This is a genomic window from Paraburkholderia sp. NMBU_R16 (assembly GCF_013282575.1).
In the GTDB taxonomy this organism is placed as follows: domain Bacteria; phylum Pseudomonadota; class Gammaproteobacteria; order Burkholderiales; family Burkholderiaceae; genus Trinickia.
The window spans coordinates 1-57671 of sequence record NZ_JAAAYE010000027.1 but is presented as its reverse complement, the minus strand read 5'-3'; the positions used below and the strand labels follow the sequence as shown (position 1 = coordinate 57671).

At 63.8% G+C, this 57671-nt stretch carries 42 protein-coding genes and 1 pseudogene (1 of these 43 running past the window's edge); 25 read left to right on the top strand and 18 right to left on the bottom strand.

The window, feature by feature from the left end; genetic code table 11:
* The 12 genes from GWC77_RS15535 to GWC77_RS15480 form a co-directional block, all read left to right on the top strand.
* A protein-coding gene (locus GWC77_RS15535; RefSeq protein WP_173258260.1) for an undecaprenyl-phosphate glucose phosphotransferase crosses the window boundary here: on the top strand, positions 1-134 show its 3' portion. It extends 1258 nt beyond the left edge of the window; 134 of the gene's 1392 nt are visible here — the last part of the coding sequence; the start codon falls outside the window, past its left edge; it ends in the stop codon at positions 132-134.
* A gap of 73 nt (positions 135-207) precedes the next feature.
* Positions 208-1629, top strand: a complete 1422-nt coding sequence (locus tag GWC77_RS15530) for a UDP-glucose/GDP-mannose dehydrogenase family protein (protein ID WP_173258258.1) — start codon at positions 208-210, stop codon at positions 1627-1629.
* Positions 1630-1647: 18 nt separating this feature from the next.
* Complete coding sequence (locus GWC77_RS15525) at positions 1648-2826, top strand: polysaccharide biosynthesis/export family protein (RefSeq protein WP_173258256.1); 1179 nt, start codon at positions 1648-1650, stop codon at positions 2824-2826.
* A 4-nt stretch (positions 2827-2830) separates the two neighbouring features.
* Complete coding sequence (locus GWC77_RS15520) at positions 2831-5077, top strand: polysaccharide biosynthesis tyrosine autokinase (RefSeq protein WP_173258254.1); 2247 nt, start codon at positions 2831-2833, stop codon at positions 5075-5077.
* Positions 5074-5997 carry a glycosyltransferase family 2 protein gene (locus GWC77_RS15515; protein WP_173258252.1) on the top strand — a complete coding sequence of 308 codons (924 nt, stop codon included), beginning with the start codon at positions 5074-5076 and terminating at the stop codon, positions 5995-5997. Before GWC77_RS15520 ends, GWC77_RS15515 begins: the two co-directional genes overlap by 4 nt.
* Positions 5994-7481, top strand: coding sequence for a glucose-6-phosphate isomerase (locus GWC77_RS15510; RefSeq protein WP_173258250.1), 1488 nt, complete (start codon positions 5994-5996; stop codon positions 7479-7481). The genes GWC77_RS15515 and GWC77_RS15510 overlap by 4 nt, the downstream gene beginning before the upstream one ends.
* The gene (locus tag GWC77_RS15505) at positions 7478-8701 is read left to right on the top strand and encodes a glycosyltransferase family 4 protein (protein WP_173258248.1); all 1224 of its coding nucleotides are present in this window, start codon (positions 7478-7480) and stop codon (positions 8699-8701) included. Before GWC77_RS15510 ends, GWC77_RS15505 begins: the two co-directional genes overlap by 4 nt.
* Entirely contained in the window at positions 8698-9864 is a 1167-nt protein-coding gene (locus GWC77_RS15500; RefSeq protein ID WP_173258246.1) for a glycosyltransferase family 4 protein, read from the top strand. The genes GWC77_RS15505 and GWC77_RS15500 overlap by 4 nt, the downstream gene beginning before the upstream one ends.
* A 359-nt stretch (positions 9865-10223) precedes the next feature.
* Positions 10224-12047, top strand: coding sequence for a methyl-accepting chemotaxis protein (locus GWC77_RS15495; protein WP_173258244.1), 1824 nt, complete (start codon positions 10224-10226; stop codon positions 12045-12047).
* Between the two features lie 223 nt (positions 12048-12270).
* A complete protein-coding gene (locus tag GWC77_RS15490; RefSeq protein WP_173258242.1) occupies positions 12271-13872 on the top strand; it encodes a peptide chain release factor 3 in 1602 nt (533 codons plus the stop codon).
* Positions 13873-14259: 387 nt separating this feature from the next.
* Entirely contained in the window at positions 14260-15762 is a 1503-nt protein-coding gene (locus GWC77_RS15485; RefSeq protein WP_173258241.1) for an ATP-binding protein, read from the top strand.
* A gap of 13 nt (positions 15763-15775) precedes the next feature.
* A complete protein-coding gene (locus tag GWC77_RS15480; protein ID WP_173258239.1) occupies positions 15776-15946 on the top strand; it encodes a hypothetical protein in 171 nt (56 codons plus the stop codon).
* A 75-nt stretch (positions 15947-16021) separates the two neighbouring features.
* On the opposite strand, the gene GWC77_RS15475 is transcribed toward GWC77_RS15480, so the two are convergent.
* Complete coding sequence (locus tag GWC77_RS15475; RefSeq protein ID WP_173258237.1) at positions 16022-16300, bottom strand: hypothetical protein; 279 nt, start codon at positions 16298-16300, stop codon at positions 16022-16024.
* Between the two features lie 214 nt (positions 16301-16514).
* Here GWC77_RS15475 and GWC77_RS15470 point away from each other — a divergent pair, with 214 nt between their 5' ends.
* Both GWC77_RS15470 and GWC77_RS15465 read left to right on the top strand, forming a co-directional pair.
* Positions 16515-16685 (top strand): hypothetical protein, encoded by a 171-nt coding sequence (locus tag GWC77_RS15470; RefSeq protein WP_173258235.1) that lies wholly within the window; start codon positions 16515-16517, stop codon positions 16683-16685.
* Positions 16686-16723: 38 nt separating this feature from the next.
* Positions 16724-17143: a DUF5329 domain-containing protein gene (locus tag GWC77_RS15465; RefSeq protein WP_217283294.1), complete on the top strand. Its 420-nt coding sequence runs from the start codon at positions 16724-16726 to the stop codon at positions 17141-17143.
* Between the two features lie 15 nt (positions 17144-17158).
* Here GWC77_RS15465 and GWC77_RS15460 read toward each other — a convergent pair whose 3' ends face one another.
* From GWC77_RS15460 to zwf, 8 genes and pseudogenes are all read right to left on the bottom strand, one after another.
* Positions 17159-18064: a LysR family transcriptional regulator gene (locus GWC77_RS15460; RefSeq protein ID WP_173258233.1), complete on the bottom strand. Its 906-nt coding sequence runs from the start codon at positions 18062-18064 to the stop codon at positions 17159-17161.
* A 91-nt stretch (positions 18065-18155) separates the two neighbouring features.
* A complete protein-coding gene (gene aroE, locus GWC77_RS15455; RefSeq protein ID WP_173258230.1) occupies positions 18156-18989 on the bottom strand; it encodes a shikimate dehydrogenase in 834 nt (277 codons plus the stop codon).
* Positions 18989-20208, bottom strand: a pseudogene (locus GWC77_RS15450) (CaiB/BaiF CoA transferase family protein). The gene aroE and the pseudogene GWC77_RS15450 overlap by 1 nt, the downstream one beginning before the upstream one ends.
* Entirely contained in the window at positions 20208-20669 is a 462-nt protein-coding gene (locus GWC77_RS15445) for a MaoC family dehydratase (protein ID WP_173258228.1), read from the bottom strand. The pseudogene GWC77_RS15450 and the gene GWC77_RS15445 overlap by 1 nt, the downstream one beginning before the upstream one ends.
* Positions 20666-21064 (bottom strand): VOC family protein, encoded by a 399-nt coding sequence (locus tag GWC77_RS15440; RefSeq protein ID WP_173258226.1) that lies wholly within the window; start codon positions 21062-21064, stop codon positions 20666-20668. The genes GWC77_RS15445 and GWC77_RS15440 overlap by 4 nt, the downstream gene beginning before the upstream one ends.
* Positions 21061-22011 (bottom strand): ketopantoate reductase family protein, encoded by a 951-nt coding sequence (locus GWC77_RS15435; RefSeq protein ID WP_173258225.1) that lies wholly within the window; start codon positions 22009-22011, stop codon positions 21061-21063. The genes GWC77_RS15440 and GWC77_RS15435 overlap by 4 nt, the downstream gene beginning before the upstream one ends.
* Positions 22012-22145: 134 nt before the next feature.
* Positions 22146-22706: a YbhB/YbcL family Raf kinase inhibitor-like protein gene (locus GWC77_RS15430; RefSeq protein ID WP_254366981.1), complete on the bottom strand. Its 561-nt coding sequence runs from the start codon at positions 22704-22706 to the stop codon at positions 22146-22148.
* A gap of 111 nt (positions 22707-22817) precedes the next feature.
* Positions 22818-24374, bottom strand: a complete 1557-nt coding sequence (gene zwf, locus GWC77_RS15425; RefSeq protein ID WP_173258223.1) for a glucose-6-phosphate dehydrogenase — start codon at positions 24372-24374, stop codon at positions 22818-22820.
* Between the two features lie 387 nt (positions 24375-24761).
* Between zwf and GWC77_RS15420 the strand changes: the two genes are divergently transcribed.
* Positions 24762-25397 carry an FMN-binding negative transcriptional regulator gene (locus tag GWC77_RS15420; RefSeq protein ID WP_173258221.1) on the top strand — a complete coding sequence of 212 codons (636 nt, stop codon included), beginning with the start codon at positions 24762-24764 and terminating at the stop codon, positions 25395-25397.
* Position 25398: 1 nt separating this feature from the next.
* A complete protein-coding gene (locus GWC77_RS15415) occupies positions 25399-26034 on the top strand; it encodes a LysE family translocator (protein WP_173258219.1) in 636 nt (211 codons plus the stop codon).
* 4 nt (positions 26035-26038) lie between these two features.
* On the opposite strand, the gene GWC77_RS15410 is transcribed toward GWC77_RS15415, so the two are convergent.
* Positions 26039-27853 (bottom strand): alkaline phosphatase, encoded by a 1815-nt coding sequence (locus GWC77_RS15410; RefSeq protein WP_173258217.1) that lies wholly within the window; start codon positions 27851-27853, stop codon positions 26039-26041.
* A gap of 269 nt (positions 27854-28122) precedes the next feature.
* On the opposite strand from GWC77_RS15410, the gene GWC77_RS15405 reads away from it, so the two are divergent.
* Complete coding sequence (locus GWC77_RS15405) at positions 28123-30588, top strand: bifunctional acetate--CoA ligase family protein/GNAT family N-acetyltransferase (protein ID WP_173258215.1); 2466 nt, start codon at positions 28123-28125, stop codon at positions 30586-30588.
* 342 nt (positions 30589-30930) lie between these two features.
* Here the strand turns inward: GWC77_RS15405 and GWC77_RS29615 are convergent, their stop codons facing one another.
* Complete coding sequence (locus GWC77_RS29615; protein WP_254366985.1) at positions 30931-31113, bottom strand: hypothetical protein; 183 nt, start codon at positions 31111-31113, stop codon at positions 30931-30933.
* A 1-nt stretch (position 31114) separates the two neighbouring features.
* On the opposite strand from GWC77_RS29615, the gene GWC77_RS15400 reads away from it, so the two are divergent.
* Positions 31115-34480, top strand: a complete 3366-nt coding sequence (locus tag GWC77_RS15400) for an autotransporter outer membrane beta-barrel domain-containing protein (protein WP_367949052.1) — start codon at positions 31115-31117, stop codon at positions 34478-34480.
* Positions 34481-34549: 69 nt separating this feature from the next.
* Here the strand turns inward: GWC77_RS15400 and GWC77_RS15395 are convergent, their stop codons facing one another.
* Positions 34550-35248, bottom strand: coding sequence for a response regulator transcription factor (locus GWC77_RS15395; RefSeq protein ID WP_173258214.1), 699 nt, complete (start codon positions 35246-35248; stop codon positions 34550-34552).
* A 322-nt stretch (positions 35249-35570) separates the two neighbouring features.
* On the opposite strand from GWC77_RS15395, the gene GWC77_RS15390 reads away from it, so the two are divergent.
* A complete protein-coding gene (locus tag GWC77_RS15390; RefSeq protein ID WP_173258212.1) occupies positions 35571-38036 on the top strand; it encodes a CHASE2 domain-containing protein in 2466 nt (821 codons plus the stop codon).
* Positions 38037-38231: 195 nt separating this feature from the next.
* Positions 38232-38978 (top strand): GGDEF domain-containing protein, encoded by a 747-nt coding sequence (locus tag GWC77_RS15385; RefSeq protein WP_173258210.1) that lies wholly within the window; start codon positions 38232-38234, stop codon positions 38976-38978.
* 44 nt (positions 38979-39022) lie between these two features.
* On the opposite strand, the gene GWC77_RS15380 is transcribed toward GWC77_RS15385, so the two are convergent.
* The 3 genes from GWC77_RS15380 to GWC77_RS15370 all read right to left on the bottom strand — a co-directional run bounded on the left by GWC77_RS15380 (position 39023) and on the right by GWC77_RS15370 (position 40911).
* Entirely contained in the window at positions 39023-39568 is a 546-nt protein-coding gene (locus GWC77_RS15380) for a hypothetical protein (RefSeq protein WP_173258208.1), read from the bottom strand.
* A 75-nt stretch (positions 39569-39643) separates the two neighbouring features.
* On the bottom strand, positions 39644-40462 hold the full coding sequence (locus GWC77_RS15375) for an alpha/beta fold hydrolase (RefSeq protein ID WP_173258206.1): 819 nt from the start codon (positions 40460-40462) through the stop codon (positions 39644-39646).
* Positions 40459-40911 carry a PaaI family thioesterase gene (locus GWC77_RS15370; protein WP_173258204.1) on the bottom strand — a complete coding sequence of 151 codons (453 nt, stop codon included), beginning with the start codon at positions 40909-40911 and terminating at the stop codon, positions 40459-40461. The genes GWC77_RS15375 and GWC77_RS15370 overlap by 4 nt, the downstream gene beginning before the upstream one ends.
* Positions 40912-41114: 203 nt before the next feature.
* Here GWC77_RS15370 and GWC77_RS15365 point away from each other — a divergent pair, with 203 nt between their 5' ends.
* Complete coding sequence (locus GWC77_RS15365) at positions 41115-42767, top strand: methyl-accepting chemotaxis protein (protein WP_173258202.1); 1653 nt, start codon at positions 41115-41117, stop codon at positions 42765-42767.
* 9 nt (positions 42768-42776) lie between these two features.
* Here GWC77_RS15365 and GWC77_RS15360 read toward each other — a convergent pair whose 3' ends face one another.
* Positions 42777-43880, bottom strand: coding sequence for an AGE family epimerase/isomerase (locus GWC77_RS15360; protein WP_173258313.1), 1104 nt, complete (start codon positions 43878-43880; stop codon positions 42777-42779).
* A gap of 357 nt (positions 43881-44237) precedes the next feature.
* On the opposite strand from GWC77_RS15360, the gene GWC77_RS15355 reads away from it, so the two are divergent.
* Entirely contained in the window at positions 44238-45278 is a 1041-nt protein-coding gene (locus GWC77_RS15355) for a hypothetical protein (RefSeq protein WP_173258200.1), read from the top strand.
* Between the two features lie 71 nt (positions 45279-45349).
* On the opposite strand, the gene GWC77_RS15350 is transcribed toward GWC77_RS15355, so the two are convergent.
* On the bottom strand, positions 45350-47674 hold the full coding sequence (locus tag GWC77_RS15350; RefSeq protein ID WP_173258198.1) for a cation-translocating P-type ATPase: 2325 nt from the start codon (positions 47672-47674) through the stop codon (positions 45350-45352).
* Positions 47675-48052: 378 nt separating this feature from the next.
* On the opposite strand from GWC77_RS15350, the gene GWC77_RS15345 reads away from it, so the two are divergent.
* The 3 genes from GWC77_RS15345 (at position 48053) to GWC77_RS15335 (ending at position 55523) form a co-directional block, all read left to right on the top strand.
* Entirely contained in the window at positions 48053-49534 is a 1482-nt protein-coding gene (locus tag GWC77_RS15345; protein WP_254366980.1) for a DUF1254 domain-containing protein, read from the top strand.
* A 12-nt stretch (positions 49535-49546) separates the two neighbouring features.
* On the top strand, positions 49547-53284 hold the full coding sequence (locus GWC77_RS15340) for a DUF748 domain-containing protein (RefSeq protein ID WP_173258196.1): 3738 nt from the start codon (positions 49547-49549) through the stop codon (positions 53282-53284).
* 400 nt (positions 53285-53684) lie between these two features.
* Positions 53685-55523, top strand: a complete 1839-nt coding sequence (locus GWC77_RS15335; protein WP_173258194.1) for an ABC transporter ATP-binding protein — start codon at positions 53685-53687, stop codon at positions 55521-55523.
* Positions 55524-55626: 103 nt separating this feature from the next.
* Here GWC77_RS15335 and GWC77_RS15330 read toward each other — a convergent pair whose 3' ends face one another.
* A complete protein-coding gene (locus tag GWC77_RS15330) occupies positions 55627-57300 on the bottom strand; it encodes a porin (RefSeq protein WP_254366979.1) in 1674 nt (557 codons plus the stop codon).
* Positions 57301-57671: the final 371 nt, after the last annotated feature.

The window sequence follows — 57671 nt, the reverse complement described above, 5'->3', positions numbered from 1 at the left end:
CCGACCGCATCGAAAAGATGAGCGGGCGCGTCAAGCTGGACCTGTACTACATCCAGAACTGGACGTTCTGGTTCGACATCAAGATCGTGGTGCTCACGCTGTGGAAGGGTTTTGCCGGCAGCAACGCCTATTGATCCGAATCGGGCCATGCCGGCTTGCGGCGTGGCGTCCAACGTTTTCTTCGTTTTTTCTTGAGGCCATCGAAACATGAACGTGACCATCATCGGCTGCGGATACGTCGGTCTTGTGACAGGCGCATGTCTTGCCGACATCGGTAACGACGTCTGCTGCTTCGACGTCGACAAGAACCGTATCGACGTCCTCGAATCGGGCGGTATGCCGATTCACGAGCCGGGCCTGCGCGAGATCGTCGCGCGCAATCGCGCGGCGGGCAGGCTGTCGTTTACGACCGAGGTGCGTCCCGCGATCGAGCACGGCGACGCAATCTTCATCGCCGTCGGCACGCCGAGCGACGAAGACGGCTCGGCCGATCTGCAATATGTGCTCGCGGCCGCTCGCGACATCGGCCGATACATGAAGGGCTTCACCGTCGTCGTCGACAAATCGACGGTGCCCGTGGGCACGGCCGAGCGCGTGCGCGAGACGATCGCCGAGCAACTGAAGCTGCGCCGCGAGGACGTGCTGTTTTCGGTGGTCTCCAATCCCGAATTTCTCAAGGAGGGCGCGGCCATCGAGGACTTCACGCGGCCCGATCGCATCGTCATCGGCTGCGATGACGATATGCCCGGCGAACGCGCGCGCGAGCTGATGAAGCGCCTTTATGCGCCTTTCAATCGCAATCACGAGCGCACGCTCAACATGGACGTGCGCTCGGCCGAGTTCACGAAGTACGCCGCCAATGCGATGCTGGCCACGCGCATTTCGTTCATGAACGAGCTCGCCAATCTCGCCGAGCGCGTCGGCGCCGACATCGATGCCGTGCGCCGCGGCATCGGTTCCGATCCGCGCATCGGCTATCACTTCCTGTATGCCGGCTGCGGCTACGGCGGCTCCTGTTTTCCGAAGGACGTGCACGCGCTCGTTCGCACCGCGCAGGAAAGCGGGCAGTCGCTGCAGATCCTGCAGGCCGTATCGGCCGTCAATGCCGCGCAAAAGCAGGTGCTCGCGCGCAAGATCGTCGCTCGTTTCGGGGAAGACCTGAGCGGTCACACGTTCGGCGTGTGGGGGCTCGCGTTCAAGCCGGAGACCGACGACATGCGCGAAGCGCCGAGCCGCGTGTTGATCGCGGCGTTGCTTGCGCGCGGTGCACGCGTCGTGGCTTACGATCCGGTCGCGATGACCGAAGCGAAGCGCGCGTTCGCGTCCGATCTGCGCGACGACGCCGGGGCGCTTGGCCGCCTTTCGCTCGTCGACGACCAGATGGCCGCGGTAAGCGGCTCCGATGCGCTGGTCGTTCTGACGGAGTGGAAGGCGTTCAAGAGCCCTGACTTCGATGCGTTAAAGCGTCTGCTCAAGCAAGCCGTGGTCTTCGACGGGCGCAACCTTTACGACCCGCTTGCGCTGGCCGAAGCCGGCATCGAATACCACTCCATTGGACGCCCCGATGCCACAGCGGCAGCGGCGCGTTCGAAACGACCCGGCGGCTCGGTTGCTGCCTATTCCGCTTGAGTACACGCCCGCGAATCCATGAATCGTAGCCTTCTTTCCCTGACCGCCATCGCACTTGTCGCGTCGCTTCTGGCCGGCTGCGCCGTCGCGCCGGGCAATGCGCTCGACACCTCGCATCTGCACGAAGAGGAGCCGAGCGGCTCGGCGCCGACGTACGAAGTCCATCGCGTCACCGCGCAGACCATCGCCGAGCTCGTCGCGGCGCAGCAGGCCACGCCGCGGCCGTTGCCCGAATCGCGCTTCCCGAGTCTCAAGCAGTACAGCTATCACATCGGGCCGCAGGACATCCTCGGCATTACGGTTTGGGATCACCCGGAGCTGACGACGCCGCAAGGCACGTCGTTCTCCTCGGGCGGCAATACGACGCAGACCATCGCGGGCGCACTCGCTCAGCCTTACACCACCGCGCTGCCCGGACAGGCGGACCCTTACGGGCAGACCGTCTCGTCGGACGGTTCGATCTTCTTTCCATTCGTCGGCCGCGTTCACGTGGCCGGCCAAACGCCGCAGCAGGTTCGCGATCGGCTCGCCGCCGCGCTCACGCCGTATATCCACAATCCGCAGCTCGATCTGCGGGTGCTCGCCTACCGCTCGCAGCGCGTGCAGGTCACGGGCGACGTGCGTTCGCCCGGGCCCCTGGCCATTACGGATGTGCCGCTCACGCTCGTCGATGCGATCACGCGCTCGGGTGGGGCGACCGATAACGCCGACTTGCAGCGCGTGCGCCTGACGCGCGGCGGGAAGTCCTATTCGCTCGACGCGAATGGCTTGCTGGATCGCGGCGAGGTTTCGCAAAACGTCATGCTTCAGGACGGCGACATCGTCAACATTCCGGACCGTACCGACAGCCGCGTCTTCGTGATGGGCGAAGTAAAGCAGCCCACCGCGGTGCAGCTGATCCGCGGCTCGCTGACGGTGGCCGATTCGTTGACGACGGCGGGCGGCATTCTCGATACCGACGCGAATCCGCGCCAGATCTATGTGATCCGCGGCATGCGCGCGCATCCGAACTCACCCGAAATCTATCGGCTCGATATGACGCAGCCCGATGCGTTGTTGCTGTCGACGCAGTTCCCGTTGCAACCCTTCGATGTCGTCTACGTCGGCACGTCCGCCGCGGTGCAGTTCAACCGCGTGATGCAGCAAATCCTGCCGACACTCCAGACGATCTTTTTCACGAAGCAGCTGACGAAGTGACGCTATGAAGACGAGCTCAAGCATTCTGGCCCAATCGATCGCACCGCCGCTACCGACGGCTTTTCAATCCGACGAAGACGATGTCGTGCTCGGGCAGCTGCTGCACGTCGTGCTCGACGATATCGGCTGGCTGATCGGCGTTGCCGCAGCCATCATCGGCTTGGCGGCGCTCTACTGTTTTCTCGCCAAACCGATCTATTCGGCCGATGCGCACGTTCGCGTGGAGGCGCCGAGCAGTGCCACGCAGGGACTCACGCAGAATTCGAACGGCGGAGCGGCGGGCGGGGGCGCATCGACGTCGCTGCCGACCGATGCCGAGATCGAAATCATCAAGAGCCGTGGCGTGGTCGCCCCGGTGGTCGAGCAGTTCAAGCTCAACTATTCGGTGACGCCGAAGACGTTCCCCGTGCTCGGCGCAATTGCCGAGCGTCTTGCTTCGTCCGGGCAGCCGGGCAAGCCCTGGTTTGGCCTGTCTTCCTATGCCTGGGGCGGCGAGATCGCGGACGTGGATTCGCTTCAAGTCACGCCCGCGCTCGAGGGGAAAAAACTGACGATGACAGTGACGGGCGGCGATCACTACACGCTGCGCGACCAGCAGGGCAACCTGCTGCTCGATGGCGAAGTGGGCCGCATGGCCTCGGGCGGCGGTGTGACGATGCTCGTCAAGCAGCTCGTGGCGCTGCCCGGCACGCGGTTCACCGTCGTACGCTCGAACGACCTCGATGCGATCAGCGGTTTTCAGCTCGCGCTCGATGTGCAGGAGCAGGGCAAGCAAACCGGCGTGATCCAGATCTCCACGCAGGACAAAAGCCCCGAACGCGCCGCGCAACTCGCGAATGCCGTGGCGCAGTCGTACCTGCGGGAATATACGAGCGCGCGGCAGGCCGACGCCGTCAAGATGCTAGATTTTCTCGAGAGCGAAGCGCCGCGCCTGAAAGCCGATCTCGAACGCTCCGAGGCGGCACTGAGCGCCTATCAGACGCAATCGGGTTCGATCAATCCGAGTGACGAGGCGAAGAGCTACCTCGAAGGCAGCATCCAGTACGAGCAGCAAATTTCGGCGCTGCAATTGCAGATCGACCAGCTCCACCAGCGCTATGGCCCGAGTCACCCGGCCATCATTGCAGCCGAGCAGCAGCTCGCGCGGCTGAAGGCCGATCGCGACGGATTCTCTTCGCGTTTTCGCAACCTGCCGGCCGCGGAAGTGAAGGGCGTCGCATTGAAGCGCGATGCAAAGGTGGCCGAGGACATTTACGAATTGCTGCTCAACCGTGTGCAGGAGTTGCAGGTTCAAAAAGCCGGCACGGGCGGCAACGTCCATCTGATCGATGCCGCACTGCGTCCGGGCGATCCGACGAAGCCGAAAAAGGCGCTCATTCTCTCGGCGGCGACGATGCTGGGCCTCATCGCCGGCACCGGTGTCGTCTTCATGCGCCGCAATCTGCTCAAGGGCATCGACGATCCGGAGCGCGTCGAGCGCGCGTGCGGCCTGCCGTTGTATGGGCTCGTGCCGTCGAGCACGGAGGCGGAGCGGCTCGATGCGGCTTATCTGCGGCATCGTAAGGGTGCCCGCCCGATTCTTGCGCTCGCAAGGCCGAACGATACCTGCATCGAAAGCCTGCGCAGCCTGCGTACCTCGATGCAGTTCACGCTCGTCGAGGCGAGGAACAATGTGTTGCTGCTTACGGGGCCTTCGCCCGGTATCGGCAAGACGTTCATGACCGCCAACCTCGCCGTGCTGTTCGCGGATTCGGGCAAGCGCGTGCTGGCAATCGATGCCGACATGCGGCGCGGCACGCTGCACGAGTACTTCGGCGGGGGCCTGCAGGCAGGACTGTCCGAAATGCTGTCCGGGCAGATCTCCGTCGAAGAGGCGGTGCGCAAGACGCCCGTGCCCGGGCTCGATTTCATCCCGAGCGGTACGCGGCCGACCAATCCCTCCGAGCTGTTGATGTCGTCGAACCTGCAAAGCTACCTCGACGCATTGGGCAAACGCTATGACGTGGTGCTGATCGATACCCCGCCGCTGCTGGCCGTGACCGATGCGTCGATCATAGCCGCGCATGCCGGCGCCTCTTTTGTCGTATTGCGCTCGGGCGTGCATGCCGAGTCCGATATCGCGGCGTCGCTCAAGCGGCTCGCGACGGCTGGCGTACAGGTTCAGGGCGGTATCTTCAACGCAGTGCCGCCTCGCTCACGCAGCTTCTCGCGCGCGGGCTACGCGGCGGTCCAGGAGTATCTGAACGCATGAAGCTGACTGTGCTCGTTCCCTCTTATCGCCGGCCCGACGATCTCGCGCGGTGTCTCAAGGCGCTGCAGCAACAGGTGCGGCCGGCCGATCAAGTCGTCGTCGTCGTGAGACCCGACGACTATGTCACGCATACCGTTCTGGCGGAGCCGGGAGTGACCGGCGCGCTCCCGCTCGAATGCGTGATCGTCGAAGTCAAGGGGCTCGTCGCGGCGCTGAATCTCGGCCTCGAAAAATCGACGGGCGACATCATCGCCATTACCGACGACGACGCCGCGCCGCACCGGGACTGGTTGCAGCGCATCGAGGCCGCATTCGCCGCCGAGCCTAAGCTCGGGGCGCTCGGCGGGCGCGACTGGGTGCACGAGCGCGGTCAGTTGCTCGACGGCCGGCGCGAGGACGTCGGCAGGATTTTGCTGACCGGCAAGATCATCGGCAATCATCATCTCGGCGTAGGCGGCGCGCGCGAGGTCGATCTGCTCAAGGGCGTCAATATGAGCTACCGGCGCGCGGCGGTTCACGGCATTCGCTTCGACGAGCGCTTGCGCGGCTCGGGCGCGCAGGTGCACAACGACATGGCATTCAGCATGCGCGTGAAGCGGGCGGGATGGAAGGTGATGTACGACCCGCAAGTCGCCGTCGATCATTACCCCGCGCCGCGTATCGGCGAGGATCAGCGCCATACGCAATCGGCGATCTCGATTTGCAACGCCGCGTACAACCTGCATCTGACGTTGCGCGAGTATTTGCCGCCGATGCAGCGCATGCTCGCGTGGTGGTGGTGGACCCTCGTCGGTACGCGCGTCTACCCGGGCCTCGTGCATCCGTTGCTCGCACTCGTTTCGAAGAACGGCGCGACCGTGCGCGAGCGCTGGCGCGCGGCACGCCTCGGCGCGCGCGAAGCGCGCAAGGTGACGCCGTGACGTTTGCCGCGGCCACTGCCCGGCAGGGCGCATCGGGGCGCTTTTTCAGTACGGACGCCAAGCACTGGCTGCCGCAGGCGCTGCTCGTGCTGGCTACGCTCGCGCTGTGCGCGGCGCACCAGGGCGCGTTGCTCACGCTTGCATTTCCGGCGCTCTCGACCGCGGTCGGCCTCTGGCTGTATTTCAAGAGTCCGGCGCGCTACGTCGGCTTCGTCTGGTGGATGTGGTTTCTGAGCCCCGAGGTACGGCGGCTTGCCGATTACTTCAAGGGCGCATTTACGCCCACGAGCATCGTGCAGGTTGCGCCCGTCGCAGTGACGATGATCTCCGGTTTTGTCCTGATCCGGCGCTATCGGCTGCTTGGAAGTTGGCGCGGTTTGCCGATGCTGCTGATCTTGCTCGGCATCGGCTATGCGTACATCGTCGGTATGACATCGGTCGGGTTTTTCGCGGCGACTTACGACCTCGCGAACTGGATGTATCCGGTGCTGATCGGCATGCACATCATCGCCAATGCCCGCGATTTTCCGCAGTACCGGCAAGTCATCGTCTCGACCTTCGTCTGGGGCATGCTCGTCATGGGCGTCTACGGCATCGTTCAGTTCTTTCTGATGCCGCCGTGGGATGCGATGTGGATGATCGGCTCGCAGATGAACTCTGAGGGCGATCCCGTCCGCTACGGCGTGCGCGTGTTCAGCACGATGAACTCGTCCGGGCCTTTCGCGTTCGCAATGATGGGTGCGCTCGTGCTCGTGCCGGCGGCGACGCAGCGCTTGCGCTGGGCTGCCGCCGCGGCGGGCTTCGCATCGTTCGGATTGTGTCTCGTGCGTTCGACCTGGGGCGGCTGGGTGATCGCACTCGTCATCCAGCTCGCCAAGTCGAGCAACCGGACGCGCGTTCGCACGATTCTCGGACTGGCCGTGCTGGCGGCTCTGTCCATGCCGCTTTTGGCGATCGGTCCGGTTGCCGACCGCTTGCAGGCGCGGCTGGAGACGATCACGAATCTGCACGACGATCACAGCTATGCCGAGCGCAACCAGTTCTATGCGACTTTCGCCGAGACGGCATTCACGAATATCGCGGGGATGGGGCTCGGCGCGACCGGTACTTCCACGAAGCTCACGCAGTCCGACAATCAACTCGGCAAATACGGCAATTTCGATAGTGGCGTGATGAACATTCCATTCGTGCTCGGCTGGCCCGGCACGCTGCTCTACTTGTCCGGCATCGGCTGGTTGCTGGCGCGTACCCTGCGGGCGTCGTTCGCGCTCAAGGACGACAAGTTCGCTGCCGCCTGTCTTGCGCTTGCATGTTCGATGTGCGCGATGCTCGTGTTCACCAATTCTCTCGTCAGTACCGGCGGTTTGCTGCTCTATACGAGCATGGCCTCGCTGATCGCGGCTGCGCACTGGCGAAAGATGCAGCGTCAGCATGCGAGGATGCGGTTCGCCCCCTCCTTCGTCAGCGAGGCATTGACGCCATGAGACTAGCAATCGTCACGCATTCCGTCCGTCACAACGACGGCCAGGGACGCGTCAATTACGAAGTGGCGCGCGCGGCGCTGGCCGAAGGATGCGCCGTGACGCTCGTCGCCTCTCACGTGGCGCCTTCGCTGCTCGAACATCCGCGCGTGCGGTGGATACCGATCGAGATCGGCCGCATCTGGCCGGGTGCCTTGCTGCGCCACCAACTCTTCGCGTTGAAAAGCGCCAAGTGGCTCAATGCGCATCGCGACGAATACGACCTGCTGCATGTGAACGGCTTCATCGCCTGGGCGCAAGCGGACGTCAACACGTCGCATTTCGTGCACAGCGGTTGGTTGAAGAGTCCTTACTATCCGTTCCGGCTCATGGGCGGTCCGCGCTCGGCCTATCAAGCCATCTATACCCGCTTGAACGCCCACCTCGAACGGTGGGCGTACCGACGTTCGAGCGTGGTCGCCGCCGTTTCCGAAAAAGTGGCCGACGAATTGCGCAACGCGGGTGTGCCCGACGAGAAGATCGAGGTCGTCCATAACGGTGTCGACAACGAAACGTTCGAGCATGCCTCGGGGTCCCGGCAACGCTTCGGTTTGCCGGACGATGCGTTTTTGCTGCTGTTCGCCGGCGATTTGCGTACGCCGCGCAAGAACCTGGGCACCGTGCTGCGCGCGCTGAAGCAGTTGCCCGAGCGCGTTCACGTGGTCGTTGCGGGGCGCGTGAAGGGCAGTCCGTATCCGGATGAAGCGCGCGCGCTCGGCGTGGCCGACCGTGTGCACTTTCTCGATTTCGTGGAGGACGTGCCCGGCCTCATGCGCTGCGTCGATGCGTACGTGTTTCCGTCGCGATACGAGGCGATGAGCCTGTCGCTGCTGGAAGCGATGGCGGCGAGCCTGCCCGTGGTGACCGCACGCACGGCGGGTGGCGCGGAGATCATCACGGCCGAGTGCGGCATCGTGCTCGACGATCCGGACGACAGCGCGGCGCTTGCCCGAGCGGTGGCCCGGCTCGCGGGGGATGTGCGTCTGGCCTGTTCGATGGGCGTGGCGGCGGGGCGCGTGGCGCGGGAGTTCGGATGGTCGCGTATGGGGGCGCGTTATATGGATATTTATCGCCGCGTACTACGCGCGAAAGCTAGCGAGGCCGGCAACGGTGCCGGGCGCGGTATCGACGATGCGCATCCCGGTGCGCGTTGGGTGCCGAGCGAAGGGGGCGATTCGAAATGAGTCAAAGTGCCATCAAGTCGTTGCAGATCGGCATGCACTGGTTTCCCGAGCGGGAAGGGGGGCTGGATCGGATGTATTACTCGCTCGTGAACGCTTTGCCGGGCGCGGGCGTTTCGGTGCGCGGAATGGTGGCCGGTTCCCCGCGCGTCGAGCACGATACCGACGGCGCGATTCGCGGTTTCGGCTCCGCCGCGCTCGCGTTGCCGTTACGCCTGATGGCCGCACGCAAGGCGTTCGCGCACGCGATCAACGTCGAGCGGCCCGATGTCATCTCGTCGCATTTCGCCCTTTATACGTGGCCTGGGCTCGATGTGGCGCGCGACATCGCGCGTGTCTCGCATTTTCAGGGGCCGTGGGCTGACGAAAGCGGTGTCGAAGGTGCCGCCACACTGGGGCAGCGCGCAAAACACTGGCTCGAGCGCAGCGTCTATGCGCGTTCGACGCGCTTCATCGTGCTGTCCGAGGCATTCGGACAGATTCTGACCTCGCGCTACGGCGTGGCGCCCGAGCGCGTGCGTGTGGTGCCCGGCTGTGTGGATGTGGCCCGTTTCGACATCGATATCTCGCGCTCGCGGGCCCGGGCCCGATTGCAACTGCCCCAGGATCGGCCGATCGTCGTGGCGGTGCGCCGGCTGGTGCGGCGCATGGGCCTCGAAGATCTCATCGATGCGATAGCGCGCATCAAGGCACAGCGCGGGCCGGACGCCATGCTGCTGATCGCCGGCAAGGGCCGGCTCTCGGGCGAACTGCAAGCCCGGATCGACGAACACGGCCTGGGCAACGACGTCAAGCTGCTGGGCTTCGTGCCTGACGACCGTTTAGCCGAGCTCTACCGGGCAGCGACGATCAGCGTCGTGCCCACCGTCGCGCTCGAGGGCTTCGGCCTCATTACGGTCGAATCGCTCGCCGCAGGCACGCCCGTACTCGTTACGCCCGTTGGTGGACTGCCGGAAGTCGTGGCTGGCTTGTCGAGCGATCTCATCTTGCGTTCGACGGGAGCCGAGGCCATCGCGGAGGGTCTGACCGACGCGCTCTCCGGCAAGCTGAAGTTGCCCGATGCGCGGCGTTGCCGTGACTTCGCCATGGCCAACTTCGACAATTCGGTGATTGCGCGGCGCGTGGCCGAGGTCTATCGCGAGGCCGTGAAGGAAGGACCGCTTTAAGCGATGAAAACAGCAGGAGCGAGTAGCTTGGCTGTTTCTGATATTCACAAGTAAATGTCCAGAATTGCCGATAAAGAGAAAAAATAAGAACGGCAATTCGGTTTAATTCGTCATACTTCTGCAGCATTTCGCCGACGCGTTCTCTCCAGACCATATGATTATTCGGCGTTTTCCCGCTCGGGGCGGCTCCCGAGCGGGAAGGTACGGGTACGCCAAAACCCTACGGCAAACGTTTGCTAACTCCCGCGCCGGTCAAGTTACCGCGCCGCGTCACCGATAAAGCACCTGAGACTGGCTCTGCTTGCGCAAACCGCGAGTGACGCCGGTGTCTTTAAAGACGATATATCGGGAGCAGAAAAATGAACTTCAAAAACATGACGGTGCGCGCGAAGCTGACCACTGCATTTGGTGTGCTGGCCGTAATGGTGCTGCTCATATCGGGTTTTGCGTTGAATGCGCTTGGCACCATCGACGAACAGTTTTCTGCCTATGTGAATGGAATCAATGCTCGTGCGACCGTGGCCGCGGAGGTGCGTACGGCGGTGGATCGGCGCGCCATCGCAGCGCGAAACCTCGTCCTCGTCACGAAGCCCGAAGACGTCGAATTCGAAAAGGCCGAGGTCGCGGCAGCGGACAACGATGTCACGCAGCGCATGGGCAAGCTCAAGGAAGCGATCGAGACCTCTGCCAGTGTCACTCCGGAAGCGAAGGCCTTGGTCGGCGAAATGATCCGCATCGAGACGCAGTACGGGCCCGTTGCGCGCGCCATTACCGATGCCGCACTCGCGGGACGCCGCCCCGAGGCCGTCGAGATGATGAATACGCAGTGCCGTCCGCTGCTTGCCCAGTTGATCAAGGCGACGAATGCCTTCACGGCCTATACGCGTGAACGTGGCCATCGGATGGCGGACAAGGCGCACGAGCAGTATGTGGCTCAGCGCATCATGATGTTGGTCATCTGTGCCGTATCCTTCGCGGCAGCGGTGCTTGCGGCTTTCCTGATCACGCGTAGCCTCACGCGTTCGCTCGGCGCAGAGCCGGGGGCGCTGTCGGATATCACCCGCCGCGTAGCCGAAGGCGATTTGAGCCCGGTGGCGGGCGCGCCGTCGGCGCCCGCGGGCAGCGTGCTCGCGTCGATGGGGGAAATGCAGGCGAGCCTCGTGAAGCTGATCGGGCAGGTTCGTACCGCGGCGGACAGCATTGCCACCGGTTCGAGCCAGATCGCGTCCGGCAACCAGGATCTGTCCTCGCGCACGGAACAGCAGGCTGCGTCGCTGCAGGAGACGGCGGCGAGCATGGAAGAGCTGACTTCGACGGTACGCCAGAACGCCGATAATGCGCAGCAAGCGAGCGCGCTGGCGGCCAACGCCTCAGAAGTCGCGGAAAAAGGCAGCGGCGTCGTGAGCCAGGTGGTCGATACGATGAACGAGATCAGCAGCAGCTCGACGAAGATCGCCGACATCACCGGGATCATCGAGGGGATCGCGTTCCAGACCAATATCCTTGCGCTCAACGCGGCGGTGGAAGCGGCGCGCGCGGGCGAGCAGGGTCGTGGCTTCGCCGTCGTGGCGAGCGAAGTGCGCTCGCTTGCGCAACGCTCGTCGAGCGCGGCGAAGGAAATCAAGGATCTCATCGGCGAATCGGTGCAGCGTGTGAAGGACGGCGCGGTCTACGCCAGCCAGGCCGGCGAAACGATGGCCGAGGTGACGCAGGCAGTTGCACGCGTGACCGACATCATGGGCGAGATTGCGGCGGCATCGAACGAACAAAGCCGCGGCATCGAACAAGTCAATGTGGCGATAACGCAGATGGACGAGGTGACGCAACAAAACGCTGCGCTCGTCGAAGAAGCCGCGGCCGCGTCGAAATCGCTCGAGCACCAGGGGCAGCAACTCAACGAATCGGTGGCGTTTTTCAAGATCGATGGAAGCGAATCGCGGCGCGCGGGTACGTTGCGCAGTGCCGCACCCGCGTCGGCGGTAGCGGCCGCGTCGCGCGCGCCGAGTCGTGCCAGCAAGCCTTCTGTCGGGCCAAAGGCGTCGGTGCCTGCGCCGGTGCGCGCATCGGCTACGGCATCGGCGGCGACGCCACGCCGTGCGTCCGCTGCGCCGGTTGCCGCGGCCGCGCCGAGTCCTGTTGCGGCGGCGGCCACAGCTGAGAGCCTCGACTGGCAGACGTTTTGAGCAGGTAAGCGCGTGCACCGAATACATTATCAGTCAGCGCACCGAAGTTTCTGACCGGCGTCGACGGCCACCCGTCGATCGATCGGCGCGCCCGCCCGGCATACCCGGGCGGGCTTTTTCGTCCATGCGCCGCGCGCCGGTTCGCTCGCGCTCGGCGCGACACGTGTATCATCGCCCCCGCGCCGCTCGAACTCGCGAGCTGGCCCTTTTTTGCCCATTCACGATGTCTGTCGCCGAACTCAAGCGCCGCCGCACTTTCGCGGTTATCTCCCACCCCGATGCGGGGAAGACCACGCTGACCGAAAAGCTCTTGCTGTTTTCGGGCGCGATTCAAATCGCGGGTACCGTCAAGGGCCGCAAGAGCAGCCGTTATGCGACCTCGGACTGGATGGAGATCGAAAAGCAGCGCGGCATTTCCGTGGCGAGTTCGGTCATGCAGTTCGAGTATGGCGACGCCGTCATCAATCTGCTCGATACGCCGGGCCACGAGGATTTTTCGGAAGACACCTATCGGGTGCTGACGGCCGTCGATGCCGCGGTGATGGTGATCGACGGCGCGAACGGCGTCGAAGCACAGACGCTCAAGTTGCTCGAAGTCTGCCGGGCGCGCCGCACCCCGATCGTCACGTTCATCAACAAGCTCGATCGCGAGGTACGCGAGCCGCTCGATCTGCTCGATGAAATCGAGCGGCATCTTGGCGTGGCCGCGGTGCCGTTCACTTGGCCGATCGGCATGGGTAAGGACTTTCAGGGCGTCTACGATATTCAGCGCGATCAGGTGCGTGTGTTTCGCGCGGGGCAGGATACGGCGGGCGGTGCGGTGGAAACGCTGCATGCCGTCAGCGAGGAGCAGGGCGAAGCGCGCTTCGGTTTTGCCTGGAAGCGTGCGAAGGAAGAGATCGATCTGATTGGCGCGGCGACTCCGGCTTTCGATCGTGAGGCGTTCCTGTCGGGCGACCAATCGCCGGTGCTGTTCGGCTCGGCCATCAACAATTTCGGCGTCAAGGAAATTCTCGATGCGCTGGTGGATCTCGCGCCGCCGCCTTCGATGCGTATGGCGGTGGAGCGGGCCGTGCAGCCGGACGAGCCGAAGTTCACGGGTGTCGTTTTCAAGGTCCAGGCGAATATGGATCTCGCGCATCGCGATCGGGTGGCATTCATTCGCGTGTGCTCGGGGCGTTTCGAGCGCGGCATGGCGTTGAAGGTGACGCGCTCGGGCAAGACGTTCCGGGCCAATAACGTCGTGACGTTTCTTTCCCAGCGGCGCGAGACGGTCAGCGAGGCTTATGCCGGCGACATCATCGGGATTCCTAACCATGGCACGCTGAGCCTCGGGGATACGTTGACCGAGGGTGAGCAACTGCAGTTCGTCGGTTTGCCGTTCTTTGCGCCCGAGATCTTTCAGACCATCGAGGTGGTCGATCCGATGCGTGCGAAGCAGCTTGGCGAAGCGCTCAAGCAGCTTGGCGAAGAAGGGGCGATTCAGGTGTTTCGTCCCGCGCACGGCGGCTCGACGATTCTCGGGGCGGTGGGGCAACTGCAGTTCGAAGTGGTCTCGCATCGCCTCTCGGCGGAATACAAGGTCGATGTGCGCATTTTCCCGGCCCGTTACCGGATGTCGCGTTGGGTGACATGCGAGGATGCGGGCGAGTTGCGGCGGTTCACCGATGCATATGCTGCGCGCATGGCGCTCGATGCTTCGAACGCGCCGACTTATCTTGCCTCTCATGTCTCCGAGATCGAGGTGGCGCAAAAGGCTTGGCCGAAGATCGTGTTCAACGAATTGCGTGAACAGTCGGGTGCGCCGTTTCGTAAGGCGATTTGATTCGCTTTGAGAGAAGGTTGGCGAATCCTCGCTGCTCGCCGATATCGGTCTGGACCGCAGCGCCCAAGATGCAGTGGCTGCCTCATGGCCACAGCGTTCTTGCGTCGAGTAGCTCGAGAACGCCGACGCCGAGCGCATTAGCGAGGTCTTGCAAGTCGATGGGATTTCGGCATCGCTCTTAAAAACTGCCGTACCGGGGGCGCGAACGCGGCGGTTTCACGAGCCTGGCGGCGTTCACAACCGGAGTATGGCGTGATACGGGACCGCGGAGCTAAGAAAATCAGGAACGCCTGTTGAACAGATTTGCGCCCAAAAAAATCCAAAAAAATCATTGTCTTACGTCGCAAAAACACGTAAGGTAAGAATTTTTACTTTACACAACAACCTATGGCCGAATGGGGATTTTATGGGCGAGCTGAGCCGCTCGCGGAGCTGAGCCGTGTTGTGAACTCCGGGAGGTGGTTCTTCTGTCGTATCGAGGGTCGCAGACGGATTGGCAAGACAACGCTGATATCGCATCTGGCGCGCAACAACGACAGGCTGTCGAGCCATCTCATCTACATGCAGGTGCCTGATTCGGACGAGCGTGATGTCGCGGCGACCTTCCAGCGCGCGCTCAACGATAGCGACCATATCCTCGCCCGAGAGCTGAGTGAACATGTCGTCGATTTTCCGTCGATGGCGCACGCGATTGGAGAACTGTGCCGCGTGGGGCTCGTAATCGTCATCGATGAGTTCCAGTACTTCACGCGCGCGGCGCTTCGCAGTTTCAGCTCGTTTTTGCAGGCGGAAGTCGACAAGCTTCGCAATTCGAGACTGCCGCATGGAGGGCTCTTTGTGCTGGGGTCCTTGCACGCGGACATGAATCTGCTGCTGGAAGATGCAGGGTCGCCCTTGTTCGGCCGGCTAACCCAGCGCATCAGACTGGACCATTGGGATTTCGAAGACCTTGTTTCGGTGTTCCGGAGCCAGGATGTCCGGATGCCTTCGCAGTGGCTTACGCTTTGGTCTTTCTTTGAGGGGGTGCCGAAGTTCTATCACGACGCGTTCGAACAGGACCTCTATCAGGTGGCGCCAGAGTCTTTTACTGACGAGTTGCTCACGAGGATGTTCATCCGCAGCTCAAGCCCGCTTTCGGAAGAGGCTGATACGTGGTTCCTGCGTGAACTCAGGGGGCGTTCTCTTGCCATTCTGACTTTCCTCGCCGACCACCCGGGGTGCGGCCACGGCGAACTGCTGACTGGAGTCGGGTCGGCTTCAGAAAAAACGCAGATAGGTGGATACCTGACGGCTCTCGTCCAGAAATACGAGATGATAGTCAAGTTGAACCCGGTTTTTTCGGATGGAAAGAGTCGTAACGCGCGCTATTACATCGCGGACAATTTTCTTCAGGCGTGGCTGGCGGTGGCCAAACCTGCTCGAGAGGCTGCTCGCATGAAGCCGCTGCCCCGAACCCTTGAGCTGGCGCGCCCGCGCCTGGCGACCATCGAAGGGTATGCCTTCGAAAAGCTCATCCGGAAGCTGCATGAAGAGAGTTCCCGCAAGGGCAAGGGGGACTTCGACCTGTCCAGCCTGCAGATGGGCTACTGGAATCGCCCCAAGGACGCGACCCGCAGCATTGAAATTGACCTGGTTGCGCTGGATGAGGCAGGCAAGCGCGTTAGGTTCGGGTCCTGCAAGCGCTCAGCTGCTGCACATACCAGCGAATCCCTGATGGGTTTCGAGCAACATGTAGCCGACTTTCTTGCTGCTCGGGACCATCGACATCTTCAGGGGTGGACCCGGGAAATGTTTGTTTTTTCGACGAGCTTCTCCAACAGCGAAAGGAAGCATCTTAGCGACAAGGGCTATGTGGCCCGAGACCTAAACGATTACGCTGCGCTTTTTTGAACTGCATCGAGGCGTGAAAAATGAGCTCGACCCGCCGCCCGGAACTGAAAACTTTCTTGGTACGTTTTCCAACGGCCTGGACGCTCGGAACCTGCGGCAACTGAAAACTTCCCGTGCGCGCAGCGAGGAGCGGCCGGTGAGCAAGCAATCCCTTATCGGCGGTCCACCGGAAGACTTTTTGTAACGCCACATTCGATGCCGGTGGCGTGAAACGGGCGGCGAAATGAAATGCGGCCCTGAAGGCCGCATCGTGTGCAGGTCAATCGTCGTCGTCACGGTGGTGGTGACGCCAGCCGCGGTGCCAGCCGTTGTCGTGCCATTCCCGGCGATAGCCATCGCCGTAATACGGGCCATAGTAGACAGGCGCGGGCTGTTCGTAGACCACCGGCGGCGGGGGCGCGTAATAGACGGGTGGCGGCGCTTCGTACACGGGCCCCGGTACGCCGAAAAACACGCCGATATCGGTGCGCGCGAACGCACTGACCGATGCGCACACGCCCGCAACCCCGAGTGCAGCACACAACAGAATTCGTTTCATTTTCCTTTCGCTTCGCCTGCAGCCAGTCGGCTCGCAGGCGGTAGTTCACCTGCTTACATGGTACTTATTGCGGAGAGGCCGGGTGATACCGGGCTGTCGCTTGTGTAACCGGCAGTAACGGGCTGCGCTCGAAGGTTTCAATCGTTTCATCGACGTGGTCATCGCTGTGCGATCCGTTAAACTTTGGGCATCGCAAAGAAAGAGGCCGAACTCGATGACCCTGCTCATATACCTGGTCGGATGGCTGATCTTGATCGGCGGCGTTTCGTGGGCGCTGATCACGATGCACGTGTCGCAGCACACGGTCATCATCGTCGCGGTGATCATGCTGGGTGTCGGTGTCATTACGGCGGCGACTCGTACACGTAACCGCGATCGATCGTAGCGTCCGCGATCGTCAGCCGATTTCGAGGAGCGCGAGTGATGCTGCGGCATATTCGCATTGGGCTGATTGTGTTGGCTCTCGGCATGGCGATGACGGTGAGAGCCGGCGAGAGTTCGCCCATCGTGCAGGCTGAGATTGCTTCCTTGCTGGGACGCCTCGAGACATCGGATTGCAAGTTCAATCGCAATGGCAGTTGGTATTCCGGGGAGAAAGCGAAGGCGCATATGCTCGCCAAGCTGCACTACCTGGAAGCGCGCACTACGCTGAGCAGCACAGAACAGTTCATTGAACTGGCAGCTACGAAAAGCAGCATTAGCGGAAAGCCATATCTGGTTCAGTGCGGCAATACGCCGGCACAGACGAGCGAGGCGTGGCTCACGACGCAATTGAAGTCGCTGCGCGCGACTCGCGCTGACGGTTCGAACGCTGCTTCCGTGCCCGCAGCGGGGCATCGGTGAAAAACGCGCTCCGGTCTAATTCCTGCTCAAAAACAGGTCGGCCACGACGGAGCGAAGCCATCGGTTTCCAGCTTCGTGATGGTACTTCGCATGCCAGTGCTGTCGCACCGCGAACTTCTCGACCGGGAATGGGCAAGAATGGACCGCAATGTCGTTCACCCGCGCCAACGTTTCACCGATGTTTCGCGGCAATGTTGCGATGAGGTCGGTCGATTTGATGATCGATCCCAGCCCGAGCATTCCTGGCAGTTCAAGCACGACATCGCGTTCTATGTTCTCGCGCAACAGGGCCTGTTCCAGTAGTTGCGCGCCGGTGCCGGCGGCGATGACCACGTGTCCCTCGGTACGGTATTGCTTCAGAGTCAGCCGGGTGTGCACCCGTGGATGGCTCGGATTGGCGAGGCACACCCAATCCTGCATGTATAGCTGTTGCTGATACATTCCGCCGCCGAGCCATGGGATATGTCCGATGGCAAGGTCAGCCTCGCCGGATTCGAGCGCCCGCTCCGTATTTCCGTCGATTCTCGCGGCTTCCAGCCGAATACCCGGTGCCTGTGCACGCACGTGAGCCAGCATCCGGGGCAGAAGCGTGATGTGGCTGGCGTCCGTCATGCAGATGCGAAAGCGCCGCTTGGCCGTGGTCGGGTCGAAGGAAATCTCCCATGCCGCGAACCGGCGAAGCGATTCGAGAATTTCCCTGCACGGCCCGATCAGCGCGTCTGCTTGAGGCGTTGGCGTCATGCCGCCAGGCGTGCGCACGAACAGCGGGTCCTGCAGATGCACACGTAGACGCCCCAACCAGATGCTGACGGTGGGCTGACTCTGTCCGAGCTGCTCCGCCGCCCGCGTGACGCTCCGAACGTCATACAGCAAGTCGAATAGCTGAAGCAGCTTGAGATCGGGCAGTTCGGGCGTGAGCATGACAGTATTGTCGTCGGCAATGTGCCTATTGTAGTCATTGCGCTGTGCCTATGAATGCATCTCCTGGACGATCAGGCCGCAGCCGATACGTTCAATCGAACGCAACGGTGAGATGATCGATGATGGCGCGCGTCTGCGGACGAATGCCCCGCCACCACACAAACGCCTCGGCGGCCTGCTCGACCAGCATGCCCACGCCATCGGCGATGCCCCGCACGCCCGTATTCCGGGCCAGCCGCAGGAAGGGCGTGAGTCCTTTTCCATAGGCAAGCTCATAAGCGGTCCCATTTGGACTGAAGACGCTCGACGGAACCGGCGGCAATTGCCCGGTCAAGCTCGCCGAGGTCGCGTTCACGACGAGATCGAACCGACCCATCGATTGCAGGTCGGCATAACCGCATGCGATCAACGGACTGCCGGCAGCAACCTGTTCGACGAGTGCCTTCGCCTTGTCCACATGCCGGTTCGCGACGACGAGTTCCGCAGGCCGCGCACCTATGAACGGCAATAGCGCGCCGCGCACCGCACCGCCCGCGCCGAGAATCAGAACGCGCTTGTCCTCCATCGGCTGATGCAGATTCACTTCGATGTCCCGCACCAGGCCCACGCCATCGAAGTTTTCGGCGAGGATCCGCCCGTTCTCGAACTTCATCGCGTTGACAGCGCGCGCGAGCGATGCGCGTTCGCTGCGTTCATCGGCGATGGCGAAGGCCTCCAATTTGAATGGCGCCGTGATGTTCATGCCTTTGCCGCCCGCGGCGATGAAGTTTCGGACCGTGCAGGCGAAGGCGTCCGCCGGCTCGAGCGGGCCTTCGATGGCCACGTACGTCATCTGTTGGCCAGTCTCCCGCGCAAAGAAGCCGTGGATCAGCGGAGACTTGGTGTGGCCGATCGGATTTCCGATCACCGCGTATCGATCACTCATCACGCGCTCCTTTTCGAGAACAGCACGCCGTCGGTCTGCATCGCGTCGATCTCGGCCGCGCTGAAGCCGAGCGATCGAGCGACTTCCGCGTTATGCTGCCCCAGGTCGGGACCCACCGTTCGGATCGACGTATCGCAGTCGGAAAATCGAAACGGCAGATTCGGCAGGCGCAGTTTTCCAAAGCGCGGATGCTCCTGCTCGATCAGCATGCCGCGCGCAACGATCTGCGGATCGGCCACGACCTCATCGATGCGCTGAACCTTGGCGCAAGGGACATCGGCACTATCGAGCAAGGCCAGCACCTCCGCGACCGGTCGTGCAGCCACCCATGGTTTCACGACCGCAAGGATGGCCTCGCGATTCGCGTTGCGCCCGTTGAGGCTGTGGAATCGCGCATCGGTGCCGAACCCAGCAGGACCGCCGTGCGCCTCGACGAGCGTGCCGAACCGCTTCCACGACTCGTCGACTTGCGCCGCGATGACGAGATCGCCATCGGCCGCGCGGAACACGCCGTACAAAGTCGATGTCGGCATGTCGTGACCCGTTTGCTCGGGAACCACGCCTTGCACGGTGTAGCACTGCACGCATATTCGTGCATCGATACCAGTGTGTCGTAGAGCGCCATGTCGATATGCTGACCCCGCCCGCTTTTCATGCGACCGATCAACGCGGCGTTGATGGCGGCAACCGCGTGGATGCCCGTGTACATATCGCCAAGCGAGATACGCATGAGCGGCGGCGGCTCGCCAGGATTACCGATCATCTGCATGATGCCGCTCTTGGCCTCTGCGATGAGACCGAAACCCGCGCGGTGCGCGTCGGGTCCAGTGTGTCCATATGCCGAAATCGAGCAATAGACGAGGCCTGGGTTGCGCTTCGACAACGCGGCGTAGCCGAGGCCCAGCTTGTCCAGCGCGCCCGGCCGATAGTTTTCGATGAACACGTCAGCCGAATCACAGAGGCGCTGCATGAACGCCTTGCCGCGCGGATCCTTCATGTCGACGCTCACGCCGCGCTTGCCCATGTTGAGCTGCAGGAAGTATGCGCTTTGCTGGTCGTCGAGGACCGTGGCGTGCTGACGTCCGGCATCGCCGCTGCCGGGACGCTCGACCTTGATGACTTCCGCACCGAGTGCCGCGAGGCATCGACCGACATAGGGACCTGCGAGAAAGTGGCTGTAATCGACGACGCGAATACCTTCGAGGGGACGGGGTTGCATCAGTTCGCTCCTGGACGGCGCGGAATCATCAGACGATGCTCGCCGTGTTGGACGACGTCGCCGTTCTGGTTGATCAGCTCGGACGGCAGAACGACGATGCCCCAGCCGGGACGGCTCTTGCTCGCACGCATCGAGCCGACACGGAACTTCACATGCAGCACGTCGTTGACCTTGATCGGCAGCAGAAAGTCCCACGTCCAGCCGAGCGACATGCCGGGCAGGAAGCGATAGTCGCTTTGGGTCTTCAGGCCATCGGCAATGGACAATCCGAATAGACCGTGTGCGACGATCGAACCGAAGTGGCTCGCGTTGGCGTATTTTTCGTCGACGTGCACCGGAGTGTGGTCGCCCGTGAGATCGGCGTAAGCGAGGATGCGTTCTTTCGTGACGGTGTAGGACGGGCTCACGCACTCATCGCCTACCTGCGCGTCATCCCAATACTTATCGCTGATAGCAGTCATGCTTGCGGCTCCGCGCGTGGATCGATCGCCAGCGCCTGCGCGACGCATGTGGCGGGTCTGGCCTGAATGAGTTCGACGGCAAGTCCATCGGGCAGACGCAGCCAGTTGCGTCCCTGCGGCATCTCGGTGACGCCGAAGTTCTGCGCGGCCGCAAGCGCGGCCTCGAGGTCCTCGCACATCACGCCGAGATGCGCGAGCCGGCTCTCGCGTCCTTCGTGGTGCGGCGCGTCGATGAACTGCAGACCACCTAGCGTCCAGTACTGACGCGGCTCTTCGCGCGTGCCGTCCACTTCTCGCATGGTCATGCCGAACACTTCCTCGAAGAAACGAATATGCCAGTGGATGTCCTTCACCCAGATGGCGACGTGCTCCAGATATGCTTTCGGCGCGCTCATAGTGCGGCTCCTTCTGTCTGGCGCTCCGTCATCGCGCGTTCGATGCCCTTGATGCAGGCGACGAGCGTCGAGTTCACCGGCGTCGGCACGCCCAGACGCGCGCCCCATCGCACGACCGCGCCGTTGATGAAGTCGATCTCGGTGACGGACGACTTCTCGAGGCTTTGCAACATCGAAGTCTTGAATGCCGACGGAAGTCCTTCGGCGGCCATGTTCCAGGCGTCTTCCGCATGCTCGATCGAGAGCTCGATGCCCGCCGCTTTTGCGACGGCGATCGCTTCGTCGATTGCGGCGAGCGATGTCGCTTTGAGGACCGGCTCGTCGTAGAGTTGCCCGTAAGTCAGGCGCGTGATGCCTGTGAGGGCGCCCGTGGCGACGTTGATCAGCAACTTGTCCCACATCGTGCCGAGGATATTGTTGCTGACCGTTGTCGTCAGACCGGCGCTATTGAGCGCCTCCGAAATGGCCCACGCGCGGCCCGAAATTCGGCGGTCGAGTTCCCCGATGATCGTAAGCTTTCCGGTGACGCCTGACTGGATATGGCCGGGCGCGCGCAGCACGCCACCGACATAAGTCTTGCCGGCGAGCACCCGCTCGCGACCGACGATCTCGCTGAGCACGTCTTCGTGACCGAGCCCGTTTTGCAGAGACAAGACGACCGTATCGGGGCCCACGAGGCCGAGCGCGCCGCGCATCGCCGAATCGGTGTGGAAGGACTTGACCAACACGATGACGAGGTCGACCGGGCCGACTTCGGATGGATTCATCGTCGCGCGAACCTTCACCCGGCGCGTTCCGGCCTCGTCGTCGACTTGCAGGCCGTCGCGAACCATGGCTTCGACGTGTGCCGCAAAACGGTCGACCAGCCAAGTCTCATGGCCTCCCTCAGTGAGCGCGGCGCCGACGGTACAACCGAGCGCACCGGCTCCCAGAAAAGCGATTTTCATTGGCGTCTCCTTGATAGGGAGACGAAGATACGGCGATGCATTCATGCCGGCAATGCAATGGCTTTAATAGCCACATTGCGAATTGCAATAGTGCCCGGGCGGTGTCTGCACATAAGCCCGATAAAACGATCGCTCTAGCGCCCGAAACGCATCACAACGCTCGTATTCGCGAGTACATGATTCTTGATCGCCGCATGCAACGCATCGCGTGTCAGTCCAGCCGGCAAGGAATCGGGTGCGAGGTCCAGGGCATAGATTTGCACGACATAGTGATGTGGAATTTCCCCGGCGGGCGGGCATGGCCCGCGATAAGCTGCCTGCCCGCTGACGTTCAGTCCCATGAGCGCGCCCGTCGGCGGTTCGCCGCCCGCTGCGAGCGATGTCGTCGAAGCGGGAATGCCATACATCACCCAGTGCACGACGCCGAGGCCCTTTGCCCCGTCCGGATCGAAAATCGTGATTGCGAAGCTGCGCGTACCGGTGGGCGCATTGCGCCATTGCAATGCCGGCGTCACGTTGCGGCCACCGCAATCGTTTTGGCTTCCCGCGTGAATCGAGGCAAGGGTGCCGCCGTCGGGCACGCCGGGCGAGGTCAACTGGAACGCCTCGGCAGCATAGGTCGTGACACCGTGCAACATCAGCATGCAAAAACCGGCTGCGAGCATTTGCCGGATCGCCTTAACGTTACCTTTCATCCACGCCTCCGTCTCTCGAGTGAGCGCGACCCGGCTGCCCGCAATGGGCAGCCGGGTGCTCCGGGAACAACGGATTATTACGTCGATTTATTCCGGATGCACCGCGCAATATTATTCGTCTAGGGGCCGCCACGCGCGGCCGTCGCGGGCAAGGAGTGCGTCGGCTTCGGCAGGACCGGCGCTGCCGGCGGCGTAGCCGTGCACGGGTACCGTACCGCGCTGCGGATGGAGTATGCGATCGACGGCGGCCCAACTCGCCTCGATGCTATCCGCACGCTGGAAGAGCGTCGCGTCGCCGAGCATGCAGTCATAGAGCAACGTTTCATACCCGACGTTCGGGCGCTGCGGGAAAAAATCGCCATAGTCGAACGACGAGCGGGCTGCGCCAATGAGCATCGTCGGTCCCGGCACCTTGACGTTGAAATCGAAGCTCGTTCCGTGCGAGGGGTCGATGCGTAGCGTCAGCACGTTGGGCGTGAGTGCTTCCACCGGTGTATCGCGAAACAGCAGGAATGGGACGCGCTTCAACTGCACGGCGATTTCGGTGCGGCGAGTGGCGAGCCGCTTTCCGGTGCGTAAGTAAAACGGTACGCCGGCCCAGCGCCAGTTGTCGATCCGCAGGCGAGCCGCAACGTAGGTTTCCGTTGCGCTGTCGGGCGCCACGTTCGGCTCGTCGCGGTACGCTGTTCCAGCCGGTCCCGCTTCGTATTGACCGAGCACGACATCGTCGGGCATGAGCGGCTCGATCGCCTCGAACAATTCGACTTTCTTGCCGCGTACCGCTTCCGCATCGAACGAATTGGGTGCTTCCAATGCGACTACGGCGAGCAATTGGAACAGGTGATTCGGCACCATGTCGCGCAGCGCGCCGGTGCGTTCGTAAAATTGTCCGCGCCCTTCAACACCGAGCGTTTCGGCCGCTGTGATCTGCACGCTATCGATGTATTCGCGCCGCCAGATCGGCTCGAACATCGCGTTCGCGAACCGAACGGCGAGGATGCTCTGCACGGTATCCTTGCCGAGAAAATGATCGATTCGGTACACTTGCGATTCCCGTGCGAACCGCAGGATGTGAGCGTTCAATTCGCGCGCCGATGCGAGATCGCTGCCGAACGGCTTTTCGACGATCAGACGGCGAAAGCCTCCGTTCTGCTCCAACAAGCCTGCCTTGCCGAGTCGCTCGACGATGGGCTTGAAGAACTGCGCACCAACGGCGAGATAGAAAATCACATTGCCGTGCTGGTCCTCATCGATTTGTTGTTTGAGTTGCGCATAGGTGGCATCGTCTTCGAATTCGCCCGCTTGGTATTGCAAGCGTTGGGCGAGCCAGTCCCATGGCTTGCGATCCAGCTTGTCCGTATGCGCCTCGCTGGACTTGTCCGCAACCGATTGCTGCAGCGACTCGAATAACTCGTCTCGCCAGGTTGCTGTTTCGCGCTCGCCATGACTGACGCCGATGATCCGAAGACTGTCGTCGAGCAACGCTTCATGCGCAAGATGGTACAAAGCCGGTATCAGTAGGCGCCGGGTCAGGTCGCCGCCCGCACCGAAGATCACGATTGTGCAAGGGGGCGCTGGCCGCTTGGCCGCCTGAGTCGGGAGAGCGCCCTGCGCGCGTGCTTCGCGCCCCGAATGACCGGAGCTGACGGAATTCGAATCGGTTGGCATGGCGCGCATTGCTCCATAGGACCGTGGACGGAGCACGGCGAAGGCTCGAAGAAACGAACACGCAATTGCGCAGTCGTCGCCGGGAGCGCAGGGGGGTGCACCCATTGGATGAGTTCAGCAGGGAGCGTGCCAGGGCCCGGGCGCCCGATGCTGATGTAACGTCCGCCATTGCTCGATGAGACCTTGCGCATTCTCGGCGTAGCCTGCTGTGCCGCTTACGTGGTTGGACAACGATGCCTCCCTGTCTAGCAACACGTTCGCCGTGGGTCTGGCCTGGTAAAAACGTACACAATTGGACCTGCAGGACGATTCCATTTTCAGGCAAACTTGGTTTCGTCGAGACGCAATAGGGCGAGCAGGCACATTTATTCCGCTACGAGACCCGATATGTACATACCAGCCGCTTTCAATGAATCCCGGATCGAAAACCTGCACGCCTGCATCGTCCAACATCCGTTTGGCACACTGATTACGCACGGTAAGAGCGGATTGGACGCCAATCATATCCCGTTCGAACTGGCGGCCGGCGAAGGCGAGTACGGCGTGTTGCGCGCCCATGTCGCGCGAGCCAATCCCGTATGGCAGGACATCGCCGACGGCGACGAGGTGCTCGTGGTCTTCCGGGCCGGGGACGCCTACATTTCGCCGAACTGGTACCCGAGCAAGCACGAGCTCCACAAACAGGTGCCGACCTGGAATTACATCGTCGTCCACGCACACGGCCGAATCCGCGTCCACGACGACGAGCGGTACGTACGCGGCGTGGTCGCCAGATTGACCCGAACGCACGAGGCGTCGCTGCCGGAGCCGTGGAAGATGTCGGATGCGCCGAAGGACTATATCGATACGATGCTCAAATCGATCGTCGGCTTGCAAATCGATATCACGCAGCTGATCGGCAAGAGCAAGCTCGGCCAGAACAAGGAGTCGCGCGATATTCGCGGGGCGGCTGTCGCGCTGAAGGCGCGCGGCGACACCGCAATTAGCGAGGCGATGTTGGCCGAGGCTGAGAAAAAGGCCTGACATGTCCGCAAACGCATTTCTTTCCGCAGACATGCTGCTCGCCTATACCGCCTATTTCATCGGCACCGCCAGCCCGGGCCCGAGCAATCTCGCGATCATGTCCATCGCGGCCAATCAAGGCAGAAAGGCGGCGCTGGCGTTCGCGTTCGGCGTCGTTTCGGGGTCCATGTTCTGGGCGACGGTCGCGAAACTCGGTATCTCGGCGGCGTTGGTCGCTTACTCCCAATTCATCGTCGCAGTCAAAGTCTTTGGCGGGCTGTACCTTCTCTGGTTGGCTTTCAAATCGGGGCGCAGCGCGCTCGTACCCGCTGCCGCTATGATGCGGAAAGCGGGGCGGCCGGACACCCTCAGAGGCTTATACATCCGAGGGGCATTACTGCATTTGACGAATCCGAAGGCGATCCTTGTGTGGGTGTCGATCGTCGCGCTTTCGTCCAGCCGCTTCGGGTCCGCTCATGGCGCGGTCATTCCCGGCTGCGCCGTTATCGGATCGCTCGTCTTCAGCGGTTACGCATTCCTCTTTTCCATGGATTCGGCTCGCCGGCTCTATATACGAACGCGCCGCGTATTGGAAGGGTGCCTTGCCGTCGCATTCGGCGCGGCGGGCATCAAGCTGCTGGCATGGCCCTCGAGGTGACCCGCTAGAGCTGTTCGACATCGACGGTGACAGCATCCCTCGGGACGGTCAATCGCGTGCGCTGAAGCAGTGCATCGACAGGTGGGGTGCCGTCGTCATTCAATCGCTTCACTTTGGTGAATACGACCGAGAAGCTATCCGGCGTGACGGTGGCTGAAGCGTAGCCCTGCGCATCGTGATCGACGTATCGCAGATCCGGATTATTGGTCGTCAGAAACATATCGAACTTGGCGGGCGTGGATACCAACGCTGCAAGCGGCGTACGGCCCCATGCCGCTTTCATGTAGGTATAGAACGACGTGCTGCTGATGCCCGCACTGACGAAATCGACGATGACCGGTGTGCCCTGTGCGGGATCGGGATCGTCGCGCACGACGCCGCACTGAAATGCATGCAGGTCTCCCGTAATGGCGACGACGTTACGGATGCCGTGCTCCTTCAAATAGGAGAGCAGTTCATGCTTATGCGCCGGATAGCCGTCCCACGCATCGCAATCGATGACGAGACGTGCCGGCGGCGTCTCAGGCGCGCCAGGCATCATGGCCCACAGACGGTTCAACATCACCTCGTTGCCCCATACCTTCCAGACGGCCGGCGAACGTTTCATCGTGTTCTTCCACCACGAACTCTGCTCCGGCCCGAGCATGGAAGGGATGCGACCGAGTTTCTTCGTCGCCTCGATCTGCGCACGATGCAGTACATCCTGCTCGACGAAATAGCGCGAACCGGCCGCGTCGTCGCCGCGGATCGGATCGTGATGGTGCGCGCGAGCAATGGCGGCCTCGCTCACGATGTGGTCGTCGCGATAAAGCCGCTCGTCGGTTAAGACCAGATGCATCAGCGTGCCGAAGTGGAAGTCGCGGTAAATGCGAATGTTGGTGTAGGACGGATTGTCCGGTTCGAATCGCACGTCGCTCCAGTCCACCGGCATGTACTCGGCCCACGCGCGACTCGCATTGCGGCGGCGTGCGGTCTCCCGCCTCTCTTCGTTCGTGTACACCTGATGGTCCTGCCAGCAATCGTCGGAGAACTCGTGGTCGTCCCATGTCGCGATCATCGGTAGCCGGCGATGCAGCGTCTGCAGGCGCCGGTCCGTACGATAGGTCCGATACAGCAGCCGGTAGTCTTCGAGCGAATCGGCATAGCGGCCCGCGTCGGGTAGCGGTTTGCCGTCGGGCAACTGCAACGGGGGATGCGCTGCTTCGGCGGCCTCGGGCCTTACGCCGCCGACTGTTTCGTAGATGTAATCGCCCACATGCACGACAAAATCCAGATCGCTTTCCGCGGCGATCAGGCTCATCGCCTGCCAATGATTGACGCTCCAATCCTGGCACGTGAGCCACGCAAAGCGTACCCGGTCGTTCGCCTCGGAAGTATCCGGGGCGGTGCGTGCCGCGCCGGTGGGACTCGAATCATTGCCGGCAACGAAGCGGTAGTGATAGGTCGTCTTCGGCGAGAGCGCCGTCACCTTCGCTCTCACGGTGAAGTCGTAGGTCGATAGCGCCTTGAGCGGCACCCTCGCGACAAGCGTTGAAAAGTCGGCGCTCGTCGAGACCTCGAGTCGCAACGGGACCGTTCGCGCAACGCCTCGTGTGCCTTGCGATGCGGCGCCGCCGGTCTCCGACTCGGGTACGCAGCGCGTCCAGAACACGATCGAGCGATCGCGCGGATCACCGCTTGCAACCCCTTGGGCAAACCGATATCGGTGCTTGCGCACTTCGTCGCTTGCAGCGTCGACCGGCTCGGGAAGCAACAGCGCGCCGGTCGCGGCCGCAATCGTGAAGAAGGCCGACGACGCGAGAAAATGGCGACGGTCCATCGATTCTCCCGAGGACGATTGATCCCAACGCACCGAGTGCACCGGGATGCGGCAACATACCGCGACGCCGGCCGCTCAGCAGTCTTCCCGGCTCTTGGAAGGACAGCGGGCAATCGATCGATGAGGCTAACGCGATGCGTCGCACTCGGAAACTCGTGACAACCCGCTTTCGTTCGCTAAACTGACGCAACCCGAGCTGCGGCGAAGCGTGTCTTCGTGCTCCCGCCGCAACGCAGGTCCCGTGCCTTTTTCCGAACGAGGGATCGCTCATGACCATCCGCAATCTCGATGCGCTTTTCAAGCCCCAATCGGTCGCGGTGATCGGCGCGTCCTCTCGCCCGGGCAGCCTGGGCGCCATCGTCTGGCAGCGCGTGCTGGCCGGCGGTTTCTCCGGTCCCGTGTGGCCCGTCAACCCGAAATACGACGAGCTCGACGGTCACCGCGTTTTCGGCGATGTGGCCGATCTCCCCGAAGCGCCAAGCGTGGCGTTGCTTTGCACGCCGAGCGCGGTATGGCCGGACATCGTGCACAAGCTCGGCAGCCTGGGCGCGCGCGCGGCGATCGTGATCGGCGACGCACGCAGTATCGAAGCGTCGGCCGCCATCGGCGATGTACTCGTCGCCGCCCGCCCGCACTTGCTGCGCATCGTAGGACCGGGCAGTCTTGGCGTCATCACGCCAGCGCTCGGGGCGCAACTGGGCGCCGCATCGTGCACCGTCAAGCCCGGTGGCGTGGCCTGGGTGTCGCAATCGAATGCTCTGACGAATGCGGTGCTCGGCTGGGCCGATGCTCGAGGTCTGGGCTTCTCGCATGCGATCGCGCTCGGCGGCGAGGCCGATGTCGATGCGGGCGACGTGCTCGATTACCTGGCCAGCGACGGTGCGACGCGTGCCATCCTGCTCGAACTCTCGACCGTGCGAGCCGCGCGCAAGTTCATGTCGGCCGCGCGCGCTGCGGCACGCGGCAAGCCCGTGCTCGTGCTGCGCACAGGCTGCGCCGATTCCGACGATGCGCTTTATGCCGCGGCGTTTCGCCGTGCGGGCATGGTGCGCGTCGAAACACTCGACGATCTGCTCGACGAAATCGAAACACTCGGACTCGGCCGCATTGCGGCAAGTTCGACCGCAACACTGATCGCGGCGGACCGCGGGGTGGCCGCGCTCGCATCCGATGCGTTCGCTTCGGCCGGCGCTCAGCTCGCGCGATGGTCCGACGGCGCCAAGCAGGCGCTCGCGTTGGCCTTGCCCCATGTGACGCCGAGCAACCCGGTGCTGCTGGGTGACGATGCTCATGCCGCGGATTTCGGCCGTGCGCTCGATGCGCTTGCGCCGCACGACGAGACGGGTGCGGCGTTTATCGTGCACGCCTCGACACATCGCGCACCGGCCGAGGAGGTGGCGCGCGTCCTCATCGAGCGCCAGCGCTTTACCCATCGCGGCATGCTCGCCTGCTTTTTCGGGGGACTCGATGCGCCTGCGCGCGATGCGTTGCGTACGCATGGCATCGCCGTGCATTCGACGCCGCATCGCCTCGCACGCGCGTTTGCACGACTCGTCGATTACCGGCTCGGCCGCGAGTTGCTGATGCAAACTCCGCAGGGCTTGCCGGCGCACGTGCCGGTAGCGCTTGCGGCGATCCAGGCTCGCGTCCGCGACGCCGTGGCGGCGGGTACGACGGCGTTCGACGGCGACGAAGCGGCGCGCCTCGTCGAATGCTTCGGCCTGCGCGTAGCGGCGCATGTCTCGAGCCGGCCGGAATCCGAAGCGGCCGCAACGACGGCACGGTCGGCACAGGGCAGCGAGGCGAACGAAGGCCAAGGCGACGGCGGCGACGGCGGGACTTCCAGCTTCGACGAACGGTTCGAAGACGAAGCGATCGTCGACGTGACGGTCGAGCTCGAGGACGATGCCGATTTCGGCCCCGTGTTTCGGTTTACGGCACCCCCGACGAATGGAGTGCCTGCGCCGTTTTGCACCTATGGTCTGCCGCCGCTCAACCCCGTTCTTGCACGCGAAATCGTCGCGCGCTCGCCTTACGCGGATCGTGTGCCCGTCGAGCCGCTTTTGCAGGCACTTACCGCGCTCTCGGAGATGGTGTGCGCGGTCGAACAGATCGCGGGTATGAGTGCGGTGCTGCGTGTCATGCCGGACCGCGTCGTGCTCGTCGCCCCGCGATTGCGGATCGCGCGCTCGCGCGGACGTCTTGCAATCGTGCCCTACCCACGCCATCTGGAAGAGACGCTGGACTGGAAGGGCAAGCGTTTGACGATCCGCCCGATCCGTCCCGAGGACGAAGCGGCACATCGTGCATTGATTGCCGCCATGTCGCCCGACGATTTACGGCTGCGGTTCTTCGGCGCGGTGCGCGGCTTCGATCACTCGCAACTCGCGCGTATGACGCAAATCGATTATGACCGCGAAATGGCCCTCATCGCGGTGGAAATTGACCCAAATGGAGACGCGCAAACGTTTGGCGTGGTGCGAATTGTCGCTGATCCGGATAATGAATGCGCCGAATTTGCCGTAGCCGTCCGCTCGGATATGAAGGGCAAAGGGCTCGGAACATTGCTGCTCGCCCGGATAATCGACTATGCGCGCACTCGAGGCACGCGTTTCGTGACGGGAGAAATCCTGCGCGAAAACGCACCCATGCTGGCGCTTGCGAGAGCGAACGGCTTCGAAATGCACGCCTCGGACGATCCCTCGGTGATCGCCGTCCGACTCGCGCTTCAGTAGGCATTCGATTCCCTAGACGCGGGCAATCGCCATCGCGGCAATCGGTTCGCACCTGATTCGACGCAATTCAATCGCCGCCAAAAAGCCGAATTGGCCGATCAGCCAAAGGCTTTACGATCCTTTGCAATTCTTTAAAAACGGTTCCGATATAGTGCCGAGCGTCAAATACAAGCGATAACAGGACGGGCATATGCGGAATTCAGATTTACTTCGGCAAGCAACGATTGATCGTACGAAATCACGCGCGATTCGATCTCCAATTTCCAATGACGCATCGCGCCTGCGCCCTAAGGCGACGACGCTTGCCGTTCTGGGCTACGTCGCGCTGATTCCGGCGCTGGCTCACGCGAACTGCACGACGTCGGGTGCGACGACGACGTGCGACACCTCGGCGCCATCGCCTTGGACGACGACGATCGGAACCGGGCCGACGACCGCGTCCGGCGCCCAGGTGACCGTGGGCTCGAACGCGCAGATCGTCGTCGGCAACACCAGCGCAATCGCGCTGTCGGACAACGCGAACATCGTGGTGCAATCGGGCGCGCTCGTGCAGAACGCCTCGACGAATACCACCGGCACGTACGGCACGGGCGGCAATACGATCGATTTCCGCAGTAACAACACGCTGACCGTCGAACAGGGCGCGACCGTATTGTCCAACGGCACTCAACCGACTGCGGAGGCGGTCAACCCGGAAGGCACCGGCAATACGATCGTCAACAACGGGACGATCCGGGGCGTCAACTCCGCGGCTATCTGGTTTCAGAACACCTCGGGTTCGAACACGGTCATCAACAACGCGACCGGCGTCATCCAGGCCCCCAACAACGTGATGGGAGCTTCCGGCAACGGCGCCGTGGTGTTCACCAATCTCGGCAAGGTGATCGGCAACCTGGTTTTCGCGGGCGGCAACGATACATTGAACATGTTCTCCGGTTCGAGCGTATCGGGCACGATCAATGGCGGCGGCGGCAGCAACCTGCTGACGCTCAATGGCACCGGCAGCGACACGTTGCCGACGACGATCACCGGCTTCCAGACGCTGCAGAAAAAGGATAGTGGCACCTGGACGATCACGAATTCGATCGGCAGCATGGGTGTGACCTCGGCCGAGGTTCAGCAAGGCACGCTGGTGCTGACGGGCACCAACACGGGATATACCGGCGCGATGCAAGTCGACTCGGCCGGCACGTTGCGCGCGAGTGCGCAAAGCTTGCCGTTGGCCGTGACGGACAACGGTCTCGTCCAATTCCAGCAAGACACGGCGGGGACTTATACGGGCCTTCTGAGCGGCACAGGGGCCGTCGAAAAAGACGGCATTGGCACGCTGACGCTCGCTCCGACCGCCGCCGGCGGCAATACCTACACGGGCGGGACCGTGCTCAAGCAGGGCGTGCTTTCCGTTTCGGCCGACAGCGCGCTCGGCGGTACCGCAGGCGGTGTGACGTTCGACGGCGGTACGCTGCAGTTGGGCAGCAGCTTCGATCCGGCCAATACGCGAGCGATCTCGGTCACCTCGAATGGCGGAACGATCGACACGCAGGGCTTCCAATCGACGATCGATCAAACGATCAACGGAACGGGCGCGCTCGACAAAACGGGCTCGGGGACGCTGACGGTCAACGGCGCAGTGGTCGGCTCGATCGCCGCCGAAGTCCAGCAAGGCACGCTCGTGCTCAATGGCGACGGTTCGCAGTTCACGGGGAGCGTGACGGTCGATCAGCCCGCCGTGCTGCAGGCGAGCGCCCAGAGCCTGCCCCCGACGGTGACCGACAATGGCCTGGTGCAGTTCGAGCAAGGGGTCGACGGCGTTTATAACGGAACGATCAGCGGTACGGGTGTCGTCGAAAAAGACGGAGCGGGTACGCTGACGCTCGCGCCTTCGGCGGCGGGAGGCAACACCTACACGGGTGGCACGGTGCTGAAAGCGGGCACGCTGTCGGTGTCCACGGATAGCGCCCTGGGCGGCACGTCGGGCGGCATGACGTTCGACGGCGGCACGCTCCAGTTGGGCAGCAGCTTCGATCTGGCCAGTACGCGTGCGGTGACGATCACGTCGAATGGCGGCACGATCGATACGCAGGGATTCCAATCGACCGTCGCGCAAGGCATTACCGGGGCCGGCGCCTTGACCAAGACCGGCACGGGTACGCTCGTGCTCGATGGCGTCAATACCTATTCGGGTGCGACGTCGGTGGTGGCCGGCACGCTCGTCGTCGGGGACGCGTCGAATACCGGTGCGTCGGTGGCCGGGCCGGCGACCGCCGCATCGGGTGCCACGCTCGGCGGTTATGGCTCGGTCAACGGCAACGTCACGAACAATGGGACGATCGCGGTGGCGAATGCGTTGTCGGCGGCCGCGACGGGCGCCAGCGCCAAAGTTGCGCGAGGCAGCGCGATCGCGGTGGGCCATGCGCAGTCGTCCGTCGCAGCCAGCACGCAGGGCAGCTTTACGATCAACGGGACTTTGACGAACGCGGGATGGGTTCAACTTGGCGGTGGCGCTCAGGCCGGCAACACGCTGAACGTCAACAGCTATGTTGGACAAAACGGCACGATCGCGCTCAATACCGTACTCGCCGGGGACAACGCGGCGTCGGACAAGCTCGTCGTCAACGGCGGGACGGCGACGGGTTCGACGACGCTGAAGGTGACGAACGTCGGCGGCCAGGGCGCGCCGACCGTGTCGAACGGTATCCAGGTCGTCGCGGCGACCAACGGCGCGACCACCGATGCCGGTGCGTTCGCGTTGGCGGGCGGCGTGGTCAAGGCCGGTGCGTACGAGTACTACCTCGTGAAGGGTGGCGTGACGGCCGGCACCTCGCAGGACTGGTATCTCCGCAATACGGTGCCGGCCGCGAACGTCGCATCGTCGGCCAATATCGTCGCGGCACCCGGCACGCCCGTGCTGCCAGCCGCCGGCGCCAGTCCGGTCACGCTGTACCGGCCCGAGGTCGCGCTGTACGCGCAGATGCCGAGCGTCATGCGTCAGCTCGACTGGATGCAAATCGACGAGTTCCATCAGCGGCAGGGCGATCAATCGCTCCTCGGCGAGAAGGGCGCGGTGCCCGCGGCGTGGGGCCGTGTCTGGGGTGCGCATAGCGTGCTGTCGGAGGGCGGCGACGTGAGCCCGCAATTCGACGGTTCGATGGGCGGGCTGCAAGTCGGCCACGACGTGTACGCGGACGGGGCAGAGGGCGGTCACCGGAACCACTACGGCTTCTATCTCGGCATGGCCCGCGCGACGGGCGGCGTAAGCGGCTCGGCAGCGGGCGTCCAGGGCGCCGACGTCGGACATCTTTCCGTCAACGCATACAGCCTCGCCGGGTATTGGACGCATATCGGGCCCAGTGGCTGGTATACGGATACCGTCGTTTCGGGCAGCGCGCTCACGGCGGATGCGACATCGAGCGAGAACGTCCATGCGAGCACGCACGGTACTGCCGTCACCGCTTCGGTCGAAGGCGGTCTGCCGCTATCGATCGGACATGGATTGACGATGGAGCCGCAGCTCCAGTTGGTCTACCAGCATCTGTCGATCCGGGACCTCAACGACGGTGCGTCCAATGTGTCATTCGGCAGCGGCAATTCAGTGCTGGCGAGGTTCGGTGTCCGGTTCTCCGGGACCTGGGACGCGCTGGGTGCCGCTTGGCAGCCTTTTGTGGCGTTCAATGTGCTGCACGCGTTCGCCAACGGCGATCGCCAGACCTATGACAGCGTTACGTCGATCGGAACGCCGGTCAACCAGACGACAGGCCGGATCGACGCGGGCCTGGTCACGCGCTTCTCGAAGCACGGCAGCGCCTATGCCGCCGTCAACTGGGGCACGAACCTCGACGGGGAGCACGTGCGGACGATCGGCGGGAACGCCGGCGTGCGTTGGTCGTGGTGAGTTGCGGCGGCCATGAGAGCGGTGCCCGCCGGCGCGCGTGCCGCAGGGCGCTACCGCCGCGGCACCGGCTCAGGCCTCGCCCGCTTCGAGCTTTTCGAGCCGATACCCGTAACCGTAGACCGGGTAGATGCAGTACCCGCTCTGCGGACGCAGGTCGAGCTTGATGCGAATCGATGAGACGTGCGTATCGAGCGTACGCGACGGGATGTCGGACGTTTGCTTCCAGACTGTCTCGACTATGTGGCTGCGCGAGAGCGGGCGCCCGAGATTGCGGAAGAGCAGCAGCGCAACCTGGAATTCCTTTTGCGACAGCGTGATGGGCACCGTTTGGCGATAGACGATGCTCTCGCGCAGATCGAAGAGATAGTCGCCGAATTCCTGCGACGCGATGCTTTGGTCCCGGCGATAGCTTCTGCGCAGGAGAGTGGACACGCGTGCGAGCAGCACCGGGGCCGCGACTGGCTTCACGATGTAGTCGTCGGCGCCGGCATTGAGCGCGGAGACGATGTCGGCTTCACGCGACCGGCTGGTCATGAAGAGCACGGGCAGCGCCTCGTTGCAGTGCTTGCGCACCCAGGCGAGCACTTCGTCGCCCTGCATGTCCGTGACGTTCCAGTCGAGCACGATCAGATCGAAGCTTTCGCGCCGCAACTCGCGGATGAGCGCGCCGCCCTCGGTGAACGTGTGACAGGTATGCCCCGCCGGGCTTAGCGATTGGGTGGCAAACTCCAGCTGACTCGGGTCATCGTCAAGAATGGCGATTCGCATGATTTGACCGATGGAAACGTTGTGCCGAAGAAAAGGGGGTTGAAAGATTCCCCAATTGGGTGCTTTCCGCGCGAACCTGCGTTTTCGCGGCAGCGAGAATAGTAAACGATAAGTATTGGGGCTCCTGTGAAAATGGTTCGCGCGCAGTTTGACGTGCATGCCCGCAACGGCGCCCGCCTGGCGCCGATGCGAGGTTTCGGTTATCGTCTCGATCGCATCGAAAATGAGAAACCATGAGGCGAGACGACGATCACCGGCAGGTGCGCGGGCACGTGCGCCGATACGAACATGAGCGCTCCATCGCGCGTGCGTGGTCGTCGCAATGACACTGCTCGCCCGAATCTTTCGTTCGCGGCTCGGCCAATCGATAGGGCGACGCTTTCTGCTCGAATGGATCGCGACGGGCTGTCTCGGCATTGCGTTCGTCGCGCTGAGTTCGAGCTGGCGCCTGACAGCGAGCCTGGACCACTTCGTCTATGACGATTTTCTCGCGATGTCGGCAAAGCCGGTGTCGAACGATATCGTCGTCGTCGAGATCGACGATGACAGCATCGAAGCGCTGGGCCGGTGGCCGTGGCCGCGCAGCGTGCATGCTCGACTGATCGATGCGCTCGCTCGGAGCGGCGCGGCCGCGATCGTCTATGACGTGCTCTTCACGGAGCCCGGCGCCGAAGATTCAGCGCTTGCCCGGGCGATAGCCGCCAGTAAGACTTATCTGCCGATTCTGCTTGCGCCGGCCGACGCAAACGGCCATCGCGAAGCGGTGCTGCCCGTTGCCGCATTGGCTGGCGCCGCCGCGGGGCTCGGCCATATCAACTTCGAAGTCGACAGCGACGGCGTCGTGCGCAGCGTCGCGCTATATGAGGGCGACGCGCGCACACGTTGGCCGCAGCTGACCGTTCCGGTCCGGCGCGCCGTCGAACGAGGCGCGATACGGCTTGCCGGCATGAGTGACGGCAACGGCCGCCCGGCGCGCGAGTCCGTGCCGGTCGCCGAATCCGGCGGAACAGGCGGGGAGCAGCGTGTGTTGGTTCCTTTCGTTCCCGACGGGTCTTTCCGGAAGGTCTCGGTTGCTCAGGTGCTGGCGGGAACTGTGCCGCCCGAGTTGCTGCGAGGCCGCATCGTGCTCGTCGGCTCGACGGCATCCGGCCTATACGATCACTTCGCCACGCCGATGTCGGGCCGGTTTGGCGTCACGCCCGGCGTCTATGCGCATGCGAGCGTACTCGAGATGTTGCTGCACGGCCGCGCCATCAGACCCGCATCGTCATCGGAGTTGCTCTCCGCATCGCTCCTGCCGCTGGCGGCGCTGCTCGTTGGATTTCTCGTTCTCTCGCCGATGTACTCGCTGGCGCTCGCCATTGCGCTCGGCGTGCTCGCGCTCGCGGGCGACGCGGTACTGATGCAAGCGCTGCGGCTTTGGGTCTCCCCGGTACCGGCAATCCTCGGACTGATCGTTGTCTATCCGCTGTGGAGTTGGCGCCGTCTCGAAATGACGATGGCCTACCTGCGCAAGGAACTGCGGCAGCTCGCGGCCGAGCCTTATCTGCTGCCCGAAGCGGCGAAGCGGCCAAGCGAATTCATGGGGGACGTACTCGAACAGCAGATGTCGCTGATGGCTCAGGCGGCGCAACGCGCGAGAGACATGAAGCGTTTCGTCTGGGACAGTCTCGACAGCGGGCCCGAGCCGATACTCGTTGCCGATCTGAACGGTGTCGTGCTGATCGCGAACCGCGCCGCAAGAGCGTATTGCTCGCGACTCGCGGCGCCGAGCCCGGAAGGGCGGCCTTTGCAGGCCGTGCTGGCCGACTGTTCGTTCGTGAAGACGATCGACGCGGACGTGGAAAACGAGCGGATCGCCCGAAGGGACTGGCCGGCCGTCATGAACCCGGCGCGTCCTGAGCACGCGCGCATCATGACGACCGGCATCGAAGTGCGCGGCCGCGACGAGCGCGATTACTTGCTGCGTTATTCGGAATGCCGCAATGCGTTCGGCGAAGCCGCGGGCTGGATCGCCGGCCTGGTCGACATCACGGCGCTGCACGAAGCCGAGCGGCAGCGTGAGGACGCGTTGCAACTGCTATCGCACGACATGCGCTCGCCGCACGCATCGATCCTCGCGCTCGTCGAGATCGAGCGCGCACGCATCGAGTCCGAGCCCGTGCGCAATGTCATGGACCGCATCGCACGCTATGCCACGAGCGCGCTGACGCTTGCGGACGACTTCGTCCAGCTTGCACGCGCCGAATCGCAGGCCTATGAGTTCGAGCCCGTGAATCTCGCCGATCTCGTGCTGGACGCGAGCGATCAAGTGTGGCCTCAGGCACATGCCAAGGGCATACGTCTCGATGCGATCTACGAAGACAGGGAAGCGTGCTGGATCTGCGCCGAGCGGTCGCTACTGACGCGCTCGCTCGTGAACATCCTGCAAAACGGCATCAAGTACAGCCCGAACGGCACGCAAATCACCTGCACGATCGAATCGTCGCAAGCGTCGCTGGGCGGCGCCCACGTGACCTGCTCGATTCGCGACCAGGGTTACGGCATCCCGCTCGACAAGCAGGGCCGCTTGTTCGAACGCTTTCGCCGCTTCCATGCGGGGCAGCGTCCCGAAGTAGGCGGTGCAGGGCTCGGCATGGCGTTCGTGAAGACCGTCATCGTGCGGCACGGCGGGGAGGTGGCCGTCCACAGCGAGGAAGGCAAGGGGACCGAATTCGTGATTTCGCTGCCCCGATTGGCCGACCAAGCCGAGCCCGGGCCCGCCGGTGAGCCGGCACGCGCCTCCTGACGGGCCGGGGGGGGCGCGCCTCCTCGTGCGCCGGCCACCGTGAGCCTGACACTTGTTTGCAGTTGCTCCGCACATGCCTTGGCATAATCCGCCTCGCTGAACTCCATTGAGCTCGCCACGCTGCTCGACGATCGATCGTCGAGGCTTGAACCGGCCCTGAGCGTGCCGCTGCATCATGAATTCCGAGGTACCGAAATGAGCTGGCAATCGATGAGCGATCTCTCCTGGAAGGGGGCTCGACCGACACGTGGACAGACGTGGCTGACGTTGTGCGCGGCATGGGCCCGCCGCATCGGGCGGGGTCTCGCTGCCGAAGGCGAGTTTCTGGTGCGGCTCTGGAAAGAATGGACCGTTGAAGGCGACGAGGCGGAACGGGGGCGCTTGCAAGCGAGAATCCGCCAACTGGAATCCGAAGTGGCGAGACTGTCGCGCCTTGCTGTCACGGATGAACTGACCGGGGCGTTCAATCGCCGGCATATCGACGAAACGTTCGGGGCGCGCGCGTCGTCGCGGCATGTCGATGGTGCGCTTGCGTTTTGCCTGTTCGATATCGACGGCTTCAAGGCTTACAACGACACATACGGTCACAGCGCGGGCGACGATGCGCTGAAGCAGATTGCGCAAGCCGTGCGCGCTCAGTTGCGGCACGCGGGCGACAGCCTGATTCGCCTTGGAGGCGACGAGTTCTGCATTCTGCTGAACGCCGAATCGCCGAGCGACGCGCTGGCTGCGATCGATCGACTACGCCTGGCGGTACGTGCGCTTGCGTTGCCGCATCCCACGAAGCGCGAAGCGGTGCTGACGGCGAGCTTCGGCTTCGTATGGCGCGGTGCCCGCAGCGAGAATCGCCATCTGCCCCACGATCTTTATCGCCATGCCGACCGGATGCTTTACGAGGCCAAGCGTGCGGGCCGCGATACGGTGCGGCTCGCGGTGCTGTAACCGGCGTGCCCGCCGAGCGCGCGGGCGGCGATGCCGATCCTGCCTTACGCGGCCAGCTTTGCGGCCGCTTCCTCGACTTGGCCGCGCGAGATCGAGAGTTCCTCCAGCCATGCCTCGGCATAGACGTTACCCGTTTCGCGCTCGAGGCGAGCGATCGTTGTCGCGTTTCGTGTCGTGTCCTTCGGGGTGGCGAGGAAACGCTTGATCGATTCGCCCGCCTTGAACGCATCGAAGAGCGGCGCGCGAATTTCGTCGGGCAACGTGCGCGTCCATTGATAGGGCTTGCCGTTGAACGTCAGTGTCGGCGGCAAGACGCGCTCCTTCTTGGCCGACGAGGCAATCAGCCCGTACGTTCGCGCGGCTTCGCCGATCTGCTCGGGCGAGAAAAGTTCTTCCGGTGTGATTTCGAATTGCTCGATGTGGGCTTCGATGTCCCGCATGGCGGCTGCGCGATCGTCGCGTTTTTGTTGCGCGCGTTCGACGATGAGGCGCAATTCGTCGGCCTCTTCGCTCGTGATCGTGAAGCTCGCCTGCTTGTGCTGGAGTTCGGTGAAGCGCTGGAATTCGGTGTCGTTCAGAAGTTTTGCCATGGATCGGATCGCGGATCGACATGCACCGGACGCGAATACGCCGGCACGAATGTTCGAGGGGCCGCCATTCTAGCGTCAGACAGCCGTGCGATCCAGAGGCATTCGCGTTGCGAGCGAGCGAATAAACTCCGCGCTCGCCGCTAGGACCGCCTCGGGGCACTCTTTGTGCGGCGAGTGCCCGCACCGGGGCAGCAGTGCCTCTTTCGCCGGCCCCGCGCTATGCCGTGCGATCGAATGCACTTGCCGCGCGGTGCCGTACTGGTCGTCCTGGCCCTGCATGACCAGCAGGGGCACGTCGATGCGCGGCAACAGCGCCTCGATGTTCCATGACGCGAAGGCCGGATCGAGCCATGCGTCGGACCAGAGGCGAAACACATCGGCCGTCTTCTCGCCGTGATATCGCGCGAGTCCGGCCAGCTTGCCGACGCGCCACGCGGCGAGCGCATCGCGTATGCCCACGAGCGTCACGGCCTCGACGAACACATGCGCCGCGATCGTCACGATGCCGCGCAACCTCGGGTTGCGTTCGGCTCCGTGAATGAGTGCGATGCTGCCGCCATCGGAATGGCCGACGAGAATATAAGGCGCCGATGGCGGCACGAGCCGCGCCATCACTTGCGGCAGTTCGCGCTGGGACGAGCGATGCAGATAGCCGGTATCCCATTGCGTCCCGGCCGGCAGCGGCGACGACTGTCCATAGCCGGCCCGATCGTAGACGAGCCCTGGGCATCCGGTTGCCCGGCAGAGCCGCTCGGGGAAGTCGCCCCACATGGCGGTGCAGCCCAGACCTTCATGCAGGAAGATAAGGTAAGGCAAGGCCGCATCGCCGCGGATGAGCGCGTAGGCGAGGGTCGCTTCTTCGATCCGAAGCGTGCTTTTCGATTCGAGCGTCATGCCTGTTCGATCGGACCGCTCGCCGACGCGGCGTTGGGCCCGTCTCCCACGCGGTTGATCGTACCTTGAGCCAGCGCTACGAGGGTTTCCTTGTCGCCATCGAGCAGATAGATACGGCACTGGCACGTGGCGTGCCCGCGCCCCGCATAAACGAGCTCCGCGCGAGCAAGCAGTGCCCCGCGCACGGCTGGACGCAGATAGTTGATCTTGTACTCGCCCGTCACGACACGGGGCCCGAGCGCGATCGCACCGGCGAACGTCAACGCGTTATCGGCAAGGTAGCTGATGACACCGCCATGAACGAACCCGTGCTGCTGCCGCAGTTCGTCGCGAATCGCCAGGCGCAAGGTCACTTCATGCTCGCCGATCTGCACGAGCTCGGTGCCGAGCAGCATGCTGAACGGCTGAGCGTGCAGTGCGCCGCGCGCCAGATCGAAGAAGTCGGTCATCAGGGGCCCCTTGCGGGGCGCGGCCCCGTGTCCTATTGGTTCCACTCTAGGAACGGTTCGCGCGCGGAGTCAAGGAACGGATGGGAATCTGCGGGCGAGACCCTCAAGCAAGCGGCGTGACTGCCGTAAACCCTAGGAGGGAATCCGCTTCGCGCGGGTGGGCTGCGCATTTCCCGCTTTTCGTCTTTTTCCAGGTATTTTCGATGTTCGGCAAGATCAAGCTCGCATCCGGGCTATTGGCGGTATTGGCTGCATTTTGTATGTTCCAGCTCTTCACCGGAGGGCTGGGTTTCTGGTCTCTCACGAGCACCCATCGCGACGTCGGCAATCTCGCGAATGTCGCGCTGACTCAGGTCGATGCCGTGAACGAGACGACGCAGCATCTGATGGATGCGCGCATCAATTTGTCGCGGGCCGGCACGCGCATGGTGGGCGGCGCGGCGGAGCCGACGCAGATCGTCGATCACGCGCGCGAACAGCTCGCGCTCGCGCAGCAATCGTTCGAGCGCTTCTCTCGCGCGCCGAAAGAGAGCGAGGAAAACCGCACGCGCGCAGCGGCCGTCGCCGAGAAATACCAGGCGCTGCACGGTGCGCTGGGCGAGCTCGTCCAGTATCTCGACACGGGCAACGTGAAGGCATTTCTCGATCAACCGACGCAATCGTTCCAGGATGCCTACATCGATGCCGTGCATGGCTTCACGGGCTTCGGGGCGGGGCAAACGCGCGCCTCGCTCGACTCGATCGATCATCGTCTGTCGCTCTTTCGCGCCGCGAGCCTTGCTATTCTTGCCGCCTTGCTGGCCGGTACCGCTGTCGTTTACTTCGCATTGAAACGCGGCGTCGTTGCGCCGCTCGAGGAAGCGGGCCGCCACTTCGAGCGCATCGCGCGCGGCAAGCTCGTGGAGCCGATCGAGGCGCGCGGCACGCTCGAGATCGCCCGTCTGTTCGAAGGGCTGGCCTATATGCAGGCCAGTGTCGCAAGCACGGTCAAGGCGGTGCGCGAAGCGTCGGATTCGATTCATATCGGGGCCGACGAAATCGCCACGGGCAATGCGGATCTTTCGGCGCGCACGGAAAGCCAGGCCGCCTCGCTCGAACAGACCGCATCGAGCATGGAAGAGCTCACCGCGACCGTACGCCACAACGCCGGGCACGCGCGCGAAGCCAATGTGCTCGCCGAGGATGCGTTGCGGTCGACGGGGCACGGCGCAAGCGTCGTGCAAAGCGTCGTCGAAAAGATGCACGGTATCGCGCAAAGCTCCGATCGCATCGCGCAGATCATCTCCGTCATCGACGGTATCGCGTTTCAGACCAACATTCTTGCGCTCAACGCGGCGGTCGAGGCGGCGCGGGCCGGCGAGCAGGGCCGCGGCTTCGCGGTCGTCGCGGGTGAGGTGCGCGGTCTCGCGCAACGCAGTGCCCAGTCCGCCAAGGAGATCAAGGCGCTGATCGACGAATCGGTTGCGCAGATCGAGGGCGGCTCCGAACTCGTGGAACGCGCCGGCGAGGCGATGCAGAAGGTCTCGGGCTCGATTTCGCGCGTCGCGCAGATGATGGGTGAAATCAGCGCGTCGTCGCAGGAGCAGAGTACCGGCATCGAGCAGGTCAATCAGGCCGTCGTGCAGATGGATCGGATGACGCAGCAAAACGCGGCGCTCGTGGAGCAGGCCGCAGCTGCCGCCTCCTCGTTGCACGATCAAACGCGGCAGCTCAAAGCGGCCGTATCGGTGTTCGAAATCTCCGATCGGGTGCTGGCGCATGCCCGGTCGATCTCGGTAGCTGCCGACGCTGGCACGAGCGATGCGCCGGCACGCGAGCCGCGGCTCGCCTATCGAGGTGCGCGTTACGCGCCGTAACGCACGGTCTCAGCGTGCGCCCGGCAACGACGCGTAAGCCGTCGCCAGATGGTAGGGCGTGGTCGACGGCATATCGGCGCGCGAAACATCGCCGGCCGGAGTCTTGCACTCGTACCAGCCGCGCGAATGCAAAAAGCGCTCGCGAAACGCGGTAATTTGCGACACGAGTGCCCGAAGGTCGTCGGGCGTGCCGCGTGTCGCCAGCGCGCGCAGATATTCTGTCTGCGCCCAGATGCGCTGCGTTGCATCCTGAATCGAGCCGTCCTCGTTAAGAGCGGCGCATACGCCGCCCGTGACGGCGTCCACGCCGTGGCGCTGCGCGAAGACGAACGCGCGCTCGAGCGATTCGGCCAGCCCCGAGGCGGCGATCGTGCTGCCGGCGCTCGCCGCCAGATAAAACCATTCGAACTGGTGGCCCGGTTCGAGCCGGTTGCCCGCGGTGCCGATCGGCAATTCGGCGATCGCGCCTGTCGGCGCGTGCACGAATGTGCCGGCGACGGCATCGGCAAGCCGCGCGAGCGAGCGGTCATAGGCGCTCTCACCCGAGGCGGCACGCGCGGCCAGGTACGCTTCGGCCAAGTGCATGAGCGGGTTCTGCAGCGCTCCCGTGCGCACGGTCGAGAAATTCTCGCCGAGCGCGGCATGCAAGAGGCCGCCCGGCGCGGCAAAGCGCGCATCGACCAATGCTGCCGTTTCGGCCAGCACGTCGAGCGCGTCGCGCTCGCCGAATGTGTTCGCATACTGAGCGCACGCGAAGATGACGAATGCCTGTGTATAGAGGTCTTTCGTCGTATCGAGCGGCGCGCCGGCCGCATCGACGCTATAGATCCATCCGCCGTGGCGCGCGTCGCGGAAATAGCGGCGCAGTGAATCGAACAACGTATGAGCATGTTCGGCGTCACCGGCCAGCGAAAACACGAACAGTTGCCGCGCGCAGGCCATCGCGCGATAACGGACGACAGGCAGCGGCGCCTGATTGTCCGCGCTGACGGCCTCGTACGGCAGGCCGAGGGCGGCGTTGTAGCCCACTCCGCGCCATAGCGGCATGACCGTGTGCGCAAAGTGTTCGCGAAGAGCGCTGGTTTGCGCCGCGATGGCAGCGTCGATCGAAATGGACATAAAGCGTATGGGGCGGGCGGCCCTATCGGATGAACGCGGTGGGCACCGCGTGAAGCGCAAAGGATAATTCAAATTCGCCGGACCGGGCGTGGCCGCATCGCTCGATCCCCGTGCTGCCGCGCCTGCCGATCGTGAGACAATGCGGCGTTCGCCGAACACGAAGATCGAATAGATTCGCGCTCGCGCGCGGCCATGACCGCGCTCTTCGCTTTACCGTCTTTCCGCTTTCCAGCTATGGCAGATTCCGCAGCATCTTCGACCTCTCGCGTCAGCCGCCCGGCGACCGCCCGACGGCGCGCGCGTGCCGCTTCTCCCGCTTCGCCCGCATCGGATTCGCCGTCGAATCCCACCGTGTCCGAACCGGGCACGCCTGCGCTTGCCGCAGCAGGCCATGGGGGCAACGAAGGCGATGCGCTCGTCGACGAAAGCTCGGTCGGCCATGACCATCCGCAAGACTCGCGCGACGAACCGCCCGCCGAACGCCTCGACACCGATTTGTTCGGCGCCTTGGAAACATTGAACCTCGATCCGCGTCAGGGCACGTTGGCCGGCTTCGAATTGCCGGCCGATGCGCTCGATTCGCTTCGCGCACGCGCCGAAGCGCAGAGAGCGGCCGCCGCCGAGCGGGAGGCCGAAACGATGCCGCCTCCGACTCCCGAGACGGGAGCCGCGTCGCCGGCATTGCACGAGCCGGCGCCCGCTTCGATGCGCGCGCAAGTCATCCCGCAACCGGCCGGCGCGCGGATCGCGGACATCGCCGCTTATCTGCGTGTCGACGACGCCGCCCAATCCGGGCCGGCCGACGGGCCGGCGCGCAACAGGCTTCAGCCGGCCAAGCGCGGGTGGACATCGGGCCCCGCGCAGGGGCCGTCATCGTCATCGTCATTGGCACCCCCATCGGCCGACTCGCCCGCTTCCGGTTCCGCCGATGCCATCGAAGCGGCGCAGGTCGCACAAACGGCATCGACGGCGGCATTGGCCGAGACCGTCGCTGCGCTGTCGCGCTCGCTCGCTGAGGAGCGCCGGGCCGCGGCCGCCAGCCGCCGACGTAGCGTGCGCCTGCTGACTATCATGGCGTGCGCGAGTGTGCTGATGCTGGCGCTCGCGATCGCACAGTTCGTCGTCCTCGCACGCGTTGCGCGCGAAAGCGCAGCCACACAGCAAAAAACCGAGGCGCTCTTGCGCAGCCAGCAGTTGGCGCTCGCGGCGTTTCTCGACACGGCTTCCGGCGCGGCGGCCGATATCCGCGGCACTGCGGACGCGATGGCGGGAAGGCTTGCCGCGCTGCCGTCGCGCCAAGGCGCCGCGCCGGGTGCGCCTTCGGCATCTGGCTCGACGCTGACGCCATCGGCCAAGCATGCGCGGGCGGCTCACACGCACAGGGGCGGTTGACCGGCGGCTCGCCGCGAAAGGCCTGTTTCAGATCGGCGGCTGCCATAGATCCATGCGCCAGCCGCTCCGGTTTACCGTTTCCAACGCTTGAGCAGCAATGCGTTCGTAACGACGCTCACGCTGGAAAACGCCATCGCGGCGCCCGCGAGCATCGGGTTGAGCCAACCGAGCGCGGCGAGCGGAATGCCGATCAGGTTATAGACGAACGCCCAGAACAAATTCTGCTGGATCTTGCGATAGGTCCGCCGCGAGATGTCGATCGCATCGGCGACGAGCGACGGCTCGCCGCGCATGAGCGTGATCCCGGCCGCATGCATCGCGATGTCGGTGCCGCTCGCGAACGCGAGGCCGATATCGGCTGCCGCAAGGGCGGGCGCGTCGTTGATGCCGTCACCCGCCATCGCGACGATGCCGCCGCTTCGCGCCTTGATTTCGCGCACCACGCGCGCTTTGTCCTCGGGCAACACCCCGGCGTGGAACGTTTCGATGCCGAGCGCAGCGGCCACCGAAGCTGCGGCGCCGCGGTTATCGCCGGTCACGAGCACGCTCTCGATTCCGCGCGCCGCGAGACGTTCGACGGCCGCGCGTGCATCGGGCTTGACCGTGTCACCGAATGCGATCAGCGCGAGCGCGGTTGCGCTCACGCCCGACCCTCCGGCGCGCATGAGCCACGACACGGTATTGCCGGCGGCCTCCAGTTCGCGAGCCCGCGCGAGCATGGGCGCTGGCGGGTCGATGCCGAGCGCGTCGAGCCAGCCGCCATTGCCGAGCATGAGCGTAGCGCTTTCGACTTCCCCTTGCACGCCCCGGCCCGGCACGGCCTGGACGTGAAGCGCCCGCAGCGGTGCGGCCGCCGATACGTCGTCGCCCGTTTCCGTCGGCATTTGCGCTTCGAATGCGGCGAGGAGCGCACGCGCGAGCGGGTGCTCGCTCCCGCGTTCGAGCGCGGCAGCGAGCGTCCATGCCCGCTCCCGCTCGATCCCGATGCTTTCGAACGCGACGACTCGCGGCTTGCCGAGCGTGAGCGTGCCGGTCTTGTCGAATGCGACGACCGTGACGCGTTGCGCGAGTTCGAGCGCTTGCGCATCCTTGATCAGCACGCCGTGCCGTGCCGCGACGCCGGTGCCCGCTATGATGGCTGCGGGCGTGGCCAGGCCGAGCGCGCAAGGGCACGCAATGACGAGCACTGACACCGCGTTGAGGATAGCGGTCTCGGCCGATGCCCCCGCGAGCAGCCAACCGGCGAACGTCGCCGCGGCGATCAGCAGGATCGCCGGTACGAATACTGCACTCACGCGATCCACGAGCCGCTGGATCGGCGCCTTGTGGGCCTGCGCCGTCTCGACGAGCCGCACGATGCGCGCGAGCGTGGTTTCCGCGCCGACTGCGGTGGTGGTGACGGCCACGAGCCCCTCGCCGTTGATGGAGCCGGCCGTCAGCCGGTCGCCGGGCGCTTTCGCGACCGGCAGGCTTTCGCCCGTGATCAGCGCTTCGTCCACATGGGTGCGCCCTTCGAGAATCGAACCATCGACGGGCACGCGTTCGCCGGGCCGCACGAGAACGATCATGCCGACGTGCACCTCGTCGAGCGGGACTTCGCGCTCGCTGCCGTCGGCTTGCCGCAGGCGCGCGCGGTCGGGCCGGAGCGCGTTCAGCGCGCGGATCGCGGCGGTGGTCTCGCGCTTGGCGCGCGTCTCGAGCCATTTGCCGAGCCGCACGAGCGTAATGACGACGGCCGAGGCTTCGAAGTACAGGTGCATCGTGTCGCCGGGATGCACGCTCATCTGCCACACGCTGAGCCCATAGGCGGCGGAGGTGCCGATTGCGACGAGCAAATCCATGTTGCCGGTGCGGGCGCGCACGGCGTGCCACGCCCCGACATAGAACCTCGCACCGCAGGCGAACTGTACGACGCTTGCCAACATCAACTGCAGCCATGCCGGCAGCATCCAGTGCCCGCCGATGGCTTCGACGAGCATCGGCAACATCAGCGGCAAGGAGAACGCGGCGGCGACGGCCACCATAGCGAGCTCGCGCTGCGATTGACGCTGGCGCGCAGCGTCCGGGTCGGCATCCGTGCCCGCGGCCGCAGTGCCCGAACCGCGGTCCGATACACGTGGCGCCTCGACGACAGGCCGCGCTTCGTAGCCGGCCCCCGCGACAGCCGCGACGAGCGCCTCGAGCGTCGCAGGCGCGGCGGCGGTGGCGAGCCCGACACTGGCCCGTTCGGTGGCGAGGTTCACCGAGACGTCGACGACGCCGGGAACCCGCGAGAGCGCTTTTTCGACGCGTCGCACGCACGAGGCACAGCTCATGCCGCCGATATCGAGTTCGGCAGTCGAGGCAGTCGAGGCCGACGAGGCCGCCGCGGCTGGTGGAGAGGCGAGATCGGTCATGATGGGAATCAGGATAGGCAAGCGGCCACTGCCGCGATAAATGACAGTTTTGACCTTCCCATCATTGGAAGGTCAAGCGGCGGTTTCGCGCACCCCGCAAATCCCATGCATTCGGCCGCGACGCCGCTCCGGCTCGCGTCATGAAGGGCTTCGCATGGGCACATTGTGGGTTTCGCACGGCGTCGTGCGGTAAGAGCGGGAAAAAGCGAACAAAACGTGTATCCAGCCCTCGCTTCGGAGTTGTCCTTGCTTACCGCCTGAGGATACGATAAAACCCTTTCGCGATCCGACACGAAGCCGAGAGCGCCGTTCTTGCCGGACGGCGCGTCATGTGTCGGATCCTCGATGCCGTTTTGCGGATATTTCATCGACACCTAAATGAAAAAGACAACAACAATGCGACACGTATTCTCACCTGCCGGGGCTGCATCATGGATCGTCAGCGTTGCCGTGCTCTTGCTGGCCGGATGTGCCGCGCCGATGCACTCGTCCAGCGCGCCCCGTAACCATGGCTGGACCAAGGACGAGGTCTCCGACTCTTATGTATTCGGTTACCCGCTCGTCGTGATGACGAGTGCCCGCGCGGTGGCCGCGGCGGGTCAGGCGCCCGGAGGGGGAGTGAACACGCTGCAACGCCAGGACACGTTACCGGCCGCGGACGATGCGGGGGTGTCGCCGCACGCCGATGTGGACACGCTGGCCTCGACGGCGTGGCTCGATCTGGGCGCCGAACCGGTGGTGCTCTTACTGCCGAACACGCGCGGCGAATACCTCGACGCCCGGGCGCTCGATATGTGGACGAACGTCGTCTGGTCGACCGGGAAGTTTGCCAATGCGCGCGGTTTCACGAAGCCGAGCGCTATCGCGTTCGTGGCGCCGGGCTGGGACGGACAGTTGCCTGCCGACGTCGAACGTGTCGATGCGCCGGGCAAGAGCCTGTGGCTTTCGGTGCGCTTTGCGGCGACGGGGCCTCGCGAGGTGCCCGCCGCGCGAAGACTGCAAAGCCTCGTGCGCCTCGAACCGCTTTCGGCCTTCGTCGAGGAACATGGCAAACGCGCGAAAGGCGGCAAACGGCTCAAGCCGGCCAAACGCGAGGAATCGGACAGCGACGGCGAATCGATCGCGCTTGCCGACACACCCGCCGCACAAACCCAACCGGTCGCAGCGCTCGACGCCGATGCGTTCTTCGGGCGTCTTGCCGATGCCTTGCGCGACAATCCGCCTTCCGCGGCCGAGGCGCATGAGCTCGAGATCCTCGCCGATCTCGGTGTGAAACCGGGCGAACCCGCGCATTTGCCGCGCGATGCGGCCGATGCGATCAAGGACGGCATGGCCGATGCGCATGCACGGCTTGCCAGCGCGCCCGTCAACGCGCTCTCGGGCAACGGCTGGACGTGGCTTGCCGACGGCGCCGGACACTACGCTGACGATTACGCGCTGAGGGCGTACGCCGCGTTCACGCGCCCCGGCAGTGGAACGAAGGAGGACGATATCGTGGCGGCCACGTCCGTCGATGCGCAGGGCGAGCCGCTCGACGGCGATAACCGCTATATGCTGCATTTTTCGGCCAAGGCCTTGCCGCCGGTGCGCGGGTTCTGGACACTGACCGCTTATACCGCGGATGGCGCCTTGACCGATGGCCGGCTGCCGCACCTCTCGGTTGCGTCGCGAGACGGTCTTCGGCGCAACCGCGACGGTTCGGTCGACATCTATGTCCAGAGCGCGTCGCCCGGGCGTGCGCGACAGGTCAATTGGGTTCCGGCACCGAAGGGCCCCTTCGAGCTCGTTTTGCGGCTTTATGCTCCGCAAACCGGCGCCGCGGACGGCAATTGGCAACCGCCTGCGCTCGTGCGCAAGTAAACCGGAGGGTGGATGACGAGCAGTTCTAACGCCGGCGATGAAGGCGCGCTGACCCGGCTACTCGGCGTGGTGCGCTCGCGCGGTGTGCGTCGGTGGGCGATTTCGATCGTCGTCGTCGTCGCCGTTTTCGGGCTGCTGGGATTTTTCGCCGCGCCGCCGCTTCTGCGGCACGTAGCCGAGCAGCAACTGAGCGCCCAACTGGCGCGGCCGGTTACGATCGGACGTGTCAAGCTCAATCCTTACACGCTGCGGCTCGAAGCCGATCGCATCCGCATCGGCGAAAAGGCGGCGCCAGGCGATTTCTTCAGCGCCGAGCGCCTCGTCGTGCGCCTGTCATGGCTCACGATCCTGCGCTTTGCGCCGATCGTCGACGAGTTGACGATCGATTCGCCGCACGCGAACATCGTGCGACTCGATGCGCAGCGCTTCAATTTCACGGATATCGTCGAAAAGTTCTCGACGCCTTCCAAGCCGCAAACGGGGCCGGCGCGTTTTTCGGTCTCGAACATCGATGTCGACAACGGCCGCATCGATTTCGACGACCGCTTGCTCGGCGCGCGGCATGTGATCGATCAGCTCTCGCTGGGCGTGCCGTTCATCGCCACGCTGCCCTCGAAGACCGATATCTTCGTCGATCCGCGTTTCGTCGCGCGCGTGGACGGCAGTCCGATCAGCGTCGGCGGAAAGACGAAGCCGTTCGCGGCTTCCCGCGAATCGGAAATCGCACTGAAGTTCGCCGACTTGGATGTGCCGCGGCTGCTATCGTATGCGCCGGTCAAGCTGCCGGTCACCGTGCAAAACGGCCGGCTTGCCGGCGATCTGAAGCTGCGCTTCGTGATGGCCGGCGACGCGCCCGCGTTGACCGTGACGGGCACCGCCGATCTGGCCGACGCGCGAATCGTCGATGAACGCAGCGCACCGCTTTTTTCGGCGCATGCGCTGCACGTCGACGCTGCTTCGCTCGAACCGTTCAAGCGCGTGTTTCGCTTCGATGAAATCCGGCTCGATCAGCCGTCGTTGCATCTGGTGCGCGAGCGTTCGGGCGAACTGAGCGTAGCGCGCACGTTCGCGACCGCGCCGGCGAGCGGCGCCGCGGCATCTGCGGCATCTGCGGCATCTGCGGCATCGACCGCATCGGTGCCGGAGGCAGCGTCCGGCGCCGCTGCGCCGCTCGATCTTTCGATCAAACGTCTGGCGCTCAACGACGGCAATGTGGCGCTCGAAGACCGCTCACCGGCTCAGCCCGTGGCGCTCGGGCTCAATCACCTGACAGTATCGGTCGACGATTTTTCGACGCTTGCCAAGCACCCGGTGCGTTATGCAGTCCGCACGGCATTCGCTCAGGGCGGCACGCTCGCGGCGACCGGCTCCTTCGATCTCGACGCCAAGACCGCCGATGCCAAGCTCGCGGCCGAGGCGCTGCCGCTCGCGCTCACTCAGCCGTACTTGGCCAACGCCACTGCCGCACGAATTTCGGCCGGCACACTCGGGGCGAATCTGCCGGTGCGGGTGGATTGGTCGAAGACACCGATGAATGTGCGCGTGAGCGACGGCGACTTGACGCTCAAGGCGTTGAAATTGGCGGGTACGGGCGGCTCGGGAGACATTGCGCTCGGCGACGCGCGCGTCGGCGTCAAGCAGATCGACCTCGCCGAACGCAAGGCCGAGCTGTCGAGCGTCGAGGCGACCGGCCTGGCGGTCAAGGCAACGCGCCTGAAGGACGGCCGCATCGATCTTGCCGCATGGGCCGAGGCGCCGAATAGCGCGCATGCGGGCGAGCAAACGCCGCGGCAAGCAGGCACCCGCAAGGCTCGCGAGACGCAGCCGGTCAACAGCGTTCAGCCGGCAGGCGCTTCGCCCGCATGGCATTACTCGATCGCCGAACTGCGTTTGAAAGATGCTTCGGCCGATATCGTCGATCAAGTCCCGGCCCGGCCCGCGACGGTGCATTTTTCGTCCGTGCAACTGCAAGCGCAAAACATCAGCGACGACATGAGCCGTCCGCTGCCCGTCAAGCTCGATGCCACGATGAACGGCAAGGGCCTGTTCGAGGCCTCGGGCAGCGTCGTGCCGAGCCCGCTCGACGCGTCGCTGAAGCTGCATGCGAACCGTCTCGATGTGGCGGCGTTCGAGCCGTACTTCGGCGACAGCTTGAACGCTGTCGTCAAGAGTGCGCTGCTCAACGCGGGCGGCGAGTTGAAGGTGTCGGCGACGAAAGACAGCGTCAAGGCGACCTACCAGGGCGGCGCTGCGCTTGTCGATGTGCGGCTGCTCGATCGCATCACTTCGGCGCCGCTTGCCGGATGGCGCTCGCTCGTACTGGCGCGTACGAAAGTGCGCTATGACGGCCGCGCGACCGATATCGACATTGGCCGCGTGACGTTCGCGCAGTTCTTCGGAAGCGTGTTGCTCAACGCGCAGGGCAAGCTCAATCTCGACGATGTGCTCGCGCGCGAAAAGAGCGAGGCTGCGACAGAGGATGCCGCAACACATCGCGGGCACACGAGCGAGGTCGTGGTGACCCACAACGCGCCGCCGGCCACGTCGTCGAACCCGGTGCGGGTTCACGTCGGCGAGGTCGTGCTGCAGCAGGGGCGCGTCAACTACACCGACAACTTCGTCAAGCCGAACTACAACGCCAACCTCGTCGACATTACGGGGACGATCGGCGCATTCGGCACGGATTCGAGCACGCCTGCGCCCGTCGATGTCGGGGCGAGCCTCGCGGAAAACGGTCCGATCGCCATTCGCGGTACGGTCAATCCGCTGGCCGAGAAACCGTCGCTCGACTTGAGCGCGAGCGCGCACGACATCGAGCTCACGAATCTCACGCCGTATTCGATCAAATATGCCGGTTACCCGATCACGAAGGGCAAGCTCAATGTCGACTTGCACTATAAGCTCGACAACGACCTGCTGACGGCCAACAACCATCTGTTCATCGATCAACTGACGTTCGGCGAGCACGTCGAGAACGACACGGCGACGAAACTGCCCGTGCGGCTTGCCATTGCGCTGTTGAAGAACCGGCGCGGACAGATCGATGTGAACGTCCCCGTATCGGGTTCTCTGTCGAACCCTCAGTTCAGTCTCGGTAGTCTCATCTGGAGCGCCATTCTGCATCTGGTCGAGCGGGCGGTGACGGCGCCGTTTGCGCTGCTCGCGAACGCGGTGGGCGGCGGTGGGGAGAGCGACGCACGCGAGCTCCGTTACGTCGCGTTTTCACCGGGATCCGCCGAGCTGACCGACTCGACGAGAAGCAAGCTCGACACGATCGCCAAGCTGCTCGCCGATAAACCGGAAGTCAAACTGGATCTGACAGGCCGCGCGGATCCTGCCATCGACACGCCCGCACTGCGGCTGGCCTACGTCGACGACCTCGTGCGCAAGGAGAAGCTCAAATCTCAGGGCGGCGGCGCGCAGGGTGACGATGCGTCCTCGGTCACGCTCACGCCGAGCGAGTACAGCGAGTATTTGACGAAGGCCTACAAGAACGCCGATTTCAAGAAACAGCACAACTTCATCGGCCTCACGAAGACGCTGCCGGACGACGACATGAAGCGGATACTCGCCGCCCATGCCCCCATCGATGAAGCGAGCCTCCGCGACTTGGCGCAGCGTCGCGCGAACGCCGTTCGCCAGTACTTGAAAGTCGATACCGACCGGATATTCATCGTGGCGCCGAAGGTCGATACCAAGGAGCTCAGCGATAGCGGCCCGACCACGCGCGTCGACTTTGGGCTGCATTGAGGCGTCGCCGGCGCGCCCCACCGGGAATAACCCGCTCGTTCCACGGGATATTCCCGGGCGCGTCACGCCTCGCCCGATCCGCTGCTACAATCGCGCAATCGCAGTTCGGTCCGTTCGTTTCATTCACTTCGTTCACTTCGTTCACACGCAAAGGAGGCGTCCAAATGGTGTCGACAACGCTTTCAGCCGTCCTTTACGTGGCCCCACTTCCGGCCTTCGCGGTCTCGGTACCCCCGCGGCATAGCTAGCTTTGCCGTATCCGGGCATCGTAGTTCCCGGCTGAATATTCCAACCGATCACTCGCGGTTTGCGCGCGCAGGCGAACGCCTGGCGCCGTAGACGCATTCTTTTTCGATTTCGATTCCCCGGTACGCCTCCGCGTCGCCGGGGCGGAGCACTTATGACCCGCATGAAACTGGATTTCGGCGGCCGCGCATTCAAGAGCGTGTTCGGCTATACCTTTGCCCATTGGTGCAAGCAGCCGTGGCGAATCGGCACGATCGTCCTGCTGTCGTTGGCTGGGGCGTTGGCCGATGTGCTGGCGCCATACTTCGCGGGCCGCCTCGTCAACGCGCTGGCGACGGGCGCGCATGCCAAGGCGGCCGCCTTCGATGCGGCACTTGCCGCGTTTATTGCCTTGATCGCGCTGGGCCTGGCTGCTGCTTTACTGCGCTACCTGATGTTTCTCGACATCATTGGGCTGACGCTGCGCATGATGAGCGAGATTGCCGGTAGCGCGTTTCACCGCGTGCAGCGCTTCTCGTCCGATTGGCACGCCAACAGCTTCGCCGGCTCGACCGTGCGCAAGATCACGCGCGGCATATGGGCGCTCGATCTGCTCAACGACACGCTGCTGATCGGCCTGTTGCCGTCTGTCGCGATGCTCGTCGGCGCGACGGTGTTGCTCGGCATGCATTGGCCGGCCATGGGCGTTGTCGTCGGCGTCGGCGCGATCGTCTACGTCGCCGTCACGGCTTTTCTTTCGGTCGGCTTCGTCGCACCGGCCGCGCGGCTTGGCAACGCGTGGGACACGCGCATGGGCGGCGCGTTGGCCGACGCGCTGACCTGCAATTCGGTCGTCAAGGCGTTCGGCGCCGAGCTGCGCGAGGAAGCGCGCCTTTCGCGCGTCGTTGGCAAATGGCGCAAGCGCACGCGGCGGGCCTGGCTACGCGGCACGGCGAATGGCGGCGCGCAAAACGCGATGCTCGCGGCGATGCAGGCCGCGATGCTCGGCGCGGCGCTGATCCTGTGGATGCGTGGCGAGGCAAGCGTGGGCGATATCACCTTTGCGCTGACCATGTTCCTGGTCTTGCAGGGCTACCTGCGCGATGTGGGGATGCTCGTGCGCAATCTGCAGCGCTCGGTCAACGACATGGAAGAACTCGTCGCGCTCGAACAGCAGCCGCTCGGCATCGACGACAAGCCCAATGCACCGGCGATCGTCATCGACCGCGGCGAGATTCGTTTCGAGCGCGTGACGTTTCGCTACGGTGCGGAGGCAGCGCCGCTTTACGCCGATTTCTCGATGCGCATTGCACCGGGCGAGCGGGTCGGCCTGATCGGTCACTCGGGTTCCGGCAAGACGACGTTCATCAAGCTGATCCAGCGGCTTTACGACGTGAAGGGCGGAGCGATCCTGATCGACGGCCAGGATATCGCGCAGGTTACGCAAGCGTCGCTGCGTGGGCAAATTGCGATCGTCCAGCAAGAGCCGCTGCTGTTTCATCGCACGCTCTGGGAGAACATCGCCTATGCGCGCCCGGGTGCCACCCGTGCCGAGATCGAACATGCAGCCAGGCTCGCGAACGCGCACGAGTTCATTGCCGCGCTGCCCAACGGCTATGAAACGCTCGTCGGTGAACGCGGCGTCAAGTTATCGGGCGGCGAGCGGCAGCGCGTCGCGATCGCGCGCGCGTTTCTTGCCGACGCGCGGATTCTGATCTTCGACGAGGCCACGTCGAGCCTCGACAGCGAAAGCGAAGCGCTGATCCAGCAGGCGATGGAGCGGCTCATGGCAGGGCGTACGACGATCGTCATCGCACATCGCTTGTCGACCGTGCGCGCGCTGGATCGGCTGATCGTGCTCGAGCGTGGCCGCGTGGTGGAGCAAGGCGATCACGACACGCTGATTCGCACCGAGCGCGGTATCTACCGGCGGCTTTTCGAACGTCAGGCGCTCGAGCTGACCAAGGGGCTGGAAGCTTCGCTGCAAGAATCGCCGTTGCCGATGGCGCAATGACGCAGCCACGGCGCAATGCCGTTTGCGGCGGCCCGAGCACGACGCAGGACCGGGGGCGGCCATTTCGGCTGCCCCCTGCTTTTTCCTCGTCGGGCGACACGCCTCAGAACTTGTAGTTCAGACCCACCGACACGCCCATTTCGCGGCCGCCCGCGTAGCAGAACGGCGCGCCCTGAGAGACGGAGCTGCCGTCGTGGCAGTCCACCGTCACCGAGCGGCCGCCCGCGCCGAGCGCATAGTGCGCCGCAGGCTGATTGAGCAAGAGCGCGTAATCGGCGTAGATCGTCGTGTGCTTGTCGATCTTGTGCCGAATGATGGCGGCGAACATGTTTGCCGCGTTGTGCGGATTAGCCGTGCCGAGCGCGGTTGGATCGACGGGCGGCGTATTGTGCTGCCCCGGATCGCCCGGCGAATGGAATGCATGCGCCCAGCCGAGGCTCAGGCTGTCCTTCGCCGTGAAGTCCTGCGTCACCGCCAGCCAGAGTCCGTTGCGGCTGCGTTCGTTTTGCACCTCCAGGTACGCCGGGATCTTCCGGCGCATCACTTCGTAGACACCATTGAGCGTCGTGTGCGTGGGCAGCTTGTACTGCATGCCGACCTTCCACGCCCATTCGTTGCCGATGTCGTTCGGATCCGTTCCGTCCAGCGACGCCAGTGCCGCGGGCGTGGAGGTCACGTCGCCCGACCGGTTCACCCCTTGATGGAGTTCGTACGCCGTCGTGAAATAAAACGGTCCGCCCTCGTAAGCGATGTTGGCGCTATAGGCGGTGCCGTAGCTGCCATCGTCACAGGCCACGGGGCCGCCGCCGCTGCCCGGGATATTGCCGCCCGTACAGTTCGATTCGCCCGCTGCCTGCGTGGAATTTTCGTAGCCGCGGTTCTGTCCGGGCGAAACGAGGGCATTGAACGACCATCCGTGGAAGTGCGGGGATTCATACCACAGCGCATGATCGAGGCGGGTGCCGAATTCGACGCGGTTGTCGCCGCCCGTATTGCCCATGATGGTGCCGTAGTCGCCCAGCGTTCCGGAGAACGGATTCATTCTCGCCGTCGAGTTCTTGTACGGCGCATCCGTCTTGCCGACCTTGAACGCCCCCCACTTCGACGACGCTATACCGATATAGCTGTTGCGCGAGGTCAGCGCCCCCTTGACCGTCGAATCCTGAGCCGAGTTCGAGTTGCCGGTGCCGGACGTGGCCGAGACATCGAGCTGCGTTTCCAGCTGATAGACGAATGACAGATCTTTCGAAGACCCGAGCGATCGTTTGCCTCTCAGGCCGAAGTAGGAAAGATTCGACGAGATATCCGGCTGCCATCCCATATGGCCGCGCGGGCTGACGACGGTGCCGTCGGGCAGCGTGTACGAGCTTGCGAGGCCTTTCGTCGCGTAGTCCACCGAGAGGTCCAGGTTGCCATAGAAGTCGATCTCGCCCAACACGTCCAGCAAGGACTTCAAGCGCGGCGGCAGATTGTCGCTCCAACTGGATTTCGGGGCGTCGGCATCGACGCCCGCATACGCCGCGGTGTTGGCAGCGGCGATGGGTGGCGATGCCTTCTGGGCTCTTTGAGCGGCTTCCGTTCGGGCCTGACCTGCCGCGAGCGCATCGAGCTTCTTGTTCAGATTGTCGATTTGCTCCTTGAGCAATCGTATTTCTTGAGATTCGCTGCTCGTGGGGAGGGCCTGTGCGGCAACGCCCCCGGAGGCAGTCATACCTGCGGCGATCGCCAACAGCGTGGGAGCCGCAAGAAGCGGCGCGGATCGAAAGACTTTCAACATCTCCTCCTTAATTAGGACTACTAAATATACTTTTTGATTTATTACATTCCGTAAAGATATGATCTTTACGGAATCGAATCTGTATTACGAAGTGAAAGCTTATTTATGGATATACGGGCGTGCGATAGCACCAAGCGCGTGCACCGGTTCGCGGCGCGCGCATCAGGGACGACGGCGGGGTGGTTTACCGTGGACTGTCCAAATGGCTCGGCTAGTCTGGGATTGATGCAGGGTTTTGAAAAATCTGGCTCTTTTGAAAATGCAGTGGGTAACGCGGCTCACGAGGCATGCGGGTTGAAGCTGGAGAAATCTAGCTTGCCGGCGATGAGGAACAGCACGGTTCGCATTGTTTCGAAGCGCGTGTAGCCGCG

Bases quoted from the DNA above. Each gene is read 5' to 3' on its own strand.
- GWC77_RS15405 (WP_173258215.1), top strand. From the start codon at position 28,123: ATGACCATCCGCAATCTCGATGCGCTTTTCAAGCCCCAATCGGTCGCG.
- GWC77_RS15445 (WP_173258228.1), bottom strand. From the start codon at position 20,669: ATGACTGCTATCAGCGATAAGTATTGGGATGACGCGCAGGTAGGCGAT.
- GWC77_RS15500 (WP_173258246.1), top strand. From the start codon at position 8,698: ATGAGTCAAAGTGCCATCAAGTCGTTGCAGATCGGCATGCACTGGTTT.
- GWC77_RS15475 (WP_173258237.1), bottom strand. From the start codon at position 16,300: ATGAAACGAATTCTGTTGTGTGCTGCACTCGGGGTTGCGGGCGTGTGC.
- GWC77_RS15515 (WP_173258252.1), top strand. From the start codon at position 5,074: ATGAAGCTGACTGTGCTCGTTCCCTCTTATCGCCGGCCCGACGATCTC.
- GWC77_RS15395 (WP_173258214.1), bottom strand. From the start codon at position 35,248: ATGCGAATCGCCATTCTTGACGATGACCCGAGTCAGCTGGAGTTTGCC.
- GWC77_RS15440 (WP_173258226.1), bottom strand. From the start codon at position 21,064: ATGAGCGCGCCGAAAGCATATCTGGAGCACGTCGCCATCTGGGTGAAG.
- GWC77_RS15390 (WP_173258212.1), top strand. From the start codon at position 35,571: ATGACACTGCTCGCCCGAATCTTTCGTTCGCGGCTCGGCCAATCGATA.
- GWC77_RS15485 (WP_173258241.1), top strand. From the start codon at position 14,260: ATGGCCGAATGGGGATTTTATGGGCGAGCTGAGCCGCTCGCGGAGCTG.
- GWC77_RS15495 (WP_173258244.1), top strand. From the start codon at position 10,224: ATGAACTTCAAAAACATGACGGTGCGCGCGAAGCTGACCACTGCATTT.
- GWC77_RS15435 (WP_173258225.1), bottom strand. From the start codon at position 22,011: ATGAAAATCGCTTTTCTGGGAGCCGGTGCGCTCGGTTGTACCGTCGGC.
- GWC77_RS15375 (WP_173258206.1), bottom strand. From the start codon at position 40,462: ATGACGCTCGAATCGAAAAGCACGCTTCGGATCGAAGAAGCGACCCTC.
- GWC77_RS15330 (WP_254366979.1), bottom strand. From the start codon at position 57,300: ATGTTGAAAGTCTTTCGATCCGCGCCGCTTCTTGCGGCTCCCACGCTG.
- zwf (WP_173258223.1), bottom strand. From the start codon at position 24,374: ATGCCAACCGATTCGAATTCCGTCAGCTCCGGTCATTCGGGGCGCGAA.
- GWC77_RS15410 (WP_173258217.1), bottom strand. From the start codon at position 27,853: ATGGACCGTCGCCATTTTCTCGCGTCGTCGGCCTTCTTCACGATTGCG.
- GWC77_RS29615 (WP_254366985.1), bottom strand. From the start codon at position 31,113: ATGTTCGCGTTGTCCGACAGCGCGATTGCGCTGGTGTTGCCGACGACG.
- GWC77_RS15370 (WP_173258204.1), bottom strand. From the start codon at position 40,911: ATGACCGACTTCTTCGATCTGGCGCGCGGCGCACTGCACGCTCAGCCG.
- GWC77_RS15430 (WP_254366981.1), bottom strand. From the start codon at position 22,706: ATGAAAGGTAACGTTAAGGCGATCCGGCAAATGCTCGCAGCCGGTTTT.
- aroE (WP_173258230.1), bottom strand. From the start codon at position 18,989: ATGAGTGATCGATACGCGGTGATCGGAAATCCGATCGGCCACACCAAG.
- GWC77_RS15530 (WP_173258258.1), top strand. From the start codon at position 208: ATGAACGTGACCATCATCGGCTGCGGATACGTCGGTCTTGTGACAGGC.
- GWC77_RS15335 (WP_173258194.1), top strand. From the start codon at position 53,685: ATGACCCGCATGAAACTGGATTTCGGCGGCCGCGCATTCAAGAGCGTG.
- GWC77_RS15415 (WP_173258219.1), top strand. From the start codon at position 25,399: ATGTCCGCAAACGCATTTCTTTCCGCAGACATGCTGCTCGCCTATACC.
- GWC77_RS15460 (WP_173258233.1), bottom strand. From the start codon at position 18,064: ATGCTCACGCCCGAACTGCCCGATCTCAAGCTGCTTCAGCTATTCGAC.
- GWC77_RS15365 (WP_173258202.1), top strand. From the start codon at position 41,115: ATGTTCGGCAAGATCAAGCTCGCATCCGGGCTATTGGCGGTATTGGCT.
- GWC77_RS15345 (WP_254366980.1), top strand. From the start codon at position 48,053: ATGAAAAAGACAACAACAATGCGACACGTATTCTCACCTGCCGGGGCT.
- GWC77_RS15350 (WP_173258198.1), bottom strand. From the start codon at position 47,674: ATGACCGATCTCGCCTCTCCACCAGCCGCGGCGGCCTCGTCGGCCTCG.
- GWC77_RS15470 (WP_173258235.1), top strand. From the start codon at position 16,515: ATGACCCTGCTCATATACCTGGTCGGATGGCTGATCTTGATCGGCGGC.
- GWC77_RS15380 (WP_173258208.1), bottom strand. From the start codon at position 39,568: ATGGCAAAACTTCTGAACGACACCGAATTCCAGCGCTTCACCGAACTC.
- GWC77_RS15465 (WP_217283294.1), top strand. From the start codon at position 16,724: ATGCTGCGGCATATTCGCATTGGGCTGATTGTGTTGGCTCTCGGCATG.
- GWC77_RS15420 (WP_173258221.1), top strand. From the start codon at position 24,762: ATGTACATACCAGCCGCTTTCAATGAATCCCGGATCGAAAACCTGCAC.
- GWC77_RS15505 (WP_173258248.1), top strand. From the start codon at position 7,478: ATGAGACTAGCAATCGTCACGCATTCCGTCCGTCACAACGACGGCCAG.
- GWC77_RS15340 (WP_173258196.1), top strand. From the start codon at position 49,547: ATGACGAGCAGTTCTAACGCCGGCGATGAAGGCGCGCTGACCCGGCTA.
- GWC77_RS15490 (WP_173258242.1), top strand. From the start codon at position 12,271: ATGTCTGTCGCCGAACTCAAGCGCCGCCGCACTTTCGCGGTTATCTCC.
- GWC77_RS15525 (WP_173258256.1), top strand. From the start codon at position 1,648: ATGAATCGTAGCCTTCTTTCCCTGACCGCCATCGCACTTGTCGCGTCG.
- GWC77_RS15385 (WP_173258210.1), top strand. From the start codon at position 38,232: ATGAGCTGGCAATCGATGAGCGATCTCTCCTGGAAGGGGGCTCGACCG.
- GWC77_RS15520 (WP_173258254.1), top strand. From the start codon at position 2,831: ATGAAGACGAGCTCAAGCATTCTGGCCCAATCGATCGCACCGCCGCTA.